The 57,671-nt window shown below is 48.4% G+C and carries 46 protein-coding genes (1 of these 46 running past the window's edge); 32 read left to right on the top strand and 14 right to left on the bottom strand.

Annotated features, from left to right (window positions below; translation table 11 throughout):
* The 3 genes from B153_RS35435 to B153_RS0118580 all read left to right on the top strand — a co-directional run.
* Positions 1 to 3,032, top strand: partial view of a CotH kinase family protein gene (locus B153_RS35435; protein ID WP_020598249.1) — the 3' portion only. It extends 292 nt beyond the left edge of the window; the window shows 3,032 of its 3,324 coding nt (coding positions 293–3,324); its start codon lies off the left edge, out of view; it ends in the stop codon at positions 3,030 to 3,032.
* A gap of 351 nt (positions 3,033 to 3,383) precedes the next feature.
* A complete protein-coding gene (locus tag B153_RS0118585) occupies positions 3,384 to 3,647 on the top strand; it encodes a hypothetical protein (RefSeq protein WP_020598248.1) in 264 nt (87 codons plus the stop codon).
* A 57-nt stretch (positions 3,648 to 3,704) separates the two neighbouring features.
* Positions 3,705 to 4,178: an Hsp20/alpha crystallin family protein gene (locus B153_RS0118580; RefSeq protein ID WP_020598247.1), complete on the top strand. Its 474-nt coding sequence runs from the start codon at positions 3,705 to 3,707 to the stop codon at positions 4,176 to 4,178.
* A gap of 84 nt (positions 4,179 to 4,262) precedes the next feature.
* Here the strand turns inward: B153_RS0118580 and B153_RS0118575 are convergent, their stop codons facing one another.
* Together B153_RS0118575 and B153_RS0118570 are read right to left on the bottom strand one after the other, a co-directional pair.
* Positions 4,263 to 4,724 (bottom strand): CHRD domain-containing protein, encoded by a 462-nt coding sequence (locus B153_RS0118575; RefSeq protein WP_020598246.1) that lies wholly within the window; start codon positions 4,722 to 4,724, stop codon positions 4,263 to 4,265.
* Between the two features lie 170 nt (positions 4,725 to 4,894).
* Positions 4,895 to 5,299 carry a CHRD domain-containing protein gene (locus B153_RS0118570; protein ID WP_020598245.1) on the bottom strand — a complete coding sequence of 135 codons (405 nt, stop codon included), beginning with the start codon at positions 5,297 to 5,299 and terminating at the stop codon, positions 4,895 to 4,897.
* A gap of 309 nt (positions 5,300 to 5,608) precedes the next feature.
* Here B153_RS0118570 and B153_RS0118565 point away from each other — a divergent pair, with 309 nt between their 5' ends.
* Together B153_RS0118565 and B153_RS0118560 are read left to right on the top strand one after the other, a co-directional pair.
* Positions 5,609 to 7,876, top strand: a complete 2,268-nt coding sequence (locus B153_RS0118565; RefSeq protein ID WP_020598244.1) for an aconitate hydratase — start codon at positions 5,609 to 5,611, stop codon at positions 7,874 to 7,876.
* Positions 7,877 to 8,049: 173 nt separating this feature from the next.
* Positions 8,050 to 9,165, top strand: a complete 1,116-nt coding sequence (locus tag B153_RS0118560) for an alpha-hydroxy acid oxidase (protein ID WP_020598243.1) — start codon at positions 8,050 to 8,052, stop codon at positions 9,163 to 9,165.
* 16 nt (positions 9,166 to 9,181) lie between these two features.
* On the opposite strand, the gene B153_RS0118555 is transcribed toward B153_RS0118560, so the two are convergent.
* A complete protein-coding gene (locus B153_RS0118555) occupies positions 9,182 to 9,703 on the bottom strand; it encodes a GNAT family N-acetyltransferase (RefSeq protein ID WP_245564904.1) in 522 nt (173 codons plus the stop codon).
* Between the two features lie 149 nt (positions 9,704 to 9,852).
* Here B153_RS0118555 and B153_RS0118550 point away from each other — a divergent pair, with 149 nt between their 5' ends.
* From B153_RS0118550 to B153_RS0118535, 4 genes are all read left to right on the top strand, one after another.
* A complete protein-coding gene (locus B153_RS0118550) occupies positions 9,853 to 10,254 on the top strand; it encodes a hypothetical protein (RefSeq protein ID WP_026262255.1) in 402 nt (133 codons plus the stop codon).
* Between the two features lie 152 nt (positions 10,255 to 10,406).
* Complete coding sequence (locus B153_RS0118545) at positions 10,407 to 11,546, top strand: efflux RND transporter periplasmic adaptor subunit (protein WP_020598240.1); 1,140 nt, start codon at positions 10,407 to 10,409, stop codon at positions 11,544 to 11,546.
* Positions 11,547 to 11,559: 13 nt separating this feature from the next.
* Entirely contained in the window at positions 11,560 to 14,754 is a 3,195-nt protein-coding gene (locus B153_RS0118540; protein ID WP_020598239.1) for an efflux RND transporter permease subunit, read from the top strand.
* The gene (locus B153_RS0118535) at positions 14,729 to 16,198 is read left to right on the top strand and encodes a TolC family protein (protein WP_020598238.1); all 1,470 of its coding nucleotides are present in this window, start codon (positions 14,729 to 14,731) and stop codon (positions 16,196 to 16,198) included. Before B153_RS0118540 ends, B153_RS0118535 begins: the two co-directional genes overlap by 26 nt.
* A 64-nt stretch (positions 16,199 to 16,262) precedes the next feature.
* Here the strand turns inward: B153_RS0118535 and B153_RS0118530 are convergent, their stop codons facing one another.
* Positions 16,263 to 17,765, bottom strand: a complete 1,503-nt coding sequence (locus tag B153_RS0118530; protein ID WP_020598237.1) for a helix-turn-helix domain-containing protein — start codon at positions 17,763 to 17,765, stop codon at positions 16,263 to 16,265.
* Between the two features lie 11 nt (positions 17,766 to 17,776).
* The gene (locus B153_RS0118525; RefSeq protein ID WP_020598236.1) at positions 17,777 to 18,889 is read right to left on the bottom strand and encodes an o-succinylbenzoate synthase; all 1,113 of its coding nucleotides are present in this window, start codon (positions 18,887 to 18,889) and stop codon (positions 17,777 to 17,779) included.
* Positions 18,890 to 18,972: 83 nt separating this feature from the next.
* Between B153_RS0118525 and lpxK the strand changes: the two genes are divergently transcribed.
* From lpxK to B153_RS0118475, 10 genes are all read left to right on the top strand, one after another.
* The gene (gene lpxK / locus B153_RS0118520) at positions 18,973 to 20,040 is read left to right on the top strand and encodes a tetraacyldisaccharide 4'-kinase (protein WP_040761675.1); all 1,068 of its coding nucleotides are present in this window, start codon (positions 18,973 to 18,975) and stop codon (positions 20,038 to 20,040) included.
* A 61-nt stretch (positions 20,041 to 20,101) separates the two neighbouring features.
* Entirely contained in the window at positions 20,102 to 22,123 is a 2,022-nt protein-coding gene (locus B153_RS0118515) for a putative porin (protein ID WP_020598234.1), read from the top strand.
* A gap of 114 nt (positions 22,124 to 22,237) precedes the next feature.
* Positions 22,238 to 23,983, top strand: coding sequence for a GMC oxidoreductase (locus tag B153_RS0118510; protein WP_020598233.1), 1,746 nt, complete (start codon positions 22,238 to 22,240; stop codon positions 23,981 to 23,983).
* A gap of 40 nt (positions 23,984 to 24,023) precedes the next feature.
* Positions 24,024 to 24,662 (top strand): gluconate 2-dehydrogenase subunit 3 family protein, encoded by a 639-nt coding sequence (locus B153_RS0118505; protein ID WP_020598232.1) that lies wholly within the window; start codon positions 24,024 to 24,026, stop codon positions 24,660 to 24,662.
* A gap of 334 nt (positions 24,663 to 24,996) precedes the next feature.
* Entirely contained in the window at positions 24,997 to 26,703 is a 1,707-nt protein-coding gene (locus B153_RS0118500; RefSeq protein ID WP_020598231.1) for a CTP synthase, read from the top strand.
* Between the two features lie 118 nt (positions 26,704 to 26,821).
* Positions 26,822 to 28,675, top strand: a complete 1,854-nt coding sequence (gene yidC, locus B153_RS0118495) for a membrane protein insertase YidC (protein WP_020598230.1) — start codon at positions 26,822 to 26,824, stop codon at positions 28,673 to 28,675.
* 114 nt (positions 28,676 to 28,789) lie between these two features.
* Entirely contained in the window at positions 28,790 to 30,577 is a 1,788-nt protein-coding gene (locus B153_RS0118490) for an ABC transporter substrate-binding protein (protein ID WP_020598229.1), read from the top strand.
* 96 nt (positions 30,578 to 30,673) lie between these two features.
* Positions 30,674 to 31,963 (top strand): glutamate-1-semialdehyde 2,1-aminomutase, encoded by a 1,290-nt coding sequence (gene hemL, locus B153_RS0118485; protein WP_020598228.1) that lies wholly within the window; start codon positions 30,674 to 30,676, stop codon positions 31,961 to 31,963.
* A 73-nt stretch (positions 31,964 to 32,036) separates the two neighbouring features.
* A complete protein-coding gene (locus tag B153_RS0118480; protein ID WP_020598227.1) occupies positions 32,037 to 33,044 on the top strand; it encodes a glycosyltransferase family 2 protein in 1,008 nt (335 codons plus the stop codon).
* 112 nt (positions 33,045 to 33,156) lie between these two features.
* A complete protein-coding gene (locus B153_RS0118475) occupies positions 33,157 to 33,513 on the top strand; it encodes a hypothetical protein (protein ID WP_026262254.1) in 357 nt (118 codons plus the stop codon).
* A gap of 30 nt (positions 33,514 to 33,543) precedes the next feature.
* Here the strand turns inward: B153_RS0118475 and B153_RS38020 are convergent, their stop codons facing one another.
* A complete protein-coding gene (locus tag B153_RS38020; RefSeq protein WP_020598225.1) occupies positions 33,544 to 33,699 on the bottom strand; it encodes a hypothetical protein in 156 nt (51 codons plus the stop codon).
* Positions 33,700 to 34,099: 400 nt separating this feature from the next.
* Between B153_RS38020 and B153_RS0118465 the strand changes: the two genes are divergently transcribed.
* Positions 34,100 to 34,900, top strand: a complete 801-nt coding sequence (locus B153_RS0118465) for an LOG family protein (RefSeq protein WP_020598224.1) — start codon at positions 34,100 to 34,102, stop codon at positions 34,898 to 34,900.
* Between the two features lie 75 nt (positions 34,901 to 34,975).
* Here the strand turns inward: B153_RS0118465 and B153_RS0118460 are convergent, their stop codons facing one another.
* Both B153_RS0118460 and dnaB read right to left on the bottom strand, forming a co-directional pair.
* A complete protein-coding gene (locus B153_RS0118460) occupies positions 34,976 to 35,554 on the bottom strand; it encodes a DUF2911 domain-containing protein (RefSeq protein ID WP_020598223.1) in 579 nt (192 codons plus the stop codon).
* Positions 35,555 to 35,644: 90 nt separating this feature from the next.
* Complete coding sequence (dnaB, locus tag B153_RS0118455; RefSeq protein ID WP_020598222.1) at positions 35,645 to 38,254, bottom strand: replicative DNA helicase; 2,610 nt, start codon at positions 38,252 to 38,254, stop codon at positions 35,645 to 35,647.
* A 360-nt stretch (positions 38,255 to 38,614) separates the two neighbouring features.
* Here dnaB and B153_RS0118450 point away from each other — a divergent pair, with 360 nt between their 5' ends.
* The 4 genes from B153_RS0118450 to B153_RS0118435 are packed head-to-tail and all read left to right on the top strand — an operon-like array spanning position 38,615 to position 43,609.
* Positions 38,615 to 39,580 (top strand): PhoH family protein, encoded by a 966-nt coding sequence (locus B153_RS0118450; RefSeq protein ID WP_026262253.1) that lies wholly within the window; start codon positions 38,615 to 38,617, stop codon positions 39,578 to 39,580.
* Positions 39,561 to 40,943: a M43 family zinc metalloprotease gene (locus B153_RS0118445; protein ID WP_020598220.1), complete on the top strand. Its 1,383-nt coding sequence runs from the start codon at positions 39,561 to 39,563 to the stop codon at positions 40,941 to 40,943. Before B153_RS0118450 ends, B153_RS0118445 begins: the two co-directional genes overlap by 20 nt.
* A 51-nt stretch (positions 40,944 to 40,994) precedes the next feature.
* The gene (locus B153_RS0118440) at positions 40,995 to 41,447 is read left to right on the top strand and encodes a GNAT family N-acetyltransferase (RefSeq protein WP_020598219.1); all 453 of its coding nucleotides are present in this window, start codon (positions 40,995 to 40,997) and stop codon (positions 41,445 to 41,447) included.
* Entirely contained in the window at positions 41,444 to 43,609 is a 2,166-nt protein-coding gene (locus tag B153_RS0118435; RefSeq protein ID WP_020598218.1) for a ComEC/Rec2 family competence protein, read from the top strand. The genes B153_RS0118440 and B153_RS0118435 overlap by 4 nt, the downstream gene beginning before the upstream one ends.
* A gap of 48 nt (positions 43,610 to 43,657) precedes the next feature.
* Here B153_RS0118435 and B153_RS0118430 read toward each other — a convergent pair whose 3' ends face one another.
* Both B153_RS0118430 and B153_RS0118425 read right to left on the bottom strand, forming a co-directional pair.
* Positions 43,658 to 44,215: a hypothetical protein gene (locus B153_RS0118430; RefSeq protein ID WP_020598217.1), complete on the bottom strand. Its 558-nt coding sequence runs from the start codon at positions 44,213 to 44,215 to the stop codon at positions 43,658 to 43,660.
* 78 nt (positions 44,216 to 44,293) lie between these two features.
* Positions 44,294 to 44,854, bottom strand: a complete 561-nt coding sequence (locus B153_RS0118425; RefSeq protein ID WP_020598216.1) for a hypothetical protein — start codon at positions 44,852 to 44,854, stop codon at positions 44,294 to 44,296.
* A 116-nt stretch (positions 44,855 to 44,970) separates the two neighbouring features.
* Between B153_RS0118425 and B153_RS0118420 the strand changes: the two genes are divergently transcribed.
* From B153_RS0118420 to B153_RS35430, 7 genes are all read left to right on the top strand, one after another.
* Positions 44,971 to 45,642, top strand: a complete 672-nt coding sequence (locus B153_RS0118420; RefSeq protein ID WP_020598215.1) for a hypothetical protein — start codon at positions 44,971 to 44,973, stop codon at positions 45,640 to 45,642.
* A gap of 71 nt (positions 45,643 to 45,713) precedes the next feature.
* Positions 45,714 to 47,048 (top strand): ABC1 kinase family protein, encoded by a 1,335-nt coding sequence (locus B153_RS0118415; protein WP_026262252.1) that lies wholly within the window; start codon positions 45,714 to 45,716, stop codon positions 47,046 to 47,048.
* 491 nt (positions 47,049 to 47,539) lie between these two features.
* A complete protein-coding gene (locus B153_RS0118410) occupies positions 47,540 to 48,982 on the top strand; it encodes a tetratricopeptide repeat protein (RefSeq protein ID WP_020598213.1) in 1,443 nt (480 codons plus the stop codon).
* Between the two features lie 111 nt (positions 48,983 to 49,093).
* Entirely contained in the window at positions 49,094 to 49,942 is an 849-nt protein-coding gene (locus B153_RS0118405) for a hypothetical protein (RefSeq protein WP_020598212.1), read from the top strand.
* 44 nt (positions 49,943 to 49,986) lie between these two features.
* The gene (locus B153_RS0118400; protein WP_157634744.1) at positions 49,987 to 51,042 is read left to right on the top strand and encodes a hypothetical protein; all 1,056 of its coding nucleotides are present in this window, start codon (positions 49,987 to 49,989) and stop codon (positions 51,040 to 51,042) included.
* Positions 51,039 to 52,679: an apolipoprotein N-acyltransferase gene (gene lnt, locus B153_RS0118395; RefSeq protein ID WP_020598210.1), complete on the top strand. Its 1,641-nt coding sequence runs from the start codon at positions 51,039 to 51,041 to the stop codon at positions 52,677 to 52,679. The genes B153_RS0118400 and lnt overlap by 4 nt, the downstream gene beginning before the upstream one ends.
* A gap of 33 nt (positions 52,680 to 52,712) precedes the next feature.
* Complete coding sequence (locus B153_RS35430; RefSeq protein ID WP_020598209.1) at positions 52,713 to 53,837, top strand: autotransporter outer membrane beta-barrel domain-containing protein; 1,125 nt, start codon at positions 52,713 to 52,715, stop codon at positions 53,835 to 53,837.
* Positions 53,838 to 53,839: 2 nt separating this feature from the next.
* Here B153_RS35430 and B153_RS0118385 read toward each other — a convergent pair whose 3' ends face one another.
* From B153_RS0118385 to B153_RS0118370, 4 genes are all read right to left on the bottom strand, one after another.
* A complete protein-coding gene (locus B153_RS0118385) occupies positions 53,840 to 54,760 on the bottom strand; it encodes a pirin family protein (protein WP_020598208.1) in 921 nt (306 codons plus the stop codon).
* Positions 54,761 to 54,786: 26 nt separating this feature from the next.
* The gene (locus tag B153_RS0118380) at positions 54,787 to 55,809 is read right to left on the bottom strand and encodes a Gfo/Idh/MocA family protein (protein ID WP_020598207.1); all 1,023 of its coding nucleotides are present in this window, start codon (positions 55,807 to 55,809) and stop codon (positions 54,787 to 54,789) included.
* Positions 55,810 to 56,026: 217 nt separating this feature from the next.
* On the bottom strand, positions 56,027 to 56,461 hold the full coding sequence (locus tag B153_RS0118375) for a hypothetical protein (RefSeq protein WP_020598206.1): 435 nt from the start codon (positions 56,459 to 56,461) through the stop codon (positions 56,027 to 56,029).
* A 304-nt stretch (positions 56,462 to 56,765) separates the two neighbouring features.
* Complete coding sequence (locus B153_RS0118370) at positions 56,766 to 57,392, bottom strand: choice-of-anchor Q domain-containing protein (RefSeq protein WP_020598205.1); 627 nt, start codon at positions 57,390 to 57,392, stop codon at positions 56,766 to 56,768.
* A gap of 77 nt (positions 57,393 to 57,469) precedes the next feature.
* Between B153_RS0118370 and B153_RS0118365 the strand changes: the two genes are divergently transcribed.
* The coding region (locus B153_RS0118365; protein WP_020598204.1) for a transposase at positions 57,470 to 57,671 on the top strand (202 nt) is incomplete at its 3' end.

Genomic DNA, 57,671 nt, shown 5'->3' with positions numbered 1-57,671 from the left:
CCAGCGATATGCCTACTCGTGGGGCACTGCACGTTGGGTTTAAGCTTTCGGCCGATGGCGAGATGATTAGTCTGGTACGGCCTGATGGAACCTCGTTAGTCGATCAGGTTATATTTGGGGCGCAACGTACCGATGTTTCGTGGGGACGTCAACCCGATGGTACCGCAAACTGGTTTTATTTTCAACGCACCAACTCGGTCAATAATACGAGCCCTGGCGCCAGTAATAATTCAAAAACTGGCTATGCGGAAATCGTAAGTGCCCCTACGTTCTCCCAGGTTGGCGGCTTTTATACGGCGGGTTTTAGCCTCACCATTACATCGCCTGATCCCACAGCTACCATTTATTATACGCTGGATGGTTCAGAGCCGGACCCTTTCAGCCCAGGTCCTAATACGTTTCAGTATAAAAACAACTACCCCGAAATACCCGGCCAAGGATATGGTTCTTTACTGACGGATAGTTATCAGTCGTATACGTATACGGCTCCCTTGACGATTACTGATCGAAGTAGCGCCCCAAACGACGTATCGCTAAAATCGTCGACTTTCAATTCGTCTCCGTATTATGTACCTACATCCCCCATCTTTAAAGGGACAGTCGTGCGGGCCGTGGCCTACAAGCCCAATTCGTTGATGAGTGATATTGTCACCGAAACCTATTTGATTGCGCCAACCAGTCGGTTTGGAAATCTGCCGGTTGTGTCGATCGCTACGAATGAGCGTTCGTTGTTCGACTACAATTCAGGAATATATACGGCAGGAGCCACATTTGATGGCTGGCGATCGGGCAACCCAACGGCCGAAACGATCTTCTGTTCGCCCGGTAATTTTACCTTAAAAGGGGACAACTGGGAGCGATCGGCCAATGCCCAGTTTTTTATCAACGGGAGTTCGATCCTGAATCAACAGATCGATATGTCCATCAATGGGGGCTGCTCGCGGTCTGTCCCGCGTAAGGCACTACGGCTATACGGCGATAGTGATTTCAGCTACCCCTTTTTCGCAAATCGGCCGATCAACCAGTTTTATAACCGGCTGTTGCTTCGAAATGGTGGTAATGACTGGGATAACACGACCCTGATCGATGCGTTTGTGCAAACCATGGTACGGCATCTTCCGTTCGAGACGCAATCCAATCGCCTAAGCGTAGTTTTGATGAATGGTGAGTATTGGGGTGTGCATACCTTGATGGAGCGGTATGATAAATACTATATAAATCGCAATTATAAAGTAGATGCTGACAGTGTCGATGTCATCAAATTCGATTATGGTGCTTATGTTGCCGATGATGGTGATCTGGTGAAGTTTTACGCCATGAAAGACTATTTTGTTGGGACGCCCACCATCGACTACAATTATGTAACTACCCTTATGGATGTCGAAAGCTTTTCGGACTACCAGATCACAGAAATTTATTCGGGTAACTTCGACTGGCCGTACAACAACCAGCAACTTTGGCGAAAACGGACCAGCCAATACCTGGCCAATGCCCCTAAAGGACAAGACGGCCGGTTTCGCTGGATGATGAATGATATGGATTGGACAATGGGGGCCGGAAATTCCTATACGTCCAACTCCCTGGATCGGGCAACCTCGACGGCCGGTTATGATGCGTCGGTTACCGAATACACCCGCTTTTTGCGTCGATTGCTGGAGGTGAGTAGCTATAAATCGTACTTTATCAATCGATTTGCCGACCTGCTCAATACCACATTTATAACCAGCCGGGGTGTTGCGTTGCTCGATTCATTTCAGCAGGCTCACCAGCCTTATATGGATGAGCATTTCAACCGCTGGAAGACAGGAAACTCGGTTACCAAATGGCTCAACAATGTCAATATTGTGCGTACCTTTCTGCAACAGCGTCCGTCTGCAGTGCGCGATCACCTGCGTGCTCGATTTAGCCTGACTGCAAACCGGAATATTACCCTGGCAGTTTCAGATGCTTCGCAGGGATATGTAAAAATCAATACGATCGATATTCTGTCATCGACTCCGGGCGTTTCGGCCAATCCATATCCCTGGACAGGGGTATATTTTCAGGGTAATACGGTTCGGGTAGTGGCTAAACCGCTGGTAGGTTACCGATTTGTTGCCTGGCAGGAAAATGGAGCCACCATTTCGACCGATACGGCCTATTCTTTCAACCCAACTGCCAATCGGACTTTGACAGCCCTTTTTGATGAAGATAATTCCTTTATTGGTAAGCCTTCGGCTTATACATTGAGTGCATGCGAGTATCGGTTTGACCAGTTTTCGACCACAACGCCTTCGGGTACCTACCCACCCAATATGCACTTCGTCAGCATGAATCAGGCAGACCCTACCTTATCGGCAACCTATGCGCTGGCCGATACGGTGAAAGGGGCTTATAACCTGACCAGTGCTACCCGGATCAATGGATTAGGTACGGATGGAATTGCGTTAATCAATACGGGTAGTGCACCAACCGGCTATGTTTCGACGGCTTTGGGAGGGGTAGTGCTTGCACTTCGCACTACGAATCTGACTGAAGCCTCGGTGCAATGGACGGGCGGAACTGTTACAGCCAATCCAAGACGTTATAACATTCGGCTCCGCTATCGAATTGGGAACTCTGGACCATTTACCGATCTGCTGGATGCATCCAATAATCCTGTCGAATATGTGCGCAATAGTTTGCCGGGACATAGTCAGGTAATTGGCCCTGTTGCCTTACCAGCTACCTTACTCAATAAACCGTATATCCAGCTGTTGTGGCAGTACTACTATACAGGGGTAGGGGTTTCAGGGGCACGGGACCAGTTACGAATCGATGATATTATCATCAGTCGGGGCGCTTGCCAGAGTACATCATCGGGAAGCTGGAATACAGCTACTACCTGGAGTTGTGGGCGGGTGCCGAGTGTTTGCGATGATGTAGTTATTCGGGATGGGCATATGGTTACTGTTTCGGCAAACAATGCGATGGCCCGAAGCATTCGGTTTGAGCCTACAGGGCAGCTACAGTATGTAAACAGCACTGCCTCTGTCTATCTCCAAAATCCCTGATAAAAGATCGATTTCAAACTCTTTTTATGCACCTCCAGATGTAGCGTTACCTCTGGAGGTGTCTCATTTTATAAACGATCACTGAATTTTTTGAAAAATAATCTGTGGTGACTTTTATGTATAACTAATTGTATATCAATTGATTGTAATAGATTCTGTTCGAATTATAAATTTGGTTAACTAATTTTTTGAAAAATTTTTACGATCGGTTAAAGTAAAAACAAATCCCTCTCCGTCATCCCTATCAAAGCACCTGAATTGGAAGCAGATTAGTGAAACGACGCGTCCTGATTGGTAATTACCACTCTTCTTCTAAGCTGGACTTTTAGCACGTATTAAACCATAAACAACATGAACATCATCTGGAGAATAGCCGGTGTCGCACTGGCTGTCGGGTTAGCCCTGTTTCTGCTAACCCTCATTTTGAAAGTCCTGCTGGTAGGGGCTGGGCTTTTTCTACTGGCTCGCTTCGTCGGTCCTCGATTAGCTGGTCGGGCGTTTGGCCCCCTGAACCGAGGGCATTGGCAATCGGCAACCATCATTTCTATCGACGACCCGGCCTATCGGTCAAACGTCGTTTCCCCTGCCTATAGCCGGGTTATTCCAATTGGCTAAACTGTTGCCATAAAACAATCGTAAAATCAGTAAACACAAATAAAAAAACACACAACCATGTATAACAAACAAGCATTCGAAGGAGGACATAAAGGAAATTGCGGTCAGTGGGGCGGATTTGGACGCGGCCGATTTGGCGGCCCCTGGGGACGCGGCAAGGCTGGCGGTTTCTGGGGAGGCCGTCATGGCGGCTGGTTCCAGCAAGTACCTGTCAATATCGAAGAAACCGATACCGACTATACCATCTTCCTGTTTGCACCGGCTCTTGCCAAAGAGAACATCAAACTGGCCATAAAGAACGATGTATTGACGATATCGTATGAAGGTACAGAACCAGCGGAATCGGCGGAAAATCAGACAAAATACACCTATCAGGAGTATGGACACCGTTCGTTCGAACGTGCTTTTCAGCTAAACAATAAAGTGTTGACGGAGCGTATTTCGGCCACCTATGCTGATGGTGTCCTGAAAGTGGTTCTACCCAAGAATCCTGAAACCAATCAACCGGCTCAAACGATTACGGTAGCGTAATCAGCGGGCTCTTCAATTCAAACAAAAGGCCAGTGCTGCAACCGCAGACTGGCCTTTTTTACGCCCATAGTGTAAGTTAATGAATTATTTCTTTTTGATATCTCCACGAATCTCACCGCCCGGATATTGAGCCGTATGCAGGTTCGCGTAATAAAAGCCATTTTTTAAGCTATCGACCCGGTTTTGGTTGGCCAGTTGGAAGGTGCCTGTAATGGGTGACACCAGACTGGTGAACGGGATTTCAACCCCTCCGGTCAAGGCTGTAGTGTTTGTAACGCGATGCAGGTGACCGGCCGTTAACGACGAAGTGAATGGGCCGGTGTAGGTCACCGTGTAGCTTAGTACCCGCGTAGTTTCATCGACAACGCCGGTAAATGTACCAGTAGCCGCCGAACTGGTCGAGCTAGGCTTTTCACTTGCCCCATTCAGGCTTGCGGTTAACGTTGTTTTGGTCGATGAAATCGTTGGATTCTCATCGTTACCGCAGGCAATTAAGCCAAAGGCAAGAACGGCGGCAAATACGAGCGTGATGTTTGCAAATTTCATAGGAGTTAGTAGCTTATCGTCAGCAGCGCAAAAGAATTCCGCTATCTGATCTACGATTGGTGAGTTAATGTGCTTTTAATCCGCAATATAGGGGTATTCTCTATTCGTCATAGCAAATTCTGGGTAAATAGAGCCAGTGGTTTTCCGTACGGATGCCGGGGTATATCTACTTATTTGGTTCGAACCTCTCCACGGATTTCACCGGCAGGGTACTGGTTTGTGTGAAGATTCACATAGAACTGTCCGTGTTTTAAGCGGTAAATCTGCAATGGTGTCAGGGCCGTCGTGCTGGCTTCAATGGGGGAAGTGAGACTCGGAAATGGAATCTCGACCGGACCCGTTCCATCGGTTCGGGTTGTGTCGATCCGGTGAAGATGCCCCATGGTTGGATTCATACCTTCATAGGCAATGGTATAACTCAGAACCCGCGTGGTTTCATCCAGGATGGCTTTGAAAGTGCCTGTAGCCCTGGAGGTTGTTGGACTGGGCTTCTCATTGGCTCCGTTCAAAACCGCTGTAAACGTGGTGGGCAAGGTTGGGTTGGCTTCTTCACAGGCAACGAAAGAAAAGCTCATTCCCAACAAAAGGGTTGCGAGGGGAATTAAAGTGAACCGCATTCAATAGAAAATAAAAACGAAATAGGTCGCCAATATAGATGAGAGAGGTTATTTATTGGTGAGGACCGGATCAAATAACGAGCGAAAGGCCAGAATTGATACCATTTTAGAGCCCTCTTGCCATCTTGTAGGCGGTAATCCAAAGTAATATTTCCAAAACGTGCCAGAATCTTCTAATTTTGGCACGCTAACCGGAATCCATTTTGTGAATTCGTTGGTTGTCTTTGTAGAACAGCTTTTATCAGTAACCTGTTATCCTCATTTGCTATGGCTTTTGATTTAGACATGATTCAGCGTGTATATGCCAACCTTGGTGAACGCGTCGAAGCAGCCCGGCAGGCAGTGGGCAAACCGCTGACTCTGTCGGAAAAGATTTTATACAGTCACCTCTTTGCCGGTACGCCCACCCAGGCGTATGAGCGGGGAAAAGCCTACGTGGATTTTGCGCCCGACCGCGTAGCCATGCAGGACGCAACGGCTCAGATGGCCTTGTTGCAGTTTATGCAGGCAGGTCGGCCGAAGGTAGCAGTTCCTTCAACGGTTCACTGCGATCACCTGATTCAGGCTGAAGTAGGAGCTGAAAAGGACCTTGATATTGCCAAAAGCAAAAACAAAGAAGTATACGACTTCCTGTCGTCGATCTCGAATAAGTACGGCATTGGTTTCTGGAAACCCGGTGCGGGGATCATTCACCAGGTGGTGATTGAGAACTACGCGTTCCCCGGTGGTATGATGATCGGTACCGATTCGCACACGCCCAATGCGGGTGGTCTGGGTATGATCGCTATCGGTGTGGGTGGTGCTGATGCCTGCGACGTAATGGCGGGACTGGCCTGGGAGTTGAAAATGCCTAAACTGATCGGGGTAAAACTAACTGGTAAACTGAGTGGCTGGGCATCGGCAAAAGACGTTATTCTTCGGGTTGCCGGTATCCTGACCGTAAAGGGTGGTACAGGTTGCATTGTTGAATATTTCGGCGAAGGCGCTGAGAGCCTGTCGGCTACGGGTAAAGGAACCATCTGTAACATGGGTGCTGAAATTGGCGCAACCACGTCGATCTTTGCCTATGACGAGAAGATGGCCAACTATCTGAAAGCCACCAGTCGGGCTGAAATCGCTGAAGCCGCTGATGGTGTGAAACAACACCTGCGTTCGGATGATGAAGTGTATGCTGATCCCGCATCGTACTACGATCAACTGATCGAAATCAACCTGTCGGAGCTGGAACCGCATATCAATGGCCCGTTTACGCCCGACCTGGCCTGGCCGCTGTCGAATTTTGCCAAAGCGGTAAAAGAAAACAACTGGCCAGCCAAACTGGAAGTGGGTCTGATTGGTTCATGCACCAACTCCAGCTACGAAGACATGACCCGTTCGGCGTCGGTAGCTGCTCAGGCAACGGCAAAGAACCTCAAAACCAAAGCGGAGTTTACCGTAACTCCTGGTTCTGAACTGGTACGCTTTACGGCCGAACGCGATGGGCTGCTGAACACCTTTGAAGAAATTGGTGGGGTAGTGATGGCGAATGCCTGTGGGCCTTGTATCGGCCAGTGGGCGCGCCATATGGACGATCCTACCCGGAAAAACTCAATCATCACCTCCTTTAACCGGAACTTCGCGAAGCGGAACGATGGAAACGCCGGTACACACGCCTTTGTGGCATCGCCCGAAATCGTGACGGCATTTGCCATTGCGGGTGACCTGACGTTCAATCCGATGACCGATACGCTGACCAACGAAGCGGGCGAACAGGTAAAACTGGACGAGCCTGCCGGTATCGAGCAGCCCGTAAAAGGCTATGCTGTAGATGATGCAGGTTATCAGGCTCCAGCCGAAGATGGCTCTAGCGTACAGGTTATTGTTAGCCCAACGTCCGACCGTCTGCAATTGCTGGCTCCATTCCCAGCCTGGGAAGGTACCGACATTAAAGGGCTGAAACTGCTGATCAAAGCGAAAGGCAAGTGTACCACCGACCACATTTCGATGGCTGGTCCATGGTTGAAGTACCGTGGTCACCTCGACAATATTTCGAACAACATGCTGATCGGCGCCGTAAACTACTTCAATGAGAAGACAAACTCAGTGAAGAACCAGTTGACGGGTGAGTATGGCGAAGTGCCTGCTGTTCAACGCGCTTACAAAGCTGCGGGCATTGGCTCAATCGTCGTTGGGGATGAAAACTATGGTGAAGGGTCATCGCGTGAACATGCAGCTATGGAGCCTCGCTTCCTGGGTGTTCGGGCTATTCTGGTTCGTTCATTTGCCCGGATTCACGAAACAAACCTGAAGAAACAGGGGATGCTGGCACTGACTTTTGCAAACCCGGCCGATTACGATAAAATTCAGGAAGATGATGTAATCGACATCGAAGGGCTGACCGAGTTTGCACCAGGTCGTCCGCTCGAAATCGTGTTGCATCATGCGGATGGTACAACCGACGAATTCCAAGTCAATCATACGTACAACGAAGGTCAAATCGAGTGGTTCAAGGCAGGTGCTGCCCTGAACATCATTCGGATGAAGCAAAACGCGTAATCTATTCGCGGGTTTCCTGCCGGCCAACTTCCGAAAGGTAGTTGGCCGGTTTTTTTGTGCCCTGTGCGACCTGTTTTCGTGGGTCTATCTTAGAATGTGGTGGTTTCTGGCTTTAGATAAAAATGAGATTCAAATCCTAAAATTCGCCTACAGCGATAACCGATCGTTAACCGATGAACGTCCAGGCCAGTGACCAAGCTCCTGCTTCTATAAATCAAAATCAAACTACAAACCCATCCGTCGATTTTCCAATTAGCGAAATCGTGGATTTATCGGATCTGGTCAACCTCTTTGACTTCGAGAAAAAAGCAGAGGCTAAAATGACCCGACTGGCGTATGAATACGTAGCGAGTGGAGCGGCTGATGAGCTAACGCTTCGCTGGAATCGGCTGGCGTTTGATGCGATTAAGCTTAATCCGACAGTACTGGCCGACATGACCCAACCCGATACGCGCGTCTCGCTGTTTGGCGATGAATTAGCTTATCCTATTCTGATAGCGCCTACGGCTTACCATCGGATCATGCATCCTGACGGAGAATTGGCTACGGTACGCGGGGCTGGAATTGCATCTGCCACTTATGTTGTCAGTTCGTTTACTACCACACCCCTCGAAACGATTGCCGAGAACGCTACAAAACCTTTATGGTTTCAGTTGTATGTTCGTGACGACCGGGAATTTACGAAAGACCTGGTGCAAAAAGCCGAAGCCTTAGGCTGTCGGGCGCTCTGTGTGACGGTCGATACACCTGTTGGCGGGGTGCGTAATCGAGAGCAACGGATTAATTTCGGTTTGCCAAGCGGGATACAGGCACCCTATATGCTTGCCCCTGGCCCCCAGAAAAAGCCTCTGACCTGGACCGACATAACCTGGTTAACCTCTTTGGTGAACATTCCGGTACTGGTGAAAGGCATCTTAAATGCTGAAGATGCCGAACGGGCAATTCAGGCAGGGGTTTCGGGTATTGTGGTCTCCAATCATGGTGGTCGGAATCTGGATACAGTGCCTGCTACCATCGACGTGCTTCCATCAATTGCCAGGCGTGTTGCCAAACGAGTGCCTGTTTTGCTTGACGGCGGTATCCGTAGGGGCACAGATGTACTTAAAGCTATGGCCTTGGGTGCCAGTGCTGTGCTGGTAGGTAAACCAGTTTGCTACGGGCTGGCCTGTGGTGGGGCCGATGGGGTTGCCAAAGTGATGGCTATTCTGAGGGAGGAATTGGAATTGGCAATGATTCTGACAGGTAGGGCGACAATTGACCAGATCGATCGTTCAGTCTTGTGGAGCTGACATCGTTTTACAGACGTCAAATGGTTTTGTAAAATCGCTCATACACCTGCTTTTTAATCAATACGCTGAACTGCTCATAGGTTGTCGAATCTGGCAAGGCTGGGATAGACATGAATCGCATGGGTACAGGTGCTTTGTCAGGTTGATAAGGGGGCTGGATATAATCGAATGGATTCAGGGTAAACCCCTGCCGTTCATAAAATCGGATACGCCGATAGCCTGTTTCATCGACAGGACGTTCTACTTCCAACAGACAATACTGAAAGGGTAATTCGAGCAACTTAGTCAGTGCCTGTTGGCCAAATTGTTTACCGCGCTCATTGGGAGCAATGGCAAAGTGTTCTACGAAAATGACCTCATCCCATTGCCAGTAAAGAATAAACCCAACCAGGCTGTCGTCGTTAAGCAGGGCGCACAGGTGCATATCCGGGCAGGAGAGCAGGCGAACCAAATCCGAAAAATCGCGTCGCTCATCAAGGGGGAAGGCGCCCTCATACCAGGTTTGAATCGGAATCAGGTAAGGATGATGGGTTGACATGCGTAAAAAAATCATAAGTAAACGTAAGTTTTTTAATCTAAATTTAATCTATCTTGGAATGAGTTATCTTTATCCAAGTTTTCTAACTATCTGATAAAAAATCAGTTGAGTTTCTGATTTTGCCGGATTACATTTGGTTCGTAAACGATATGAAGAAACAATACTATAACTTTTTGGTATATCGGCTGCTCTGCCTTCTGATCGCCTTGGCGATGCTCAATCTAAGCATCGACGTTCAGGGTACGATCGTACGGTCCGGCCAAACCACCGTCGGCCACACCGATGGTTCGGTGAACCAAATTGAGAGTATTGGTGAGTTCATACTGGAAGAATGTCTGGGGTTGCAGGATGCCATTCCTGAGCACGGTGGCCCGGTCAATACCGAGTTGACCGAACCCGAACAAGACTACGATTTTACCCCATTCTTTGTTTTTGCCCCTAAGCGATTACCCGTTCAGCGCCTGTTGACGGGCAATATACCGTTTCAGCCTGAGTTTGTTTCCTCCTGTGTGCTGGAAATTCCTGCCCCACCTCCACAGGGTGTAGCCTAGACCCCGCAGTTGGTTATGTACGGGTTCATCGAACTGGCTCTTCGTCAGTTCGAAGGGTTGTGTCCATTGCGTACCTCAATTTTCAGAAATTCTGTTGTGCAGGCTTTTGGCGTAAGTCATTGGCTATTGCTCCTATATACCTCTATGAAGCCATGAAAAATACAATTCAATCGCTCACTTTGTTGATAAGCCTATGCCTGGCTGGCTGTTCGGGTCAGGATGCACAGACTGAGCAAACCGAAAAATTAACGCTGCCTGTGGTTCAATTGGCCCGGCAGTCTACCACACTCCAGCGTGACTACGTGACGACCCTTGAGGCCGTTCGAAACGTCGAAATACGCGCCCGTGTATCCGGCTTTCTTGAAAAAATCTATGTCGATGAAGGCCAGTCCGTTCATCAGGGCCAGTTGCTGTTTAGTTTAAATGCGGCCGAATACAAAGTTGGACTGGATAAAGCTGCGGCCTCACTCAAAAGTGCGGAGGCCAGTGCTAAAACGGCCGAAGTAGAAGTTACCCGGGTTAAATTGCTGGTTGAGAAAAAAATTGTTTCGCCTTCCGAATTAGACCTGGCTAAAGCGAAACTCGATGTGGCAAAGGCGCAGATTGAAGAGGCTCAGTCGGCTCTATCAACAGCTTCTTTACGGTTGGCTCATGCCAGCATTCGGGCGCCATTCGACGGGGTAATCAACCGGATTCCATTCAAAATAGGGAGTCTAATCGAGGAAGGGGCTCTGCTAACCACGGTTTCCGACATTCGGGAGGTGTTCGCCTATTTCGACGTATCAGAAAAAGAATACCTGGGTTTCCTGAAAAAGCATCGAGAACTGACTGGGAAAAATGGACAGGAAGTAGAAATGATGCTGGCCGACGAAACCCCATACCCACATAAGGGGCGAATTGAAACCATGGAAAGTGTTTTTGAAGAAGAATCAGGAACCATTGCCTTCCGGGCCCGTTTCCCGAATCCGCAAAAGCTGCTGAAACATGGATCATCCGGTAAAATTCGGCTTCCTAATATTGTGGGTGATGCGTTGTTAGTGCCGCAAAAGGCCGTATTCGAGGTGCAGGATAAGAACTTCGTGTACGTGGTGGATAAAACCAACAAAGTAAAATCCCGAAGTTTTGTCCCCCAGGCGCGGGTTGGGCTGAACTACATTGTTCGGTCTGGACTGGCACCGGGCGAACGGGTTGTATATGAGGGGATTCAGAACATTCGCGATGGTGATCAGATTATCCCGGAGGCTGTAGAAGCCGATAGCACATCCGCTCCTGCTACACTTGCTCAACAATGAAATAGACACCCTCATGTTTGATTTGTTTATAAAACGCCCGCTGCTGTCGGCCGTTATTTCGGTGTTGATTACGCTGCTGGGGATATTAGCCTTACGACAATTGCCCGTTACGCAGTTTCCAGATATAGTACCCCCATCGGTTACCGTAACGGCCAAATATACTGGAGCCAATGCCGAAGTAGCGACCAAAGCCGTGGCTATGCCCCTCGAACGGGCCATCAATGGGGTACCCGGCATGGTGTACATGAATTCCGTATCGGGTAATGATGGAACTACCATTATTCAGGTCTTTTTCAATGTAGGTACCGATCCTGACCTGGCAGCTATGGGAGTCCAGAACCGCGTCACGACCGTGATGGATGAACTGCCCGAAGAGGTTATTAAAGCCGGGGTATCGACAGAAAAAGAGGTGAACAGTATGCTGCTGTACCTGAACATCTTCAGCGAAGACCCAACCGTTGATGAAAAGTTCATCTATAACTTTGCCGACATCAATGTACTGGCCGAACTAAAGCGGATCGATGGGGTTGGCTTTGTCGATATTATGGGTTCGCGGGAGTACTCCATGCGGGTATGGCTCCGACCCGACCGGATGACGGCCTACAGCATCTCGCCCGATGAGGTGATCACGGCAATTCGGCAGCAAAATGTAGAAGCTGCTCCCGGTAAAGCGGGCGAAAGTGCTGACCGTGCCCCGCAGATGCTGCAATATGTGTTGCGCTATAGCGGCAAATTTTTTGATCCCAAACAATACGAAAACCTTGTTTTACGGGCGGAACACGATGGACAGATTCTGCGACTAAAAGACGTGGCCGACATCGAATTTGGTTCTCTGGACTACGATATGCTATCGAAAACAGATGGGCGGCCCTCGGCCTCGATCATGATCAAGCAGCGTCCAGGATCGAATGCACGGGAGGTGATTAATACCATCAAAGCGCGCATGGCTGAACTGAAAGAAACCAGTTTTTCGTCGGGTATGACCTACAACTTTGCTTATGATGTATCACGGTTTCTGGATGCATCGATTCACGAAGTTATCAGAACCCTGATAGAGGCATTCGTACTGGTGTTTCTGGTTGTATTCCTGTTTTTGCAGGACTGGCGGTCAACCCTGATCTGCGCGTTGGCGGTGCCTGTGGCGTTGGTTGGGTCGTTTGCGTTCATGAGTAGCATCGGGTTTTCGATTAATCTGCTGACCCTGTTTGCGCTGGTATTGGCCATCGGAATCGTCGTTGATAATGCCATTGTCGTCGTCGAGGCTGTTCACGCCAAAATGAGTGACGAGCATCTAGAACCGCGTGAAGCCACATTCGCGGCCATGAGGGAGATCAGTGGAGCATTGGTGGCTATCACTCTGGTAATGTCGGCGGTGTTCATTCCGGTTGCGTTTATGTCGGGGCCCGTCGGTATTTTCTACCGTCAGTTTTCGTTGACACTGGCTATCGCCATTGTGATTTCTGGCGTCAATGCGGTTACACTTACCCCCGCTTTGTGTGCGTTGCTGCTGCGGCCATCGCACGGGCACACCTCAGTAGGGGTTTTGGGACGCTTTTTTGCCTGGTTCAACCGGGGTTTTGACGCGCTTACCGGGCGCTATCAGCGCGTACTGAAACGGGTAGCCAGCCGAGGGGTTATAACGCTGGGAATGCTGGCCCTGTTTGCCGCTGGGACCTGGGGTGTCAACTCGATTTTGCCAGCCGGGTTTATCCCGACCGAAGATCAGGGCATGATTTACATTAACGTAACCACCCCCGTTGGGGCTACCCTGAAGCGTACCGAAGCGGTACTTGATAAAATCCAGGAGGTAGCATCAAAACTGGAAGCCGTTGACAACGTATCGACATTGGCCGGGTATAGTCTGATGACCGACGGGGTAGGGGCTTCGTACGGTATGGGCATGATCAACCTCAAAGACTGGGGCAGTCGCCAGCAATCGCTGGATGAAGTGATTGCTGAGTTGGAGGAGAAAACGAAGCGGGTGCAGGATGCCAGTATCCAGTTTTTTCCACCGCCAACGGTGCCCGGATTCGGAAATTCGAGCGGTTTCGAACTACGGATGCTCGACCGTACGGGAACGGGTGACCTGCAAAAGACCAAGAAGGTGGCCGATGCGTTTGTGCAAGCTCTGAAAAAACGACCCGAAATCGGAAATGCCTTCACGAGCTTTGATCCGAGCTTCCCGCAATATCTGTTACAGGTCGATCAGGACAAAGCGGCCCAGAAAGGGGTGTCGATTGATAAGGCCATGAGCACCCTCCAGACCCTGCTTGGAAGCTACTATGCGTCTAATTTTATTCGCTTTGGGCAAATGTACAAAGTGATGGTACAGGCCTCGCCCGAATACCGTGCCAAACCCGAGGATGTTCTGAACCTACGGGTCAAGAACAATGTAGGCGACATGGTGCCCTACTCCAATTTCGTTCGGCTGGAGCGGGTGTATGGACCGGAGCAGATTACCCGTTACAATATGTATACCTCGGCTCTGCTCAATGGCGACGCAGCACCAGGCTATAGCAGTGGTGATGCTCTACGGGCGGTGCAGGAAGTTGCCGATAAGGAGTTGCCGCGTGGTTATTCCTTCGCCTGGTCGGGTATGTCGCGGGAAGAGGTACTGTCGGGCGATCAGGCCATTTTTATTTTCCTGATCTGTCTGGTCTTTGTGTATCTGTTACTGGTAGCGCAGTACGAGAGTCTGTTTCTGCCATTGTCGGTTTTACTGTCGCTTCCAGCCGGCATCTTTGGATCATTCTTATGTCTGCAACTGGCTGGATTGCAGAATAATATTTATGCACAGGTGTCGCTGGTCATGTTGATTGGTCTGTTAGGGAAAAATGCTATACTGATTGTCGAATTTGCCAATCAACGCCAACAGGAAGGACTTCCGATTCTAAAGGCTGCCATTGAAGGGGCGGTTACCCGGCTACGACCAATTCTGATGACGTCACTTGCATTCATTGCCGGGCTGATTCCACTCTGTATTGCATCGGGTGCCGGAGCGCTGGGCAATCGCTCCATCGGTACAGCAGCCGCCGGAGGAATGGCTATCGGAACGGTATTTGGGCTCGTACTGGTACCAGGCCTGTATGTATTGTTTGCCACAGTGGCCCAGAAGATTGGAAAGTCAAAATCGCCCAACAATACGTCCAAACCTGCCATCAAATCCACTAAAACAAATTCGAATGGTGCCCTTCTTCAAGAGTCATAAAACCACCTGTTATCTCATAAACTTTATTCTGATCGGTTACCTGAGTAGTTGTAAAATAGTGCATAATCCAGCACCGATACCTCGTGTAGCGGTGCCCCAAGCCTATACTGAACACCCTAATGCGGCTGTAGCTGATTCGTCGAACATGGGCGAACGCCCTCCTCAGCAACTGTTTACCGACCCCAATCTGGTTGCATTGATCGATACGGCTCTGTCCCGAAACCTCGATCTGAAAATCGCCCGTCAGCGTATTGAAGCGGCTCAGGCTACCTATCGGATAAGCCAGGGGGCTTTGATGCCACGCATTGATGCCGTCGCAACGGCATCGGTCGATCGGTACGGGCGTTATACACTGAACGGGGTGGGAAATTACGACACCAATTTGTCGGGCAATGTGAGCGGTTCAAGCTTGATTCCGAACCCAACACCCGATTATTTTCTGGGGCTTCGCAGTTCCTGGGAGGTTGATCTTTGGGGGAAGCTTCGTAACCGGCGACGGGCGGCTTACACGCGTATATTGGCGTCGGAGGAGGGTCGTAATCTGATCGTTACCAGCTTGATTGCCGATGTCGCCAGGTTGTATTATACGCTCTTGGCTTTAGATGCTGAACTGGAAATAATTGGAGATAACGTTGAGTTGCAGCAAAAGGCCGTTGAATTGGTCGAAGTTCAGAAAGCCGCCGGGCGGGTTACGGAGTTGGCTGTACAGCAGTTTAAAGCGCAGTGGCTCAATACGCAGGCACTGGAGGGGCGTGTGAGGCAGGATATTGTCGAAACCGAAAATCAATTGAACAGGTTGCTGGGTCGGTATCCTCAGCCAATAACCCGTGGCGCATCGATTGAAAAGCAATCGGTGCCCACAGCCATTTCTGCGGGTATACCTGCCCAACTGATCCGGCGACGGCCGGATATTCGACAGGCGGAGCGTGAACTCGAAGCGGCTCAGGTCGATGTGGCCGTGGCACAGGCTGAGTTTTTACCCTCGCTCAATCTGACCCCCTATCTGGGCTTCAATGCCTTCCGGCCTGGTGTTCTCCTGAATCCGCAATCGCTGGCTCTGGGTATCTTTGGTGGGTTGGCGGTGCCTGTTCTCAATCGTCGGCAATTGCAGGGAAATCTAACCTTGATGACCGCCCAGAGCCGGGAGGCTTCTCTGGCTTACCAACGGACAATAATCAACGGTGTCGCGGAAGTGGTGACTGCCCTGAAAGGACTGGAGAATTATCGGAACGTGGCCAGTCTCCAGCGTCAGGAAGTAGCCGTGCTGCGCCAGGCGACGGCAACGTCAAACGAATTGTTCGCGAACGGGTATGCTACCTATCTGGAAGTAATCACTGCCCAGCGAAATGTCTTTGAAGCGCAATTAGCGCTGGTTATGACCAAACGGGCTCAGTTTCTGGCCTTAGTGGATCTATATCGTGCGCTGGGTGGAGGAACGAAATGATGTATGATATAGGATGTAGGATATTGACTTACATTATACATCCTATATCCTACATCATATTACATCATTTCAGCTTTTCCATGGCTTTTTTGGTGGCTTCAAACAGCCGTTTTTTCTGAAGTACGGTCGGAGCAGAAACCCGTTCCCGACAGTCGAAAATACCGCAGCGCTCACAGGTTTGATTCACCACACGAAACGGAATATTCTCCAGCGTTTTGATGTCGTTGGGAGAGGCCAGAAATTTCATTTTGCTCTTCAGCGTATCATTTACCGCAAAGCACATAGATACGCTCATATTCTGCTGGAATTGAGGCTGAACCGGATGCGCGACTGAAATAATGAGGTACTGAAGTCCCGAATCTGCATAGTCAGATAATTGGGCACGGCAAAGGGCACCATCGAAGGTTTTATGCTGCTGCAAAAACTGAAGTTCCTGAAGAATCGTCCAGGCAATCCAACGGCGGCAGAAGTGTTCGTCCATTATACTACGTGGCCCCTGCTGACGCGAAAGGTGCATTTCTTTGGTCAGTTGAAACGTTGCCTGACCGGGAGTATGGTTGAACCGATAAAAGAAGAGTTGATCGATGCCAAAGTAGCTGGGTAACACGTTACTGAGCCGATAAAAAAAACGCTCAGGAGTAGAACCAAAGTGGGTAATTAGCTGCAGGAAATCATCATTGCTCCAGGTGTCCTGCGCAAACAAGGCTCCCAGCCTGGATACCAGCTCATCCCGTCGGATTAAGATCGCTCCGGCAAAATAAGATGCTTTATAATTGTTTAAGATTTGCTCAAAGGACTCTGCCTCGACCCAGGAGTAGGTGTAAGGGCGATTTTTCAGAGACAAATACTGAAAACCAACTTCCCGGCTCAGGATAAAAAGTCGCTGTTCGACGGATAAACCAGCGTTGAGGTACAAGGTGGATTGCTCGGGGCGAAAAACAGAGCGAAGCGAGACTAGTTCGGGTTGAGTAAGCGGATCAAACTGCTCTATACGAATCTCATATCGGGTTTTCAGCAAGTTCGTAAGCAGAGCTTCATCGACAGCTTGATGCGGCAACGAGGCAAATTCCGTGAGGAATCGGTCGGCATCGGCTTCAATCTCGGGAAAGTAATTGTCGTGCATTTCCTGATACGACCGGAGCATCGTCAAATACAGGCGTTCAACGCTCATGTTATAGCTCAGGGCAATATCCATAAACGTACGAATCATCGCACTTACTTTAGCAGGAGCCTCAGCCAGTAGTTCAAGCAAATCAGACGGGTCTATACCAAAGAGTTCAAGCGGAATTTCGGTCAGGAACTTTGAGCGCAACAACTCTGAAATGGGCTCGAGCTTTTTACTGAGTTTGAGCGAAACCAGCGAATCGTAGTCGATGTGCATGGCTTCGGCCAGGGCCGAAATTTTATCGGCTTTGGGATACTTTCGACCCTTCTCGATTTCAGTAACGTACGAAATAGATAAACCGGAAAGATGGGCTAGTTCGCTGACCGACAGTCCTTTGTCGAGTCTTAGTTGGCGCAGTTTCAGGCCAAAAAGCAAGCGGATATGATCGGCAGGCAGATTCAATGCAAAATAGTTTAAGTCAGGACGTGCCCTGACGAATCAATCGAAAGCGGGGTAAGATTCCAGGCACGGGCCGGGTCATAATGCAGATAGCCACGGTCGACAAATAACGGACTATCAACATTGTTGTGGTACAGTTGTCCGGTGCCCAACCCCTGAGGCAGTAAGTGCCTGAACTGGGCTGTATACTGAGCAATGGCGTTCAGACCAAGGTTTGATTCCAGAGCCGAGGTAATCCACCAGCCCATATTCAGCCGTCCGGCCAGTTCGATCCATTCATCGCAGTGCCGTAATCCCCCTAATAAAGTTGGTTTCAGCACAATATACTGCGGTTGAATTTTTTTTAAAAGCCTGAACTTGTCCACGTACTCCATATGTCCGATCAATTCTTCATCCAGGGCAATCGGAATAGGTGTGGTGCGGCAAAGGTCGGCTAAAACATCAGGTTGTCCGGCACGAATGGGTTGTTCGATCGAATGCAGTTGGTAAGAAGCTAGTCGCTCCAGCTTGTGCATGGCTTCATCGGGATGAAAAGCACCGTTCGCATCGACCCGTAGAGTAATTTGCTCAGCCGTAAAGCGTTCCCGAATCATAGCCAGTAAGTCGCATTCCTGGTTAAAATCGAGCGCCCCAATTTTAAGTTTAATCGTTGTATACCCTGCTTCTAGTTTCTCCTCAATTTGCTGGCGCATAAATGCTGGACTACCCATCCAGATAAGCCCATTGATGGGTAACGTTCGTTGGCCAGTTGTAAAATCAGAATCATAGATCCTGCGTTGCCCACCCGACAAAAAATCAAGCATAGCTGTCTCGAACCCAAACAGAATGCTCGGAAACTGAGGGCTTATGATCTGGTTCAGAATAATGGGGACGTTCCAGCTAAACAATTGGAGGTCAAGCTCATTGAAGTCCTGACAGTACTGCTGCAACCGTTCTGTAAAGTCGGGTCGGTCGTCGTAGCTCAAACCCGGCAAGGGCCCACATTCTCCATAGCCCAAAACACCAGGATTCTCATCGTCGAAAAGCCGAATAACATACGATGTCTTCTTCGTCAGCGTACCCCGCGAGGTACCTGCTTCGAAGCGAAAGTGCAGCGTATAGGGTAGGAAGTCAGCTTTTAAACTCATTGTGAGTGTGGCGAGGAGGGAGAAACCCAGCCCTAAAAATACTACTTTTGACTGCTCAATCGGGTAAACAGACGAAAATATTAATGAAACGGTTTATTATTAAATGTATATTCCTGCCGCTCACTATACTATATGGATTAATCATAGATTTTCGTAATTGGCTCTTTGATAACCAATTATTGCCGTCTGTGCGTCCATCCGTATACTCCATCAGCATAGGTAATTTAACGGTAGGAGGGACTGGTAAAACACCAATGGTTGAATTTTTGATTAAACGGTATCGATCAGGTGTGTATATGAACAATGAATCAATTGCTACGGTAAGCCGGGGGTACGGACGGAAAACAAGCGGCTTTCGAATCGCCACACCGAATGATACAGCAGCCACCATCGGGGATGAGCCCTTGCAGATTTATCGAAAGTTTGGAAAGCAGATTCGGGTGTGTGTGGGCGAACGCAGAGTTGAGGCTATCCGGTCGTTGCTGACGCTGCATCCCGAAACAACTCAGATTCTACTGGATGATGCCTTTCAACATCGGGCCGTTCGACCACATTTGTCTATCCTGCTGACGGATTACAACAGGCCATTTTATAAAGACTATCCTTTTCCGGCTGGTCGACTTCGGGAACGGCGTAAGGGCGCTCGTCGGGCTGATGGGGTTGTGGTGACCAAATGCCCAATGAACCTTTGGGAAACCGAACGGCAACGAATTGAAACCCATATTCGATCCTATACCGAAGCGGATACCCCTATTTTTTTTGCTGGCCTTCAGTATGGAGAGCCTCTTTCGTTTGCCTCCCATGAATCAGTTACGGGTTTGGAGAAGGTTACCCTGGTGTCGGGCCTGGCAAATGCCGATCCTTTAGAACAGTATGTCGGGCAAACCTATGGTATTCAAAGGCATTACCGCTTTGCTGACCATTACGCTTACTCTCGTGAGGACTTGGTCTTGATTGTGAATGACTTGCCACCGGGGTCTGCGATCTTAACGACCGAAAAAGATTGGGTAAAACTGGATGCCTTACTAACGGAAAGCGAACGAACGACGTGGCCACTCTATTACCTTCCGGTTTCTGTTCAATTTCTGGCCAATCAGGAAGCCGAGTTTTTGAGTTTTTTACATACGCACAGGCGACTGGCTGCGACTTAAAAATCGTTAAGTAAATCCCATTAATTGCACCCATCGGCCGTTTTGCCTTACTTTTGGGATAATGAATCGGAGTGTTGTTATTTTATGTGTGTTGCTCGCCCTATCAGGTAGAGGCTGGGCGCAGCAGTTTCCTGGGGGTGTTCCGTCTGGATTTGGTGGGCGACAGGCTATGCCTTCGTCCACTACGGGGGTAAATAATGGGGGGATAGATGACTCGACCAAGGTCATTTATGGTCCCAAATCGACGCGTTTCGTACTGGAAGATGATATTCTGAACAACCGCCGGAAATTATACACGCTGGATACTACCATGGATGAAAGCCATCGGTATACCTACGTTCAGCGAAGCCAGAATCTCTATCAGGACTTAGGAACGCTGGGTACACCGATTCGGTCGGTCTTTATTCAGACGCCACCACAATTAGGTACTCAATCGGGCTATTACGTATTTAATCCGTATGCGTTTCAAACGCTGGGGGTTAAATATTTCGATACAAAGTCGCCGTTTACCGACATGTATCTGGCATTAGGTGGTAACAACCAGAATATTTTACGGTTCGACATGGCCCAAAACGTTACCCAGCGTTGGAACGTAGGCTTTAACCTTCAGCGATTTACTTCGCAGAAGCAGTTTGGTACCAGTGGCAATAATGACCCGTTTAAGCTGTTGGCCCAGAACTGGGGTTTTTTATTCCATACGAATTACCGCTCTAAAAACGACAAATACACGCTGCTGGCTCATTTCAACAACATGAATCATAGCCTCGATGAGCAGGGAGGGGTGTTGCCTGGTTTAACGGCTACGAATGAACCTATTATTTATAATTACACGGGTGATTCCCGTTTACGAAGCGGTAGTTCATCGACGCAGGGACCGCATGGCTGGGAAATTCGAAACGATTGGCATGCCTACCATCAATATGTACTGGATAAGGGCTTTCAGCTCTATCATCGCTTCGACTATCAGACACAGAAAAATTTCTATCAGGACGATACCCTCAGACTGAACCGCTACATCCTGTCGCCGATCCTGCCAGACGGAAGGGATACGCTCACATTTTATCCGTCTCTGACAAGCGATAGCTCCCGTATCTTCCAGCGGAGTCGATTCCGGCTTCTGGAAAATCAATTTGGAATCAAAGGAGTTGCTCAATACAAAGGCGCTTCGTTCAATTACCGGGCTTATCTGCGTATTCGGAATTATCGGCAGTCTACCTATTATAATACCTCCCGCACGTTGTTTAATCAATACGAAACCCCACGGACCGAAACGTTTGTTGGTGGGTGGGCCGGGTATTATTTCCCCGATAGTTTATCGCGACTGACAGCAGAAGCCGAATTTGGGGCCAATACTAAAGGAAATGTCACCTACCGAATTCAGGGGCAGTTTGAGAGCAAGTGGCTGACGGCTGGCTATTCGACCATTACCACAAACCCAACCTTATTGCAGGAGCGATTTCAAAGCATTGTTTTTTCGTGGCAAAATAACTTCAGTCTGCCTAGTTATAACCACGCCTATGGGAAATTCAATGTTCGGTACAGACAGTTGCGTATACAGCCCAGTTTAGACTACTATCTGCTTAAGGACTATATCTATTTCAACGAAAAGGCCGTGCCTGCCCAGGAGAAAGCGGCAATACACATTTTACAACCCGGATTGGGATATCATCTCCAATTTGGAAAATTTCTGATAGCCGGACAGGCTTACTACACAGTAAAAGAAGGGCCGGATGTGATTCGGATGCCCCCGTTTTTTATCAATACGCGTTTACAATACGAGCTACTGTACGCCAAGGTGCTCTATATTCAGACGGGCATCGACCTGCATTATAAGTCGCCGTATTATGCGGATGCCTATATGCCTGTGGCGCAGCAATTTTACCTGCAGAACCGAACACAGGTTGAAGGGTATGTGCTGGCCGATGTATATGCGAATTTGCGCGTAAACCGTACTCGGCTGTTCATCAAACTCACCCATGCGAATCAGGGCATTTTGCAGGGAGCAGGCTATTTCGTGGCTCCCGATTTTCTGCAAATGCGCCGTGGATTTGCCTTTGGTGTGGATTGGTATTTGTTTGACTAGCCCAAAAAGTGGCAATTCCTGTGCACGACAAACAGGTAATTTTCTGGCATTTTTGCTTTTAGAACTATAAACTATCAATTTGCTCAACAAAATTGATAAAACATTAAATTTTGCATGGATTCATTTCTGATTAAAAAAGCGCCTACCCAGTATGATGTTGCTATTGTCGGCTCAGGAGCTGGTGGGGGTATGGCGGCTTATACTCTGGCGAAAGCTGGAGCCAAAGTCGTATTACTCGAAGCAGGTGGCTACTTTGACCCCGCCGATCCGAAATACATTACGCAACTGAAATGGCCCTGGGAATCGCCCCGCCGTGGAGCCAGTACGACCCGGGCTTTTGGTGATTTCGATGCCGCCTGGGGGGGCTGGGAGATCGAAGGTGAACCTTACACTAACGTAAGAGGGTCTAATTTCCAGTGGTTCCGTTCCCGCATGTTGGGGGGGCGTACCAACCACTGGGGCCGTATTTCGCTCCGGTTCGGTGCTGACGATTTTCGTCGTAAAAGCATGACGGGTGTAGGTGAAGACTGGCCCATTGGCTACGACGACATCAAACCCTTTTACGATCGGGTTGATCGGCTCATCGGGGTATTTGGGTCCATTGAAAATATGCCAACTGAACCAGACGGTATTTTTCTGCCTCCACCTAAGCCACGACTTCATGAATTGATGATTCGCAAAGGGGCCCGGAGTATTGGTATTCCGGTAATTCCTTCCCGTTTGTCGATTCTGACCAAACCAATTAACAATGAGCGCGGGCAGTGTTTCTACTGTAGCCAGTGTGGGCGTGCCTGCCAGGCGTATGCCGATTTCTCGTCATCGTCAGTATTGGTGAAGCCTGCTCTGAAAACAGGAAATGTGACCCTCATAAACGGGGCTATGGTTCGCGAAGTGCTAACCGACCCGGCTACTGGATTGGCTACAGGGGTTAGTTACGTAGACACCCTAAGTCTTCAGGAGGTTACTGTAAAGGCGAAAACCGTTGTGCTGGCAGCCAGTGCCGGTGAAACGGCCCGTTTGCTTCTTAATTCCAAATCGAGCCGATTCTCAACCGGCCTTGCCAATAGCAGTGGCGTCGTTGGGAAATACATCAATGATTCGACGGGGGCATCACGGTCGGCCTTTGTACCAGCCCTGATGGATCGCAAGCGCTACAATGAAGATGGTGTTGGTGGTATGCACGTATTCACCCCTTGGTGGCTCGATAACAAGAAATTAGATTTCCCGCGTGGATACCACATCGAATACTGGGGAGGTATGGGAATGCCTGCCTATGGATTCGGCTGGGGTGTCGAAGAACTGAATGGCATGATTCCTGGTCGCGATGGTAAAATGAAACCCGGTGGCGGCTATGGTAAAGCCCTCAAGGACGATTATCGGCGGTTCTACGGAGCATATGTTGGTATGGCGGGTCGGGGAGAACCCGTTCCCCTCGAAAGCAACTATTGCGAAATTGATCCAAACGTGGTCGATAAATATGGTATTCCCGTGCTTCGTTTCAACTACAAATGGTCTGATTACGAGATCAAACAGGCGAAACACATGCAGGATACGTTCGAGGAAATTATTCACTCCATGGGTGGGATTGCGTTGGGTGAAAAGCCAAACGCGTCAAACAACTATGGTCTGGCCGCTCCCGGATTGATTATCCACGAAGTCGGAACCGCCCGGATGGGGAATGATCCGAAAACCTCCGCACTCAACAAATACCAGCAGGCTCACGATGTGAAAAACCTGTTTGTGGTTGATGCAGCAGCTTTCCCATCGCAGGGTGATAAAAACGTGACCTGGACTATCCTGGCCAGTTCTATGCGTACCAGCGAATACTTGATCGATCAGGTTAAACAAAAAAACATCTAAACCCAGGTGTAGCTCAGCGATACACCAAGCCATACGAACTATGAAACGCAGAGATTCATTAAAAGCTCTTTCTCTTACCAGTTTTGGGCTGGCTGTAAACCCGGTTGAAGCTGCTGTACCAGCCCCACCAGATCCGAAACCCTTAAAAATTCCGGGGGGACGTCAGAAGTTTGAAGCCGAGCGCGATGCGAAGCTGATGGCTGAGAAGTTTTTTACACCGCACGAGTTGCAGACAGTAACGGTGTTGTCCGACATCATTATTCCGGCCGATGAGCATTCCGGTAGTGCATCGCAGGCAGGGGTGCCAGCCTTCATCGAGTTTATGATGAAAGACCAGCCTCGAAACCAGACACCGATGCGAGGTGGAATCAAGTGGCTCGACAATACGTGTGTAAAACGGTACGGTAAACCTTTTGTGCAGTGTACCAAAGCGCAGCAGATCGAACTTGTCGATCAGATCGCTTACCCTTCGAAGGTGAAGCCTGAATTATCGCAGGGCGCTTCGTTCTTCTCGATGATGCGGAATATGACTGCTTCCGGCTTTTACACCAGCCAGATGGGTATTAAAGACATTGGTTATGTGGGTAACGTACCTAACCAGTGGGATGGCGTACCGGCTGATGTGCTGAAACAATACGGCCTGGCTTACGAAGAGCGTGAACTCACGCAGGGTAAGTAAACTACCATTATCAACAGAAAAAAGCGCTGAGGGCTTCCCAACGCTTTTTTCTGTTTTTAGCTAACGGATTTATAGTTGTCTATTTGACACACGTGAGCTGGTACGGCATCAATCTTGAGAAACAAATCACGATGATTACGACCCCGTTTAGCGAGTATAAGACGTAACATTGGTGTTTTTTGTGAATATAGGTGACAAAAAGATTATTTATAAAATAGATTGTTGAGGGCGAATGGATTACCGAAAATCTGCCAACTTTTCCGTTCGCCTTTTTCCCTTTCCTCCCTTTTTTCCGTACTTTTACATCCCGTAACGACCAAAACACGTTAAAGACATGGCGGCTACGGGACCCAAATCCGCAAAATACATCTTTGTTACGGGCGGGGTAACTTCTTCACTCGGCAAAGGCATCATTGCCTCTTCACTGGCCAAACTACTTCAGTCTCGGGGACTTACGGTAACAATCCAAAAATTCGATCCGTATATCAATATTGACCCCGGTACGCTCAATCCGTACGAACATGGCGAATGCTATGTAACTGATGATGGCGCTGAAACCGACCTCGATCTAGGGCATTACGAGCGTTTCCTGAATCGGCCCACCTCGCAGGCTAACAACATCACCACCGGACGTATTTACAACAACGTGATCACGCGGGAACGACGGGGTGATTTTCTTGGCAAAACGGTTCAGGTTGTACCGCACATTACCGACGAAATCAAACGGAATATCCGGCTGCTGGGCGAAACCGGCGAGTACGATATTGTGATTACCGAAATCGGCGGCTGCGTTGGGGACATTGAATCGCTCCCGTTTGTAGAAGCCGTTCGGCAGTTGAAGTTTGAACTAGGCGAACATGATACCCTGGTAATTCACCTAACGCTGGTACCCTACCTCCAATCGGCGGGTGAACTGAAAACGAAACCGACGCAACACTCGGTACGGATGCTGCTTGAAAACGGGGTTCAGCCGGATATCATCGTTTGCCGGACGGAACACCCACTGCCGCAGGATATTCGCCGGAAAATAGCCCTGTTCTGTAATGTTCAGGTTAGTTCAGTAATTGAAGCGATCGACGCTGAGACCATTTACGATGTACCGCTCCTCATGCAGAAAGAACGGCTAGATCAGCGGGCGCTCTACATGATGGACCTTTACAACGATAAAGATGCGGATCTGGATGCCTGGAAAAGCTTCCTGGCGCGGCTTAAAAATCCTGGCGACACCATTCGGATCGGTCTGGTCGGTAAATATGTTGAATTGCACGATGCCTATAAGTCCATTGCCGAATCGTTTATTCATGCTGGCGCGGCTAACGAATGCAAAGTGCAACTGGAATGGATACAGTCCGAAACGCTGGTAGACGCACATCACTGTGCCGATGTGCTCAATCAACTCGATGCGGTACTGGTAGCGCCTGGTTTTGGCGAACGGGGAATTGAAGGCAAAATCAATGCTGTACGGTACGTTCGTGAACAGGGTATTCCATTCCTGGGGATTTGCCTGGGTATGCAGATGGCCGTCATTGAATATGCCCGTCATGTAATGGGCATAGAAGATGCTCATTCTACCGAAATGGAACCCGATACGGCCAATCCGGTAATCAGTATGATGGAGGCTCAGAAAAGCATAACGGATAAAGGGGGGACGATGCGGCTAGGAGCCTATACCTGCAAACTGAAACGCGATTCATTGGCCTACCAGATCTATGGCAAAACCCAGATCAGTGAACGGCATCGGCATCGGTACGAATTCAACAATGATTACCTGGACGCTTTTGAGAAAGCAGGCCTGCTGCCTACAGGTATTAACCCCGAAACGGGTCTGGTTGAAATCGTTGAGTTGTCGCAAAATAAACACCCCTGGTTTGTAGGCGTGCAGTTCCATCCTGAACTGAAAAGTACTGTGATGAATCCGCATCCGCTTTTTGTCCGGTTTGTAAAGGCGGCACTGGCTTACAGCCAACAGAAAAAGGCCGCTCCGCCAACTTCATCCGATATTGCAGCCGCCCGTGTAGAAACTGCCGACGTGGTTGATTAAGCGCCCGGTTTAAAGTAATTTTGCAAGAAAAAAGTCGATAGTTGTTAAGCAACAATCGTTTGCTGATTAGAAATTGAGGCTGACGATCCTCCGCTAATGGCTATCGACTACTAACTAAATGGATCGTAATCAACTCATTGGCATTGTCCTGATTCTGGCGATGCTGGTCGGCTACCAACTATTGGTACCGAAACCCGCTCCCGAAAAGGAACCGGCCCAAAAAACACAAACCACGAAACCGAAATCGGCTTCTGGCGCGGAAGCAGCCATCAATAAAGCAGAACAACCCCTCGATTCGGCCGCAGCTAAAGCACAATTTGGCGATTTTGCCACTGCAGCAACGGGCGAAGCGCGTGACATCACGGTTGAAAATAAAGACCTCAAAGTAACTTTTAGCACTTGGGGTGGTCGGGTGAAAGAAGTTGTGCTGAAAAACTACAAAACCTTCGATCAGAAGCCACTTGTGCTGATTGATGAGAAAAGCAGCAAAACCCTTCTGGAACTGCCCACTCAACAGGGCAAGGTCAACCTGCATCAGCTGTATTACCAGACAACGACGTCGAATGGTCAGGTAAACGGGCAAAACCAGCAAATCGTTTTTCGGGCAGAAGTGGCACCTGGTCAATCGGTAGAACAGGTTTACACGATACCGGCAGAAGGGTATGTGATCGACTATGACCTGAAATTGAATGGGCTGAGTAATTCGGTTGGAAACGGCGACATCCGGTTTTTCTGGGAGGATAAAATGCGGCAGTATGAAAACGACCTGGCAAACAACCGCCGGGCTGCGACCATCAACTACCTGACCGCCGACGAAAACTTCGAAAATCTGACCGAAGGCGAAAGTAATCAGGAAGCAACGCTTGAGGAGCCTGTTCAGTGGTTTACCATCAAGCATAAATACTTTCTGTCGGGTTTCATCGACAAGAATGCACCCATGACCAAAGCCAGCTTCAAAACGTTGGTTGATCCTGCGGACAGCAGTGTAGTGAAAACGGCCATTGCCGATGTTATGCTACCCATAGCCGATGTGAAAGCGGGAAAAGGGCAGTACAAATTCTACTATGGCCCCAATAAGTTTCAATTGCTGGGTAGCATAGCACCTGAGTTTGATCGGAACGTATACCTGGGCTATTCAATTCTGAAGCCGATCAACAAATACTTCTTTGTGCCGGTATTTAACTTTCTCGAAAAGTTTATAACCAACTACGGCTTGCTGATTATTGCCCTGGTTGTGTTTGTGAAATTGCTTTTGACACCGCTAACCTATAAGTCCTATGTAAGTATGGCGAAAATGCGGGTGTTGGCTCCGGAAATCAATGAGATCAAAGAGCGGGTAGGCGATGATATGGCCAAGCAGCAATCCGAGCAGATGAAACTGTATCAGGAAGTAGGGGTGAGCCCGTTAAGTGGTTGTGTACCTGTGCTGGCCACCATGCCCATTCTGTTTGCGCTCTTCATGCTTTTCCCAAATCTGATTGAGCTACGGCAAAAAGCGTTTCTGTGGTCTGGCGATTTATCGACTTACGATGCATTCCTGAAATTTCCGACCCTTCCCTTTATTGGCAGCCACCTTAGCCTGTTTACGGTGCTGATGACGGCTTCATCGATTGCCTACGCATATTACAACAACCAGACGACGCCAACGCAGCCTGGCCCTGTGAATATGAAAGCCTTGAGCTACATTTTTCCGCTCATGTTCATGTTCGTCCTCAACTCCTATCCGGCCGGGTTGACGTTTTACTATTTTGTATCAAACATTGTCACGATTACCCAGCAACAACTTATCCGGCGGTTTGTCGATGAAGATAAGATTAAAGCGGTGCTGGACGAGAATCGTCGGAAGAATGCTTCTGGTCAGGGTAAGAAACCCGGAGGGTTCCAGGCTTTGCTACAAAAACAATTGGCGGCCGCCGAGGAAGCCCGCAAACAGGCCGAAGAGGCCCAGCGTAAAGCAAAATCAAAAAAATAAGTCGCAATAGGGGCGCCATTAGTTAAAAAAGTATTGACTAATGACTATACACTGACGACTTTTGATAACAAAAGCAACGCCATCGCGTTGCTTTTGTGCATTAACCTAAAAGACATGACCCATAAATTGTGTTTGGTTAAATTTGGATTGATTGGCTTGTTGGTCTTTAGTACCCAGCAACCTTTACTGGCTCAGGTTTCGCCAGATGCGCAGCGTCGGTACAGTGCTGCCGTTAAAAAAGTGCTGGCTGGCGATTATGATCGGGCAAAAACAGAACTAAATGGGCTAATTCAGCAGCGGGGGGCATTGGCTCCGTATGCCAGTTATTACTATGCTCTGGCAGCATACCGGCAGAAAAACTTCACTCAATCGCGTTTGGCACTCCGACAATTGATGGACCTCTTTCCCAACTGGCGAAAGATGAGTGATGCGAATTACCTGTTAGCGGCTGTTTCGATGGAGACGAATGAATTTGAAGATGCCTTGACGGCTATCCAGCAGATCAATGACCCATCTTTACGTACCGATGTAACAAAACTGGAGCAGTCGTTCATTCCAAAGATTACTGACTTAAACCGCCTGAAAAAGCTTAACAGGGCTTTTCCGAACGATCGGGTGGTCGGACTATCCTTGATTGACCTGATTCAGCGTACTGCCAGTGATAAAGATGATCTGGAGCTATCGGATCGACTGACCAACCGATTTGGTGTGCCAGGTGGGTCAAATACACAGCCAACGACAACGCCATCAACTGCCGGAACATCGACCGCTGGTCGTTCAAACATACCTACCCGTACCAATCGGGCTAAAGGCTATTATAACATTGCGATCATGTTTCCATTTCGTTTGGATGATTTCAATTCTGAAAAACGAGTACGTTCCAATCAATATATTTATGATCTCTATAATGGGATTAAAATGGCGAAGTCCAAGCTTCAGGAAGAAGGGATTACCGTCAATTTGTTTGCGTATGACGTCGATAATGATGCCAACAAAACCCTCGAACTGGTCAATAGCCCTGCATTTGCCCAAACCGATCTGATCATAGGCCCTCTATACATCGAGCCGAATCGAATTGCATCGGCCTATGCCAACCAGAGCAATATTGTGTTGCTGAATCCAATAGCAACCAGCAATGATTTAGTGACTAACCAGCCACTATCGTTTTTGGCGCAGCCTTCCCTGAATCAGCAGGCACATAAACTAGCGGAGCACGCCCGAAATTTGAATACTGGACGTCGGGCGGCTGTTTATTTTGGGTCGTCACGAAGAGATTCACTCCTGGCCATGGCCTATGTAAATGAGCTGAAGCAACAGAATTATCAGCTTGTTGATGTTCGGAAAATAAGCGGTAGTGTACAGGCAATGGCCGATGCTATGCAACTGACGGGCAACGCAAGCGCCAGCGTTAGTTCATCTCGTCCGGTATCGACAACCCAGGCCATTCCAATGGGGCATGTGTTTTTTGCCAGCAGTAACGACGAAGAAGGGGGGCGAATGCTCGATGCACTCAACCGTCGGCATGTGACCGGGCCACTACTGGCTACAGCTTCCGCCTTCGATTTTTATCGGATTCCAGCCGCAACATTTACACGACGGGATGTCTATCTGCTGTATCCCGATTATATTGATCCGACGCGTGAGCCTGTGGTTACGTTTCAGGAACAGTATGTGGCCAAAAGAAACACCATTCCATCGGTTTTTGCCAGTGAGGGCTATGATATGATGCTGTTCTTTGGGCGACAATTGGCCCGAAATACCCTGTTGTCCCGAAACCGAAGTATGTTGCGTTCCGATACCGACGACTATCTCCTTTCCGGATTCGATTATACACAAGCCAATGAAAACCAGGTCGTTCCCATTGTAAAATTTGAAGATGGGAAGCTGGTCAAAATTAATTAGTGAATGATTGAGTGATAGAATGATTGAATAGTTATTCTGACTTTCGATATAACTATTCAATCATTCTGTCACTCAATCATTCTATCATTTGTAAAAATGACAACAAGCGAGCAATTATTCGAAAAAGCGAAAACGCTTATCCCAGGTGGCGTGAATTCTCCCGTACGTGCTTTCCGGGCAGTTGGTGGATCTCCACTGTTTATCAAATCGGCAAAGGGCCCGTACCTCTATGATGAAGATGGACGTCAGTATATTGAACTGATTAATTCGTGGGGGCCAATGATTCTGGGGCATGCCTTTGAGCCCGTCGAAAAGGCCGTACGAGACGCGATTCAAGATTCATTTTCGTTTGGTGCTCCAACGCGAAAAGAAGTTGAAATGGCCGAATTGATTACCTCAATGGTCCCTTCGGTTGAGAAGGTTCGTATGGTTAACTCGGGTACTGAAGCAACGATGGCGGCAATACGAGTAGCCAGGGGGTTTACAGGTCGGGAGAAAATTATCAAGTTTGAGGGCTGCTATCATGGCCATGGCGATTCATTCCTGATTGCTGCTGGTAGTGGGGCCATGACCATGGGAGTACCCGACAGTCCTGGGGTTACAAAAGCAACGGCCGCTGACACACTGACGGCTCCATTCAATGATTTGGCGGCTGTAGAAGGCTTGCTGGAAAATAATCAGAATCAGGTAGCCGCAGTCATTCTGGAGCCTGTAGTGGGTAATATGGGATGTGTATTGCCGCAGCCTGGATTTCTGGAGGGTATACGCTCACTTTGCGACAAATACGGCACGTTGCTGATTTTCGATGAGGTAATGACCGGGTTCAGATTAGCAAAAGGTGGGGCGCAGGAGCGATTTGGCATTACCCCCGATCTGACCACAATGGGAAAAATCATTGGTGGAGGCATGCCGGTTGGGGCGTATGGTGGCCGCGCTGATATTATGAATCAGGTGTCGCCTGCCGGACCTATATATCAGGCCGGAACGTTATCGGGCAATCCAATTGCCATGTCGGCAGGGATGGCTATGCTGCACTATCTGAATGAACATCCTGAGGTATATACACGCCTGGAAGCCATTGGGGATAAATTAGTGAATGGATTTCGTAAGGGGCTACAGAAAGCGGGATTGAACTATACGATCAATCATATTGGGTCCATGTTTACTTTATTCATGACCGAGCGTTCCGTATCGAATTTTTCGGAGGCTAAGTCCTGCGATTTACCCCAGTTTGGACGCTATTTTCATGCTATGCTGGACCGTGGCGTCTATCTGGCTCCATCGCAGTTCGAAAGCCTGTTTTTGTCTGTTGCCTTAACCGACGATCTGGTGGATCAGATCATTCAGGCCAATGAAGAGAGTCTGCTGGAAGCGATAACCAAGTAGACATGATGCGTGAAAAGTAGCCTACGGTGGCCTGTTTTCACGCATCATTTTCATCCAATTTCCCGTTTTTTTGATGCTCTTTTCCGTCATCATACCGGTTTTTAATCGTCCAGGTGAATTACGCGAGCTTTTGGAGAGCCTGACGAAGCAAACCTATACCCAGTTTGAAGTGCTCGTTATTGAAGATGGTTCGCGGGAGAAAGCCGACGCGGTGGTGAACTCGTTTCGGGATCGACTGGATATACGGTATTTTTTCAAACCTAACTCGGGTCAGGGCTTTACCCGGAATTATGGTTTTGAACGGGCCAGGGGCGACTATTTCGTGATTTTTGATTCCGACGCCCTCGTACCGGACCATTATTTTGCCGTTGTCAACGAATATATTGCGCGGGATAAACTGGATGCATACGGCGGCCCCGATAAAGCTCACCCTGATTTTACGCCCATTCAGCGAGCGATCAGTTATTCTATGACATCGCCCTTCACCACGGGTGGCATACGCGGCAGTAAGAAAAATCTTGGTGGAACATACCATCCACGAAGCTTTAATATGGGGCTTTCTCGTAAGGTATGGGAAACGATCGGTGGCTACAAACTGACGCGGATGGGAGAAGACATTGAGTTTGCCATTCGAATTATTGAAAATGGTTTTCGTACAGGGCTGATTCCTGACGCGTTCATCTATCACAAACGGCGGACCGATTTTGGCCAGTTTTTTCGGCAGCTTCGTTTCTTTGGTCGAGCCAGGATCAATATTTCGCGGTATTATCCCGGTGAATTAAAGCTGGTACATGCCATCCCGGCTTTGTTTACACTATTTGTTTTTTCAATCCCCCTGTGGGCATTAATCAGCCCCATTCTGTTTGGATTAGCCAGTGGTTTTCTGGGATTGATAACCCTATTGATTCTAATCGATGCCACGCGAAAAGAAAAAAGCCTGAAAATTGGGGGACTGAGTGTTGTGGCTGCTTTTACCCAGTTGATTGGGTATGGCATTGGGTTTTTAAGTGAAGGATGGAAACGAATCCGGGAGCCTAAAGAGTTTAGAGAGACTGGGGCCAGTATTGATTATCCTTCCTGACAAAAACAAGCAACGAAACATCGGTAAACTATTTATATTCGCCAAAGAAGAGGCACTTGTCAACGAAATTGGTTCGTCAGGTGTTATTAAATCAAATATTAGACCCAACCCGATGACCAAGCTTGCCAAACCACCCGGCCAACGATTAGTTAAACGCATGAGTACCCGCACCAAGGGACTGATAGTTGTCTCATTGGGGCTAATCCTTTTCAGTATTGGCCTGTGTGTGTTTAGCGTAGCCGCCGAAGCGAATCAGGCAGGAGCACCCTTTCGGCAGTGGTTTTTATGGGGTACATACAGCCTAATACTGATCAATGGTGGATTACTGCTGTTTGGGCAGGCTGTACGTTACCGGGTTCAGATCGACTATCGACGGTTTGTACGTCGGGAACTCAAAAAACGGGATCGGGAGTGGGCAAGAGCCCTTCAGAAACGAAAAGCCCCGCTTGGTAAAAGCGAGGCCAAATAACTAAATCGTTCTATAAAGTAAGCCTGTACCTTAGGCTTCTTTCTTCTCAGCAAACGAAGCTTTGATGGCCTCTACGTCTACGTTCTTAATGGTAGGCTTGCGAAGGAGTTGCTTAATCGCGTTGGTTTTATTGTTAGCAATGGCCCGGTTCCGACGAGCTTTGCGCTTTAATTCTGTTACTGCCATGATTGTATAAACTAAATTTTAGTCGGTTCGTGAAAATCAGAGCGCAAAATTAGGAATTTTTTAGTCAAAATGGGCTATATATTCGGTTTTTTTACAAGCCCCTTCAGGATTCATCGTAAACACTACGGGCACGAATCGTAAAATTGACAGGCTAATGGTTAAATACTTGGCTGGCAACAGCTTATGAATGTACCTGAACCATATTTCCTGACAAGCGTATGGCGATTTAGGCTTTTTATTTACGAAACGATTTAGCCTGAACAATCGTTAATACAATCCGCCCTCTTAAATAAATCAGTACCAGGTTAGCTTGAATACAGTTTTTGAGTAAGTTGGGCAGGTTATATATTGTCTGACTAGTGAGTACGTTTCGCGCCCACTGCCTTTTTTATTGATGTAAATGGAAGAAACAAAAGAAAATGTTCACCGCTCTGAAGCACAGAGTACCGAACGCATTGCAACAGATTTACCTAAGCGCGACGAGTTACTTCTTACCCCCGATGAACAACGTATAAAAGAAGCGTTTACGGATCACGACTGGAATGAAATAAAAACAGCCGACTCGTGGGTAATTTTTAAGGTAATGGCTGAATTTGTTGAAGGCTTTGACAAATTAGCCAAAATTGGCCCCTGCGTATCGATATTTGGTTCAGCGCGCACCAAACCCGATAACAAATATTACAAAATGACCGAAGAGATTGCGGCTAAGCTGGTGCGTCATGGATATGGGGTCATTACTGGTGGAGGACCAGGGATTATGGAAGCCGGGAACAAAGGGGCTTTTGAACAGGGAGGTAAATCGGTCGGACTGAACATCAAACTACCCTTCGAGCAGCATAGCAATATTTACATAGATCCCGACAAAAGCATCAACTTCGACTTCTTCTTTGTTCGGAAAGTGATGTTTGTCAAATACGCACAGGGGTTTGTGGTCATGCCGGGTGGTATGGGTACCCTCGACGAATTGTTTGAAGCAATGACGTTGATTCAAACCCGTAAAATTGCCCGTTTCCCCATTGTGTTGGTTGGTCGATCGTATTGGCAAGGGCTAATCGACTGGATCAACAATGTGATGCTTGGTGAAGAGCACAATATTAATCCAGAAGATATGAAACTCATCAATGTAGTTGATACACCTACAGAAGCGGTCAAGGTCATTGATGATTTCTACAGCAAATATTTGTTAAAACCGAACTTCTAAGTGCACTATATGAAATAAAAAACGGCCTGCTCTGGTAAAGGAGCAGGCCGTTTTTGTTGATAGGTATACCTAAAATTATTGAAACGTTACAGGGACTTCAACGAGCGCATTATCCCAGGCAAACATCATGATCGACTGAGAAGGCGTGTCATTCGCCTTTTTAAACTGAATCGTAAAATTTTCGGTAGTTGTATCTGTCTTTTTAACGGGAGCCGTTACTCGCAATACATCCAGTTCGGGTTTGTAGCTATAAGCACCCCATTGATCCAGATCTGAATTTAAAATCAACGTCCATTCGGTGTCAGTTGGAATGGCATAGAGTGAATACACACCTGCCTTAACCGTTTTTCCCTGTATCGTTGCATCGGTAAAAAACTTGATTTCAGTGGCTTCGTTTGCGCCCACTCGCCATACCTTACCATACGGAATGAGTTTGCCGAATACGTCCCGACCGTTTTTGGCTGGCCGACTGTAGGTAACACGGGCATACACTTTATCCCCCACTTTAGCGGGGGCAAATTTACGATCGTGGGCAAAATCGTCGGGATAATAAGCCATATCCATCGGGCTTTTGTCCAGCCCTCGTAACGACTGCGCTTCGGTCAATAACGCAACGCAGACAAGTAAAGCACTAAGTAAACCAGTTAATTTCATAGCCAATTGGACAACGAGTGAATGGAGTAATAATGACTTCAGTTGAAGTCGGTGAACCCTGGCAAAAATAGCGAATAGAAATGGGAACTATCAGAATGGTGTTTCCTGACTAGGATCGGCGTTTCCAAAGTTCGACATGTCGTTCGCTTTGCTCTTGAACACACTGCCTGCCGATGGAGGAGCATCGAAACTGCTTAATCCATTAACGTTTGCGCCAAAGCCTTGTGCCTGAACAGGTTCGAAATACGAATCGAGATCACAAAATTTCGTAAACTTATTGATAAACCGAAGCTGAATGGTATCGAGCGAGCCACTCCGGTTTTTAGCAATGATCACTTCACCAATACCAGCAGTCGAATTACCGTTTTCATCCTGCGTAATGTTGTAGTATTCAGGGCGGTATAAGAAACAGACCATGTCGGCATCCTGCTCAATAGATCCCGATTCACGAAGGTCGGAGAGTTGGGGTTTTTTATCGCCCCCCCGTGTTTCGACAGCCCGGCTCAACTGCGAAAGGGCAATGACCGGAACGTTAAGTTCTTTCGCCAGATTTTTCAGCGCCCTTGAGATCGAGGCAATTTCCTGTTCACGGTTTCCACCGGCCCGGCCCGATGTATCGCCCGACATAAGCTGGAGGTAGTCGATAACCACCATCTGAATGTCATGTTGGGCTTTCAATCGACGACACTTGGCCCGGAGTTCCAGAATGGATAGGGCAGGGGTATCATCGATAAAGATGGGGGCTTCGGTAAGCCGTTGAATTTTATGATGCAACTGAGTCCACTCGTGTGGAGCCAGCGTCCCTTTCCGAATTTTTTCTGAATCAATCTCCGCTTCGGCCGAAATAAGTCGGTTTACCAACTGTACCGACGACATCTCCAGCGAAAATATCGCTACAGGCTTACCGTGGTCTACCGCAGCGTTACGAAGAGCCGAAACTACGAAAGCCGTATTGTGGGTGACGGTCATGTCTTCCAGCAGGAATAACCGATTGCCATCAATAGAGAATCCATAGTAATCATCGACTTTATCGTATTCGACTTGAATTCCGGTAACACGCCAGTCGGCCTTTGCTTTCAGCGGGCGCGCCTTTTTCCGCTCGATTCGAACGGGTATTGTATCCAGATTGCCAAAGATCCGTAATCGATAAACGGTTGATATATAGCTTCGGGAAGAGATACTGGCCTGCTTTTCCTTTAATGAACAACGGAAACCCAGTGTATCGCAAAGGTATTTCAGTTGTTCGGCCAGGGCCTTGTTCTTCTGGGTGATCTCGTAGCAATTGAAGGCTTCCTGATAATGGCCATCGCTATCAATCAGACCTGCAAGCAATTTTAGCCGATTCTCAGTCGAATTAATAAGGTAAGAACGTGGAATGTGCTTATTCTCAATAACGGATAGGCCGCGTAACTGCTCCTGTACATTAAATGGTACCTTGGCTCCTCGTTGCCCGGTTGTTATGGCATGACTGGGGGCTTTGCCGACCTGTTGGTAGGTTGAGAATGTCAGATTTAATTCCTCTGCATAATCTTTCAGATAATCAACAACTTCTGTGTCAATATTTGTTATTCGGGAACTATACGAGTGGCCATCCCCTAACCATAGCCCTACGAAATACGGATCGAGAGGAACGGCCTGTTCGGGGAAATGGATAGCAACTTTATACCCTTTGTAGTTCGTTTTAAACTTTGCTGACTTCGTCAGGTAATCCCGCACCGTGATGTTCAGAACATCGCCTTTTTTATAGGGCCCTTCAGTACGGCTACGCTTCAGGGATAGGATATGGCTTTCGTTGACCCGATAGCTAATTCCCTTGTTTTGGTGGACCCAATACATGCGTTCCTGACCTCGCGCAATGCTGAGTACACGGCGTGGCGTGGAGTCATCGCCCATGAGCAGGTCACCATCCCGCACATCTTCTACATTTCGCAATGAGCCATCGAACATGACGACTTTTGTGCCTTTACCCAGACATTTACCCATCGCTGGCCTGGCCGCCAGGATAATGAGTTCGGTAGGTTGCCAGCCAGATGTGACCCGATCCAGTTGCGTAAATCCTGAAGGAACCCCCGTTAAGCCCTCCTGGTTTTTTTTCGTTTCCAGCTCATTGAGCGCCATCCTGACAATGGTGCTCATGTCTGCGTAGTTCTTCTTGATGTTCGATTCCGAAATCTTGAAGAGCGATTGCTCGGTACGGTCCAGAAGCTCAAAAACGTCGGTAGTATCTTCGTAGGCGTCCCGCAGGATCGTGGACGACATAGCAATCAGCGCCCGCTTGAGCGCCTGCTCCGATACAATCCGGGCATGGTATTCAATATTGGCGGCTGAGTTGACCCGAAAGGTAAGTTCAGATACGTACCCGGCACCACCAACCATCTCAATTTCACCCGTTTTACGCAATTGTTGCGTAACCGTTAACAAATCGATCGGGTCGGAATTGCCAAAAAGCGTCAGGATAGCATTGTAAATCCGTTGGTGCGCTTCTTTGTAAAATGTTTCGGGTTTAAGAATGTCAACAACAGATGACAAAGCATCTTTTTCGATCATTAACGCCCCCAGAACGGCTTCTTCAAGATCGAGAGCTTGTGGTGGTAATTTTCCAAGCCCCGTGTCAAGCCAGTGATTACCTGCCTGCTGGCGGCCTCCGGCAAAGGCTGAAGGTTTACGAAGGTGTTGGTTCGGGCGTGCGTTGTTCTCCATTGTCTCACCGCAAGTTTACGAAATTAACGCTTCATAAGGCAAATTCCATCGGACTCAACGTATATACTTCATTGGGGCAAAACGTTCGTAACATTCTGGTAATGTTGAAACTAAGGCGTGGAAAAAAAATAGAGTTTTTAAGCAACGGTAGGGAGTGGATTTGGCGTACATAGTAGCAACGATAAACTGTAGGCTGTGCGTCAGAAAGATACGTATTTATTCCTAAATAATAGGGGTTTTATACCAACCTATCGACTTGAATAAGAAAAGTGGGCGAGCGAATAAATTTTTGAGAAAATGCGTTGTACAAGTAAAGAAATCGCTTACTTTTCGGAATCACACATTAAACCTATTCATCGTTTGGTCGAAAAAGTCATCACCCTCGACAATATATCACTCATCGATTTTTTGGGTGTCGAGAACAACAACATCAAGGAAGTGGCGGCTGCCTTTCCTATGAGCAAAATTATCTCGCGGGGTAACGAAATCCGTATAAAGGGAACAACCCCTGAGATAAGCCGGATCAGTGACATTCTGGACTCACTGCTGGAGCATTACCAGAAATACGGCAAAATTACTCACGAAAACGTGCAGAATTATATCAGTCATAGTGGTCAGCCAGTCAATGGAGGCTTATTGACACCACCGAGCTTACCCGACGACGATGAGGTTCTGGTATATGGGAATCGGGGTGTAGTGGTACGGGCTCGAACCGATAACCAGAAGCGTTTGGTGGAGGCTGCCGAGAAACATGATCTTGTCTTTGCTATCGGGCCTGCTGGTACAGGTAAAACCTATACGGCTGTTGCTATTGCGGTGCGAGCTCTGAAGAATAAAGAAGTCAAGAAAATTATTATCACCCGTCCGGCAGTGGAAGCCGGGGAGAACCTTGGCTTTTTGCCGGGCGATCTGAAGGAGAAAATCGACCCGTATCTGCGGCCAATTTACGATGCACTCGATGATATGATTCCGGCCGAAAAGCTGAAGTTTTATACGGAAAACCGGATCATTGAGATTGCTCCCCTGGCCTACATGCGTGGCCGGACGTTGAATAATGCATTTATTCTGCTTGATGAAGCGCAAAATACGACATCGATGCAGATGAAAATGTTTTTGACCCGGATGGGTCCCACATCGAAAGCCATCATTACGGGCGACCGATCGCAGATTGACTTGCCCAATCGGCAAAAGTCAGGCTTGGTCGAATCGGTTGATATTCTGAAAAATATCAAAGGAATTGCCTTCGTAGAGCTGGATGGTCGCGATGTGGTCCGTCATAAGCTCGTTCGAGAAATTATTAACGCATATGATAAAGCAGGGCACTAATCGCCTGACACTTAGCAAGCGAACCGTTTGGGCCTGGCTCATCGGTTCGCTTGTTTTATTGATTTCACCACTTGCTGGCGCACAAACACCTTCCGACTCAACCATTAAGCGTTGTGCCGTTGTCAATCAGGAACGACTTTTGCAACAACGTGACCCCGGCCGTCTGCAACTGATTCAGGAGCTTAACAGACGTATTGAGCAAAGGCAGAACGAACAGAAATCGTTACGGACTACCGCTGCCGATACAACGGTGTATCGAATTCCGATCGTTGTTCATGTCGTGCACAATACGGCTTCCGGGGCTATTGGGGGTACTAATAATGTTAATATTTCGGATGCGCAAATCCTTTCACAAATTCAGGTTCTGAACGAAGATTACCGACGGAAGGCGGGTACGAATGGGTACAACACCAGCTCGATAGGAGCCGACGCACGAATTGAGTTTTTTCTGGCAACGCTCGACCCGAATGGGAATCCTACCAATGGTATTACTCGACACTATTATCCGGCAAAGGCGACCTTCGATATTGAAACTGACGATGTTCTCCTGTCACAAATCGCTTATTGGCCTAGTGATCAGTATTTAAATATCTGGGTGGCTGATTATCAGGGAGATTATATCGGTTATGGACAGTTTCCAACAGCGGCAGATACGTTAAAAGGATTGCAGGCAAATTTGAATGTAAATACGGATGGAGTGCGGATCGATTATCAGACCTTTGGCCGACAAATTGGTACTGTAAATCGGATGTATTATATGCTGGGGCGAACCGTTTCGCACGAAATCGGGCATTGGCTTGGACTTATTCATCCCTGGGGGGATGGCAATGGTTGTAATGAAGATTATGTTGCCGATACTCCATTAACCGAAGATCGGTCAGCTTCGCCTACATCCTGCAAACAGACCTATTCGACCTGTGTGGCTGGCAAACAAACCCGCGATCTGGTTGAAAATTATATGATGTATTCGCCCGACGCCTGCATGAACATGTTCACTGCTGGGCAGGTAGGACGTATGCGGGCAGTTCTGGCCTTAAGCCCTCGTCGGGCGAAGGTAGTAAAACTGGCTTCCATAACGACGCCCTTATCAGAGTCGGAACAACTGACGGTGAAGGTGTATCCCAATCCGTATCAGAGCGATCTGCCAACAGATATTCCCTTGATGGATGTCTTACTCAAGGGGGCTCAATCATTTCAGGTCGATGTGTTCGACGGTACAGGTCGTCAGGTACGTACGGCCAGTTATACCAATTCATCCAGTACAAGGTTGACACTACCCGTAACAGGATTGGCAAAAGGTATGTATATTGTTCGGGTCAAAACGGATAGCGAAACGGTTAGTAAACGTTTTGTTGTTCAATGACGCTCATTTGCGGTTTTCCGTAAACCGAATCTCGTAAAAAATCCACTTGCTATGATCACGGTTCTACCCATTTCGAGTCCTGCTGATCTTGAAAAAGCCTTTGCTATTCGCCGGGACGTGTTTATTGATGAACAACAGGTTTCGCCGGAAGAAGAGTTTGATGAATTTGAAGATAGTAGTTTACATTTTCTGGCTGTCGATGGGGACACTCCCTGTGGTACGGCCCGCTGGCGACGGACATCTAACGGTGTTAAGCTGGAGCGATTTGCCGTATTAAAAGCATTTCGTGGAAAAGGAGTGGGCCGAGCGTTGGTTCAGGCTGTGCTCGATAGTGTGTTCAGTCAGCAGCCAGAGCCTATCGAGCGTATATATCTGCATGCACAGGTTACGGCAATGCCACTGTATAGCTCATTCGGGTTTGTAGCTGTAGGTCCCATGTTTGAAGAAGCGGGGATACAGCACTACAAGATGGTATTACCTGCATCTGCCTATCCCAAACGATGAATGGGCCACCTTTTCTACGGTATGTAGCCGGGTTAATCGCCGGTATTGTCCTGTATGTGCTGCTTCCTGATTGGTTCTGGTTACCAGTAGGTGCCTGGATTACGGGCCTGGGTTTATACTTGTGGGGATTTGGCCGAACAAGGAAGTCGCGAATTAAACCTATCCAGACTCTGCCAGGGGTTGGCGTATTACTCATATTGATTGGTTTGGGATGGGCGATTACATTTCAGCATACGTCTAGCAATAGGCCCTCTACGATCAGTCAGCTTAACGATTCGCTCCAGGCTTATGTAGGTGTGGTTTCGGCACAGCCAGAAGAACGGGCGAAAACATACCGGGTTGAACTGGAAATCCGGAAAGGAAAGTGGGCGGGTCATTCGACGAATAAACACGAGAACCAGTTAGCCGATTCGGCAGGTGTGTGGCATGCGTTGAGTGGTCGTGTCATTATCTATCTGGATAAGGCGGGTCAGCCCTTGCCAACTTATGGTGAAGTGTGGGTGGTGTCTGGGCCACCCCGGCCCATTGACCCTCCGCTCAATCCTGGCGAATTTAATTACAAACGATACCTGAGCTACCGAAATATTGGTCACCAGCAATACCTCCGACCGTTTCAGCGACAGATTCTATCGGTCGATCCACCGAACCCGGTGATGCAACTGGCCACTCGGGTCAACCGATGGGCCGACAGCGTATTGACGCATCAGATTAAAACCCGGCCGGAGTTTGGGGTTGTAAACGCCATGATTCTGGGTGTTCGTGATGATCTGGATACGGAGCAATACCAGGCGTATTCGGCTGCCGGTGCCGTTCACATTCTGTCCGTTTCGGGGCTGCATGTGGGTATACTGTTTCAGGTATTGACGTTTTTACTTGGCTTCCTGGCGAAACGTAAAGGAGGAAAGCTACTGATGGCGGCCTTTCAATTAACCATATTGTGGTTTTATGCCTTGGTTACTGGCTTTTCTCCGCCTGTGCTGCGTTCGGCTGGCATGTTTACGATGGTGATACTGGCCAACGCTTTGGGGCGTCAGCAGCAATTACCGAATACAGTAGCTGCGTCGGCATTTTTTATTCTGTGTTTTGATCCTTATGCGCTGTTCTCAGCTGGGTTTCAATTGTCTTATTTAGCCGTTGCTGGCATAGGAGCCTGGCATTCGCCATTGTATCAGTCAATCACCTTTCCGAATAAATGGGCCAATAAACTTTGGGAACTAACGGCTGTAGCTCTGGTAGCCCAGCTTATTACATTTCCACTTGGGGTATTCTATTTTCATCAGTTTCCGACCTATTTCCTACTAGCCAATCCCGTTGTCATTGTCCTGTCAGAAATCCTGTTGCCGATGGCTATGCTTTGCCTGGCTTTGAGTTGGGTGCCTTTTGTAAACAGCATCCTCGGATGGTTACTTCAAAAAATAGCCGTTATCCTGAATGGAGCGGTCCAGCTAACCAGTGAATTGCCGGGAGCCGCGTGGGATGGCCTTTGGTTGTCGCCAGCTGCTATGGTACTGACCTATGTACTTATTCTTTGTGGGGCTTCTTTATGGCTGACGCGCAATCGAGCCTATATATGGGCAATCTGCATCGTTTCAATGGCATTGGCAGGGGTACTGCTTATCGAAATCGAAGAACAGGCTCATCAGGAGAAACTGGCCGTCCATTTTCTACCGCATCATACGGCTATCAGCCTGACGAGTGGCCGACAAAGTACGCTTCTGACCGACCTGGATAGCGCCGATTCGCGTTCGTACGATTTTTACCTAAAAAATACGTTTGGCCAGTGGGGTGTTTTGACTACAAAAACGGCTTATCTAAATCGGAATGGGGCTACCAATGGGTCTATGGTATCGATACCGGGAGTTCATCAGTCGGGCGCCTGGACATTGTGGGTATGGCATGGCAAAACGATTTTACTGGTGAATCGATTGGCCAGCCAATCGTACTGGCGGTTGCCTGCGGTGGTAGATTACCTGATCATTCGCCGGAACGCCCTGCAGGAATGGAGCCAACTAGACGGGCGTGTTGTAGCCCGGCATATTATCCTTGATGATTCAAACCGAACTCCCCTGACAGATAAACTAGTAGTTGAGGCCCGGCAACGGGGAATTACCTGTTTTTCGGTTCGGCAACAGGGCGCTTACATAGCCGATCTGGAGGAGTAAAAGCGTAGGTGAAAGACAACGCGAGACGCAAGGCGTTTTGATGTTTAACTATTGCTTTGGAGCACCCGTCGAATCCGATTGGGTTGACGAGCCTTTAGGGGCAGGGGGACGCCAGCCGCCAACCGCCTTCTGCATTTCGGGCTTCTTGGACTGGTATTGGGTCCATTGCTCGGGGGTTAAAATCTCTTTGAGTTTGTCTTCCTTCTCTTCATTAAGCATAAGCATCATATCTTCAATCTGCTTACGGCTCTCAGGAGTCGGTTTACCACTGGTTCCAATAATATCTTTAATGGCCGATTGCTGCTGATTGCCATAGTCATTATTGAGTTGCTTGATGGATTTCAACTGCTCTTTGGTGAGCGACAGATTTTCTTTTAGCCATTTTGTTTCCCGTTGGGCTAGTTCACCCGCAATATTGGGAATATTCGACCGCGAGGTGGCGGTCATGTCCTGGCTAAAGTTGCCCCCCATCCGACGGCCCATGCTACCGCCATAGCCGCCGTATCCACCATAACCTCCATATTGACCAAAGCTTTGAAAGCAGGTCAATAGGCTGACAAAAAGGCATATGGAAGACAGGGTACGACAGGCGGATGAAACATTCATAGTTACGACTGGAATTGACACGATAGGTAAATAAAACGGCTAAGTTCGCAAAAAATGTATTACCGGCATGAACCGAACTTAGCGAGCATAGGAATTCCGACCTAACGATGTCTCGGTGGCCTGAACCCGAACCCGCATCTGTGGCTGCTCACCGTCTGGAACCAGTACGATAATATTGTTGGAAACGGTCTCCCCATTTTCGAGCATATGCCCAGCCTGAACCTGAATGGTTGTGGTGACCACTTTACCTTCAGCGTTTTTCGTGCTGGTCGAATACGGAACGGAGAAAGGACGGGCGCGAACGGTAGTTGTTTTGGACGTCAGGCGAGCACCTGTTGCATTCACACAGTCGAAATTGGCGAGTAAATCCTGATCCTGGAGCCCGAATGTGGTTTGCCGGGGAAAAAACAACCGGGTGCAGCCGCTTTTGTTCGTTACGTAAACGGTTAGTTCATACCGATTAAACGACCCTTTACTGCCGACTTCTTTTTTGCTTTCGTTACGAATTGCATACCCATATTCAATCCCATTAAATTGGGCAGGTTGATCGGTTGTAATCTCGTAAGACGATTGAGCTTGTGTTGAGAAAATGAATCCAGTACAAAGCGCCAGGAGCAGACAAAAAAAGCGTGTGTTCATGAAGAAGAGCAAGAGGATAAGTACGGGATAAATTTACAACGAAAATGATGATTTATCCAGCATTTTTGTGCGTGAGATGACAAACTTTTCTGAACAACAGACCGTTGCAGAAGTATATGGAAACGCTCGAAAAAATCCGCAAGGCGTACACCGAGTACGTCCTGGAACATGGAAAACAACCCACCTCCGTTTTCCAGTTTGTGAAAAAACTCAAAATTGCCGAAGCTGACTTTTACAAGGAATATGCTTCATTCGATGCCATCGAAGCTGATGTCTGGACTACATTTTTTAACGAAGCAAAAGCGACGGTGGAAGCAGACAGTACCTACCAAAGTTACTCCGTTCGGGAAAAACTGCTGGCCTTCTACTATACCTGGATTGAACTGTTGAAGTCGCAGCGAAGCTTTGTGGTCTATAGTTTCGGCCGATTGCGGAGTGAGCGTCATCCTAGCCGGCGCATAGGACCGGGTGCTTGGCAACCTGGTCAGAAATCGCGCGTTTTAGAACCATTTAAAGACGCATTCTACGATTACGCCCGAGATTTGCTGGCCGAAGGCCGTGAAAGCAAAGAGGTTGAACCTCGTCCGTTTATTACGGATCGTTACCCCGATGCTCTCTGGGGACAAACGCTCTATTTGCTTGATTTCTGGGTGCGTGATGTGAGTAAAAATTTCGAGAAGACGGATACTGCCATCGAAAAAACCGTCAACACGTCTTTTGACCTGATTGGACGTTCTCCCCTGGATACGCTCTTCGATCTGGCCAAGTTTATGTATCAGAATAAATAGCATGGGGCAGAGGGTATAAGGCAAGGGGGCTTTCTCTGTTGCCGATACCCCATGCCCCATACCCCATGCCCATGAAAACGCAAACGTCTGTTCCTACCACTAAAGTTGCCCGCGCTACACAGTTTGTCAAGGCGGGGGTTAAGGTTGGGGGGAATTATATAAAACATTACAGTAAAAAACTGCTCGATCCTGAACTGCCCAGAGAGGAGTTGCACAAGGACAATGCGGCTGATATTTATGAAGCCCTGAGTGAATTAAAAGGGTCGGCGCTTAAAATGGCGCAGATGCTGAGCATGGACCGGGGCTTATTGCCGGTAGCGTATTCGGATAAATTTACAATGGCTCAGTATTCGGCACCACCTTTGTCGGGTCCATTGGTTGTAAAGACGTTTCGAACCTATTTCGGTAAATCGCCCGCGCAGTTATTCGATTCGTTTGATATCAACGCTATCAACGCAGCAAGTATTGGACAGGTGCACGAGGCCTGGAAGGATGGCAAAAAACTGGCCGTTAAAATCCAATATCCGGGGGTGGCCGATTCGGTTAGTTCGGATCTGAAAATTGCCAAGCCGCTGGCCGTTCGCTTATTAAATCTGGACGAACGTCAGATTGACTATTTCATGCAGGAGGTAGAAAGTAAACTCCTGGAAGAAACGGATTACGAACTCGAGCTTCGTCGGAGCATTGAAATATCAAACGCCTGCGCCCATATAGATGGGTTAGTGTTTCCGCATTATTATCCTGAGCTATCGAGCCGACGGATACTGACCATGGACTGGCTTGATGGGCTGCATCTGCGCGAATTTCTGGCTACTAACCCATCGCAGGAAGTACGCGACCGTATTGGGCAATCGCTCTGGGACTTTTATGACCATCAGATTCATGCGCTTCGGCAGGTGCATGCCGACCCACATCCGGGCAATTTTCTGATGCGGGCCGATGGCACAATGGGCGTCATTGATTTTGGGTGTGTTAAGGTGATTCCCGATTATTTCTACGATAACTATTTCCAATTGCTTCGACCGGATAAACTGCTTGATCCGCCAGTAGCCGAGCAGGTCTTTCTGAACCTGGGCTTTCTGGTGCCGCAGGATACACCCGTTGAACGGAAATTCTATGCCAACCTGTTTGTGCAGATGATCGAAATGTTGGGTAAGCCTTTCGCTGTCGATTGGTTCGACTTTGGCGATGATGCCTATTTTAATCAGGTGTATGCGTTTGCCGAAGATCTGACGAAAATGGAAGAGCTGCGCAATTCGAAAGTTGTCCGGGCCAATCGGGACGGACTGTACATCAATCGAACGTACTACGGGCTATATGCCATGCTCAACGAGTTGAAAGCGCGGGTGAAGATTACAAAGCCGGAGTGGTTGCATTCAGAGCAACTGGCTGGTCAATCCGTTTAAGGCGTATTTATATTACGGTACAAAACAAATACCCCTCCGTCTGAGATGAAGGGGTATTTGTTTTGTACCTCCCAGAGTTCTTTTCAGACGTACAACTCTTCATACAATTGGAATCAGTTAAGTAAAGCAAGCGCCTTTCAGGGGAACGCTGTACTTTTTGGGTGGAGGGTTTCGACTAGATAGTACCACAGCATGAGTATATTTTCGGATATTGAAGGGTATTTTTATCTACATACAGGTTATTTATACGTATAGTTTTTTGGTGTTAATGAGCTAATAATCAGTAATATGTTGTTTGAAATGGCCAGTTGGAAAACCTGGCCTGTTTTTTATAACTGTATTTTATACCTACCAGTAAGTTTGTATGCGTAAGATCAATTGAATAAATTTGATGTATTCATTTATACTTGATTGTGTTCCATTCCTGACCTGCTGTGCTTCCATTTCGTTCTACTATCCACGTTAGATGGTTCGTATTCCTCATTGTGTTTATGTTTTGTGGGAGGACGTTCGCTCAGACGATAACGCAAGACTCGGTCAACTATTATTCCTTAAAACTGAAAGGGCAGCATACGCCGTTGGAACGGGCAAAATTGCAGACGCAATTAGCTTGGTTTCTTAGCGAAAAGGGAAACTCCAGACAGGCTACACAGCTCACGTTTACTGCAATAGATGTATTCAAACGGTACCAGGCTTACCAAGACTTATATCAGGCGTATACCAATCTGGCTCAAATCTTTCAGTTTGGGCATAGTCTGACTAAATCACTTCAGTATGGAAAAACGGCGCTCGATTATGCTCAGCTATCCAGGGATAGTAGCCTGATTTGTCGGGCTTTACAAAGCTATGCGATGGGTCTGGGAGAAAACCGTCAATTTAAGCCGTCGCTCGTGTATTTTGGTCAGGCATTACAGTTAGCTACCGCCCGTCGGGATACCGACAACCTCATCCGGATTTACCTAAACACAGCCAGTATTCTCATTGAAAAAGGAGATAACCTGCAAACTATAAAAACTGCTCAAAAAGGGCTCCAACTGGCAGAAAAGCGAAGTCGGCCGGACCCAATACTTCGGGCATCGGCCATGATTGGGGCGGCCCTCATCGGGCTGAATCGCTTTGAGGAAGCGGATCGCTATTTTAAACGTGCTGAACGGCTGTTACCTGCCCTGGGCTCCTTATTCTATGACCGGGAGATGGCACTTATTCGTATGCGGTGGGCCGAAAAACAGCATAACTACAAAGCGGCTTATCACTACCAGCAAACCTATTTTTCGCTGGACACGTCTCTGGCCAATCAGGCTAGTCGGCAAAAAGTAGGAGAGTTAGAGGTTCGGTATAAGACGAAGGAAAATGAACAAATCAAAGCTCGGTTGGAGCAGGACTTATCGTATCAGCGTTGGTTGTTTGTGGGTGGTATCTGTGTTCTGGCGCTAATTGTTGTTGTGATCTATCTCCAGCGAAAACAGCTAAGCAATCGGAATCAATTACTGGAGGCTCGGGAGAAAATGACTACCCTGCAATTACAAAGCGCTACCGAGCAATTAACATTTATTGCGGATTCGGTAGTTGAGAAAAACGCCTTTATCGATCAGATAAAAAATGAACTCGAGCAGTTTAGACGGAAGGAAACCGAGGATAGCGACGAACTGGTTGAGCAGCTAAATCGAGCCCGAATGCTTACAGATGCGCACTGGGATGAGTTCCGTATCAAATTTGAACAATTGCACCCCCAGTTTATTGATCGTCTTCGGCAGCAAGTGCCTAGCTTAACCGATACTGAACTGAAAATGGCCTGTATGATTCGGTTGCATTTTTCAGCTGGCCAGATGGCTGGGATGCTGGGAATCTCGGCCGAAAGTATTAAAAAGAATCGGTATCGACTGCGCAAAAAATTAGGGACTGAAGAGCTACCTTCTTATCTGTCAGCGGTTTAAAAATTGTCCACTTTTTGTCCACCCTGTTTATCGGGGTATATGAGGTAGGTTTCTCTAGGTTTGCGCTATACTAAATAGCCTAAGTAGGCGAATAGAAAACGCTAAAACGTAATGAAATCAATTTCTACCTATTTGCTGGTGTTGCTTTTTGGAATACTAGCCTGCCAATCCAAAAACGACCCAGATCCTGCCAATCTGTCCACCAATCCAGATGACTGTGTTCTCACTAAAATCGTTTACTCCAGCACGAGTTACGATGTTCCGGCCTACGATTCGCGGGGGTTAATCACCTCCATTCAATCTTATTCGAGTGGGGCCAAAACGGAACTATATACGAACGTTTTCGATGCCGATGGAAAAATTACCAGTCAGAACCTGAACGGCCTGAACATTCGCTATGTGTATTCGGGGGCTACTCTCTCCAAAATTCAACTGCTGGACCCTTCCGCCCAGGCGGTATTGGGTGAATATGCCGTTATGTTTGACGCATCGGGTCGGGTCAGCAATCTAAAGGTGCAAAATACGGTAGCAGCCTACAACGGCTTCGAGGGCTATAATTCAACGTTTACCTACGATAGCCAGAATAACTGCACTAACATAGACTTAAAAGATGCCCAGGGGCGGGTAGTATACCGAACGGTCTACAGCAATTTTGTGGCAATACGCTCGCACATCACCAAATTCAAAAATCAGTACATCAATCCATATACATCAACAGTTATGGAAAACCTGCAATTCGCTGGCCCCTATAAGCAGCCTAACACGTCACCCAATCATGTAGAAATTTATTCGGCCTACGACGCTGCGGGTAATTACACGGGTACACTAACCAAAACGTATGATTATGTTTATCAGCGGACGGCTAATCAGAGCGGAATAATGACTCTGCGGACATATACAACCACGGGGTTGACCAATAGTTCGGGAACAACCACCTACGAATATAGCGGCTGCCAATAGCCATTTTACTTCTTTAAACGTACTGTCTACTAGCCGCCTTAACTATGCGCTCCTTTCTCCTTCTTCTCCTTACGTTGGCCGTTTTTTATGAGGCCGGAGCAAGTAACCCTTATTGTACAACGACAGGGGCAGCTAGCCGATATAACACATCTCAGGCCTATAATCTGTTCCCTAACTGGCGAAATCGTCCAGAGGGTGAAATGCTGTTGGCCAGTTCACAGACCAATCTTGCCAATGATCTGGCCTTTGCTAATATCGTATCCAATACGGAAGCTCGTTGGCGGGCAAAACTGGGCGCAGCCGGGGCCATTCAGCTCTCAGCGACCGATTTCAATACCTTCGCCCAGCCAGGCAACACCCTGCTCACATACGGCGGCTCAAATGCGGAAAGTACCCTGAACATGGTGATCGGTAAGGCCGATCTGACCAATGCCCAGACCTGGACGTTGCCCGCTGATCTGACCTATCAACTCGATCAGGTCAGCCGACGGGATTTTGTGGCGCCCGGCAGCATTCCCGCCAATCTGCGTATATCCGGGGTTACCAATGCTACCAAATATGTAGCTGACAACCGCGCCAATATTGGGTATCGCCAATACCAGATTAGTGGTTCGGCCGTCAATTTCCTGGGCTATGCGGTGGACCGTAAGGTGGGCAGCGATTATGAGTCGGTCTCGTCTGGGTCGATCATGACGCAATTACCTGCTAAGCTGGGTGACAACTTTACCAGCACGACGCTCTTTGATAGCCCGGACGACGAGCTGCAAACCATTCAGGCAGATACCGTGACTTTTGATGGATTCGGTACACTGAACACCCCAACGGGTTCGTTTCAGGCTCTGCGATACACGATTCGGTCGGGTCTGCACACCTACGATACATCGGGGGGAGCTACCCCTTCGGAGGATAATCTGATCGACACGGAAACGGATCAGAAAGTAGGCTGGGTGACGAAAGAAGGGTACTGGTTCGTCGCCAATTATGCCAACTACAACCCCTCGAAAAAAAGTGCGGAGCTGAGCCAGGTCGCCTACTCGGCCATTGTAAGCACCCGTAGCCTGTCGCCTTCGTTTAGCAATAGTTGCAATTGTCCCCGATGAGCTGGCTCAATCGATTGCCAGCCTGGCTCATCTCGGGTCTGCTCTACGGTCTAGCCTGGCCTAACTTTGCCTTCGAAACGGGCTGGCTGGCCTGGTTTGCTCTGGTGCCGGTACTATTGCGCCTACGATCGGTGCGTTCGTTTGGTGAGCATGTTCGGGTCACGCTGCCTTTGTTTGTGCTGATTCCTCCGTTGGTGTGCTGGTGGCTCAGTTACGTATCGATCTGGGCCATTCCCACAGTCATCCTGACCCAAAGTTTGTTTGTGTGGGTACCCATAGCCGTTCACTTTCCCTTGCAACGGCATTTGGGGTGGCGCAAAGCTCTGCTGCTGTTGCCTTTGACCTGGACCATCTGGGAGTGGGCCTGGCTGAACATCAGTGATGTCAATCTGGCTGTCGGAAACCCCGTATACACCCAGGCCCGGCTATTGTTCCTCAACCAGTTTGTCGATCTGACCGGACAGTGGGGACTATTGGCCTGGCTAATCGGCATGAATGGGCTCCTTGCCCTGATCCTTGACCGCTCGCCCGACTTATCCCTTCGTTCCAGTATCAGGCGGGTGATATGGGGGGGAATAGCCTGGCTGACTGTTCCCGCTCTCTATAGCATTCTGGTGTTCTGGCAGCCGACGATGGTTATGGATCTACACCCCGGTACAGTACGAGTCGGTTTAGTACAAACCAACGAGGATTCCTACGCTCCGGTGAAATCGAGCAACTATCGAGAAAAGATACAGCGGCTTATTCGTCTGGGAACAAAGGCTATTGAAAAACAGCCCGACCTGGTGGTTGCTCCAGAAGGGGCCTTCCCTTTACCGCTGCTGCGCGATTCGTCTTTGTTTGCAGGTATGCGCCAATACGTAGCTTTTTATAATGTGCCCTTTGCGACAGGCCTGATGACCCCGGTCGACAGTACCCACTATTATAACGAAGCCTTCGTGTTTACCCCCGAGCTTAGCCGTGTATACACTCCGCTGCACCTTACCCCAAACGACCTGAAGGTGTATCGGAAGCAAAAGAGTCTGGCATTCGGAGAGCGGTTGCCGACCCTGCTGAACTGGGCGAGTAAGTGGGTTCGGCCCGACAAATCATCCATACTCCTGGGGGATGCCCCGTATGTCTTTCAATTTCACGATCGGAAGCACAATCCACGTAGTGTGGCCATGGCTATATGCTGGGAACAGTTATATCCGTCGACCATCGCTGGCCTGGTTCGGGAGGGAAGCAACCCGACGGATACTGGACAGGGCCTGAGCGAATTCCTGGTTTTTAGTATGAACGATGGGTGGTTTTTTGATAGCCCTGGCCCACGAATGCTGTTAGCCTTTACGCAGTTGCGGGCTATTGAGAATCGCCGGAGCGTTGCCCGTTGCTCAAACCAAGGCTATTCAGGCTATATAAACCCCTACGGACAGGTCGTTTCCTTGTTGCCCCGCCAAAAGGAAGTGACGGGGACTATTACCCTTATTACGAATACGAAACTGACGTTTTTTACAAAATACCCTAACTGGTTTCCGGTGATGTGTTGTTTGCTGCTGGCCGTGAGCCTACTGCGGGCCAGCACACAAAAAACCTCCCTGACCAAATCGGTTCAACTCCCGAAAAAGCGGTCAGACGCAATGACTTTACATGCTTAATCGAATGATTTCCAGTAGAAACGCATCAAAACTATGAAATACTTTTTCTACACTTTGCTGGCTAATTGCCTCTTTGCTGGAGCTGTTTATGCCCAAACTACGGTGATTCTGAATGCTCCAGTGCAAAGTGGTTCGGCGACCGGGCAATTCAACACCGTAGTCGGTTCCGGTAATGCCGGAGCCGCCCTTTCACTTTCCGCTACCAACAACACCTTTGTTGGCTACGATGCAGGCTCGGGTACAGTTTCAGGAGGAGGCAATACGTTTGTGGGGTCGGCGTCTGGGTTTGTCGCCACGAGTGGCAACCAGAATACCTTTGTAGGAACCGCTTCAGGCTATGCCAGCCTCACAGCCTCTTCAAATACATTTGTTGGAAATCAGGCCGGGTTTGGCACCACATCCGATGGGAATACCTTTATTGGGTCGTGCGCTGGATTAGCCAATACGTCGGGGTTAAACAATGTGTTTGTGGGAGCCTGTACAGGGGGCGGTAATCAGACGGGGAGTAACAACACCATTGTAGGTCGGGGAGCCGGCCCTGCTACGTTCAACTCCGACAATAATGTGTTTCTGGGTTACAATACGGGACATAACGACCGGGGGCGGGGAAATACGTTTTTAGGCACCGAGGCCGATGTACTGGCTAGCAGCGAGCCCCTGTTTAATGCAACGGCCATCGGTTATGGGGCCCGGGTAGGTATCAGCAACGCACTTGTGTTGGGCAATCGTGCCAATGTGGGCGTAGGAACATCTTCCCCTACGACGCGGCTTCATGTCGTCGGAGAAAACGCTGGCGAATCGGGTTTACGGCTGGAGACCCTTACCGAACAAAGTCAGCCTGTGGTATCGACCAGCAAATTCCTGACCGTCAATGCAATAGGTGAGGTTGTTCTGGGCCGCCCAAGACTGCAAATTAACTCGCCCGATCAGTGGGCCGACCGGGTGTTTACGCGGAATTACCAACTGCGGTCATTAACCCAGACCGAACGGTACATCCGGCAGCACGGCCATTTGCCGGATATGCCGAGCGCCGAAACCGTACAAAAAGAAGGAGTCGATTTGGTACAGATGAACGCCCTGTTGTTGCAAAAAGTGGAAGAGCTGACCCTGCATGTCATTCGGCTGGAAAAACGATTAAAGCACCGTAGCAAACGGTAAGCTTACGACAAAGGCTGAGGAGGGGGTGTGCCTGAGCCTGCCGGTTTGGACTGGTCCTGGGGAAGTGGAATAAATTCTTTGTTGTCGTTGGGAGGTAAAGCGATCCGGCCAGCCTCCCAGTCGGCTTTCGCCTGTTCGATCCGATCTTTGCGGGAGGATACAAAATTCCACCAGATAAATCGCTCGCCTAGAGGTTCGCCCCCCAGTAGCATGATCGTGGTAGGTTCAAGGGCCGTCAGAACAGGGTCGATACCGGGTGTAAAGACCAGCAACTGACCCGCTCCATAACGATGGCCGTTAATATCTACCGTACCTTTGGCTACATAGGCACCCCGTTCGGGATACCCAACGGGCATACCAAATCGGGTGCCCGGCTGTAAGACAACGTGGGCATAAAACAACGGAGAATGGGTGGTTACATGATTAGACAGGCCAAACGCATTACCCGCAATCAGTCGTAACCAGACCCCTTTATCGGTAAAAACAGGGAGTTCGTGGGGTTGATAATTTTCGAAACTAGGGGTGTCCTCCTCGTGGGCATCGGGTAACGCCACCCAGGTCTGAATCATTTCCAATTGTCCGCCCGCTAACGTGGCCGGATCTTCAAAGCGTTCCGAATGGGCGATTCCACGTCCGGCCGTCATCCAGTTGACTTCGCCAGGACGGATGATCTGCTCGACCCCCAGGCTATCCCGGTGAGTAACCTGCCCATCGAACAGGTAACTCACGGTCGACAGGCCAATGTGAGGATGGGGGAGTACATCCATGCGGGGAGCCTGCTCTGCCGTAAAATTGACCGGCCCACCATGATCCATGAAAATAAACGGGCCCAGCATTCGACGAAGTCGGTAGGGGAGTATACGCCGAACCGAGAATCCATTACCCAAAGAAGCCGGACGAGCGTCGATAATCAGATCTAACATGCTGTGATAGTAGAGGTAAAATGAATTTATCGTTCTGCCGACTGGTAAATTCGCTCAACGATTTCCTGTAAAATAGCGCCCTGCTCGGCTGTGCACACGTTGGATGGTTTACCCGCACAGGCATCCAGAAAAGCGCTGGTATTTTTGAGTTGAATGTCGATGTCTTCCAGAAAAGGAAAATGAATATCGGCCAGTTCGCCCGCCAGCTCAGTATGCAGCGAAAATGGGAAGAGCTTTGCGCCACCCCTGGAGCCAAATACCTCCAGGTTCCGCTCTTTTTCGGCTTCCATGTTCAGAGCAAATGATGCGGAGAGCATAATCGACGCTTTATTCGGAAACGTCAGATACGCAGTAGCCCCATCTTCAACCTCGAATGCATCGGGATTCCACTGACCCAGCAACCCTTTACCGCCCGCTTTCCCAATAAAATCGTACGTATTACCCAAGACCTGATCGGGCGATGGGTAGCCTAAGGTATGAAGAGCCAGGTCCAGCACATGCACGCCCAGGTCCATTAATGCCCCACCACCCTGCATGGCTTTGTTGGTAAAATAGCCCCAGCCTGGAATGCCCCGACGACGCACAAAAGAGGCTTTAATATGATAGATGTCCCCCAAAAGTCCATCGGCCTTGCAACGCATAAGGAGTGCATATTCACTGGCTTGCCGAAGCTGAAAATTGTAGGCTAGTACACGTCCTTTGTGATGGGCCAGATCGGCCATCTCCCGGGCATTTTGGGCATTCAGAGCGGGGGGCTTTTCACAAAAGACATGGCAACCCTGTTCCAGTGCCTCAATCGTTTGGAGATAGTGGAGATAGTTTGGCGTACAGATAATTACCACATCGGGAGCGCATTGTCTGTATAATTCGGCCGTTTGGTCAAAAGCGTGTGGGACGTCATGCAAATCGGCTAAAGCACGGGCTTTACTGAGGTCGCGACTGCAAATGGCAACCAGATCGACCTGGTCGGATAGGTGTTTAAGGGCTGGAATATGATTCTTGTCGGCAATATTGCCTCCGCCAATGATGGCTGCTTTCAGTCTGGTCATGCCGTAAAGAAAGCAAAAAATAACGGTTCGTTATACGCTTCTCCCTACCATATCAACGTAGATGGTCCTGTTCACGTATTTAACAGGCAAATAGGGAAAAACCTCAGATTCTTTTTTCTGATAAATACACCTTTCCACCTTCATAGGCCTTCATTTAGGTTAATCGCAGGGGCTAAGGCTGTATCCTACGCCGTTTGGAAGATTAGTTGTTTTTCACCTAGTCCTTCGATTGCGTGGTCACGTAACACACTTGCGGGCGGGCATGAGCCGTATCGTATAACTTAGCATATTCGGTGGCTTTTGCCTTGCCATACATTTTAGTAAGTAAGCTTGGAATGTCATAATCGCCCCCTTTAAGAACGGGGTCCATCACGAAAAAGTAGGCATAGCTGCCGTCTGATTCGGCTTTAGTGGGGTGTAGAATACGTGTTTGCTGAAATACTTTTTGCTCAGCAGGGCTGAGTTTTGATGCGCCGGGCCAGAAAATTTCGTGCAGAAAGCGCTCATATTGGGCACGTTTGTCCTTCTTGATCGGGTCGAGGCATACCCAAACGGTTTCGCCAGAATGAGCCATGGTACGACTAGCCGTTTTAGATTGACCAAAGGCCTGGGTGGTTAATGCAAGCAATACAATAAGCGCAGACAGTTTCATAAGGCATTGGTTTTAGAGAAGAGACTTAACTTCTAGTACGCAGGAGCGCAACAACCCAATACATATGAATACCTGCACCAACCAGGAGAAGTCAGATAGCTATATATTTAATTGAGTGTATAACTATCTGCAAATCAATCAATAGGGCTTTGGTTTTCCTAGGGTTTAGCTGCGAAATGACTTAACGGTAGGAATTCGTACTAATTCGGTGAATAATTAGTGCCCGAGACAGGCTATTGGAATAAGAACCGGATTATTGTCAGAAGATGAACCCCATTCGCTTTCGCTTATTCTACCCTTAGAATCAGCGAGTTTTACTGATGCTTAGGGGCAGACAGACGGTGCATCCTATAAACTCAAACGCACCCATATCGACCCGATTACCCTGAATCCGTGGATTGCCCGTAATATCGGTCGGCAACAAGTCAGTTATATCGGGGCTACCCGTATTAACGGCCGGACTTGTGGGTTGCAATCTAAAGTTGCCAAGGGCTGGGTCAACAAAAAGTGGATCTGTGTTGAGATTGCCAGTGCCTGGGTAGCCGTTCTGGATAAGTGAGTACGTAGTTGAAAAATCGACTTGTGGCGGAGTAAAGTTGGAATAGATTTGAGATTTAAAAACGGGCTCATCTGGAGCCACATTTTGCCAGATTAAACAGTTTTTTAAATTGATCTTATTTTCCGAAAAATTTGCCCAGATTCCTACATCATTTGAACTGAGTACATAACCCGAATAATTACTGAAAACCCCGCCTGATTGCTTCGCTGTGTTGCTGATAAATGTGCAATTAACAAAATCTTGTTTCGTATTTGCTATAGGTGAACTGTGTAAAACTCCTCCATAGGTGGCGTTGTTATTAGAAAAAATACAATTATTAAAATTCATGCTTGCAAATTGTACATCAATAGCACCACCTGTTCCATTTGTCACCGTATTATTAGAGCTTGTTGGGGAATTGATAAGGACTGGTAGTCGAGTCAACTTTGTATCGACCAAGAAACAAAGTAATGACTAAGCAGTGGCAACCACTGACCGACTACCAGTGGGCAGCAATTTCGCCTTTTTTTAACCTTCAACGCAAGCGTAAACACCAATTACGTGCCGTCATGGATGCCATCTTCTGGATGTTACGCACCGGCTGTCAATGGCGAAACCTGCCGCCTAGCTTTCCGCACTGGCAAGCCGTATACTATTATTTTGACCAGTGGA

The organism is Spirosoma panaciterrae DSM 21099 (genome assembly GCF_000374025.1).
Taxonomy (GTDB): Bacteria; Bacteroidota; Bacteroidia; order Cytophagales; family Spirosomataceae; genus Spirosoma; species Spirosoma panaciterrae.
Note: the sequence above shows the minus strand (reverse complement) of the source record. Positions and strands in the feature narration are given on the sequence as shown.

Excerpts from the sequence above, each read along its gene's own strand:
- B153_RS0118415 (WP_026262252.1), top strand. The coding sequence starts at position 45,714 with ATGAAAACGCAAACGTCTGTTCCTACCACTAAAGTTGCCCGCGCTACA.
- B153_RS0118500 (WP_020598231.1), top strand. The coding sequence starts at position 24,997 with ATGGCGGCTACGGGACCCAAATCCGCAAAATACATCTTTGTTACGGGC.
- B153_RS0118540 (WP_020598239.1), top strand. The coding sequence starts at position 11,560 with ATGTTTGATTTGTTTATAAAACGCCCGCTGCTGTCGGCCGTTATTTCG.
- B153_RS0118560 (WP_020598243.1), top strand. The coding sequence starts at position 8,050 with ATGAACGTCCAGGCCAGTGACCAAGCTCCTGCTTCTATAAATCAAAAT.
- dnaB (WP_020598222.1), bottom strand. The coding sequence starts at position 38,254 with ATGGAGAACAACGCACGCCCGAACCAACACCTTCGTAAACCTTCAGCC.
- B153_RS0118535 (WP_020598238.1), top strand. The coding sequence starts at position 14,729 with ATGGTGCCCTTCTTCAAGAGTCATAAAACCACCTGTTATCTCATAAAC.
- B153_RS0118460 (WP_020598223.1), bottom strand. The coding sequence starts at position 35,554 with ATGAAATTAACTGGTTTACTTAGTGCTTTACTTGTCTGCGTTGCGTTA.
- B153_RS0118585 (WP_020598248.1), top strand. The coding sequence starts at position 3,384 with ATGAACATCATCTGGAGAATAGCCGGTGTCGCACTGGCTGTCGGGTTA.
- B153_RS0118410 (WP_020598213.1), top strand. The coding sequence starts at position 47,540 with ATGTTTTGTGGGAGGACGTTCGCTCAGACGATAACGCAAGACTCGGTC.
- lpxK (WP_040761675.1), top strand. The coding sequence starts at position 18,973 with ATGAAACGGTTTATTATTAAATGTATATTCCTGCCGCTCACTATACTA.
- B153_RS0118380 (WP_020598207.1), bottom strand. The coding sequence starts at position 55,809 with ATGACCAGACTGAAAGCAGCCATCATTGGCGGAGGCAATATTGCCGAC.
- B153_RS0118505 (WP_020598232.1), top strand. The coding sequence starts at position 24,024 with ATGAAACGCAGAGATTCATTAAAAGCTCTTTCTCTTACCAGTTTTGGG.
- B153_RS0118385 (WP_020598208.1), bottom strand. The coding sequence starts at position 54,760 with ATGTTAGATCTGATTATCGACGCTCGTCCGGCTTCTTTGGGTAATGGA.
- B153_RS0118565 (WP_020598244.1), top strand. The coding sequence starts at position 5,609 with ATGGCTTTTGATTTAGACATGATTCAGCGTGTATATGCCAACCTTGGT.
- B153_RS35430 (WP_020598209.1), top strand. The coding sequence starts at position 52,713 with ATGAAATACTTTTTCTACACTTTGCTGGCTAATTGCCTCTTTGCTGGA.
- B153_RS0118420 (WP_020598215.1), top strand. The coding sequence starts at position 44,971 with ATGGAAACGCTCGAAAAAATCCGCAAGGCGTACACCGAGTACGTCCTG.
- B153_RS0118490 (WP_020598229.1), top strand. The coding sequence starts at position 28,790 with ATGACCCATAAATTGTGTTTGGTTAAATTTGGATTGATTGGCTTGTTG.
- B153_RS0118550 (WP_026262255.1), top strand. The coding sequence starts at position 9,853 with ATGAAGAAACAATACTATAACTTTTTGGTATATCGGCTGCTCTGCCTT.
- B153_RS0118375 (WP_020598206.1), bottom strand. The coding sequence starts at position 56,461 with ATGAAACTGTCTGCGCTTATTGTATTGCTTGCATTAACCACCCAGGCC.
- hemL (WP_020598228.1), top strand. The coding sequence starts at position 30,674 with ATGACAACAAGCGAGCAATTATTCGAAAAAGCGAAAACGCTTATCCCA.
- B153_RS0118465 (WP_020598224.1), top strand. The coding sequence starts at position 34,100 with ATGGAAGAAACAAAAGAAAATGTTCACCGCTCTGAAGCACAGAGTACC.
- B153_RS0118570 (WP_020598245.1), bottom strand. The coding sequence starts at position 5,299 with ATGAGCTTTTCTTTCGTTGCCTGTGAAGAAGCCAACCCAACCTTGCCC.
- B153_RS0118425 (WP_020598216.1), bottom strand. The coding sequence starts at position 44,854 with ATGAACACACGCTTTTTTTGTCTGCTCCTGGCGCTTTGTACTGGATTC.
- B153_RS0118525 (WP_020598236.1), bottom strand. The coding sequence starts at position 18,889 with ATGAGTTTAAAAGCTGACTTCCTACCCTATACGCTGCACTTTCGCTTC.
- B153_RS0118575 (WP_020598246.1), bottom strand. The coding sequence starts at position 4,724 with ATGAAATTTGCAAACATCACGCTCGTATTTGCCGCCGTTCTTGCCTTT.
- B153_RS0118480 (WP_020598227.1), top strand. The coding sequence starts at position 32,037 with ATGCTCTTTTCCGTCATCATACCGGTTTTTAATCGTCCAGGTGAATTA.
- B153_RS0118435 (WP_020598218.1), top strand. The coding sequence starts at position 41,444 with ATGAATGGGCCACCTTTTCTACGGTATGTAGCCGGGTTAATCGCCGGT.
- B153_RS0118430 (WP_020598217.1), bottom strand. The coding sequence starts at position 44,215 with ATGAATGTTTCATCCGCCTGTCGTACCCTGTCTTCCATATGCCTTTTT.
- B153_RS0118475 (WP_026262254.1), top strand. The coding sequence starts at position 33,157 with ATGACCAAGCTTGCCAAACCACCCGGCCAACGATTAGTTAAACGCATG.
- B153_RS0118545 (WP_020598240.1), top strand. The coding sequence starts at position 10,407 with ATGAAAAATACAATTCAATCGCTCACTTTGTTGATAAGCCTATGCCTG.
- B153_RS0118515 (WP_020598234.1), top strand. The coding sequence starts at position 20,102 with ATGAATCGGAGTGTTGTTATTTTATGTGTGTTGCTCGCCCTATCAGGT.
- B153_RS0118440 (WP_020598219.1), top strand. The coding sequence starts at position 40,995 with ATGATCACGGTTCTACCCATTTCGAGTCCTGCTGATCTTGAAAAAGCC.
- yidC (WP_020598230.1), top strand. The coding sequence starts at position 26,822 with ATGGATCGTAATCAACTCATTGGCATTGTCCTGATTCTGGCGATGCTG.
- B153_RS0118555 (WP_245564904.1), bottom strand. The coding sequence starts at position 9,703 with ATGTCAACCCATCATCCTTACCTGATTCCGATTCAAACCTGGTATGAG.
- B153_RS0118445 (WP_020598220.1), top strand. The coding sequence starts at position 39,561 with ATGATAAAGCAGGGCACTAATCGCCTGACACTTAGCAAGCGAACCGTT.
- lnt (WP_020598210.1), top strand. The coding sequence starts at position 51,039 with ATGAGCTGGCTCAATCGATTGCCAGCCTGGCTCATCTCGGGTCTGCTC.
- B153_RS0118405 (WP_020598212.1), top strand. The coding sequence starts at position 49,094 with ATGAAATCAATTTCTACCTATTTGCTGGTGTTGCTTTTTGGAATACTA.
- B153_RS38020 (WP_020598225.1), bottom strand. The coding sequence starts at position 33,699 with ATGGCAGTAACAGAATTAAAGCGCAAAGCTCGTCGGAACCGGGCCATT.
- B153_RS0118400 (WP_157634744.1), top strand. The coding sequence starts at position 49,987 with ATGCGCTCCTTTCTCCTTCTTCTCCTTACGTTGGCCGTTTTTTATGAG.
- B153_RS0118510 (WP_020598233.1), top strand. The coding sequence starts at position 22,238 with ATGGATTCATTTCTGATTAAAAAAGCGCCTACCCAGTATGATGTTGCT.
- B153_RS0118580 (WP_020598247.1), top strand. The coding sequence starts at position 3,705 with ATGTATAACAAACAAGCATTCGAAGGAGGACATAAAGGAAATTGCGGT.